This is a genomic window from Bradyrhizobium sp. CCGE-LA001 (genome assembly GCF_000296215.2).
Taxonomy (GTDB): domain Bacteria; phylum Pseudomonadota; class Alphaproteobacteria; order Rhizobiales; family Xanthobacteraceae; genus Bradyrhizobium.
Genome location: NZ_CP013949.1, coordinates 1881121 through 1936136, shown reverse-complemented (window position 1 = coordinate 1936136; position 55016 = coordinate 1881121). Strand labels below are relative to the sequence as shown.

54 protein-coding genes (2 of these 54 only partly in view) are annotated in these 55016 nt (G+C 65.2%); 22 read left to right on the top strand and 32 right to left on the bottom strand.

Annotated features, from left to right (window positions below):
- Window positions 1-1035: the 3' portion of a malto-oligosyltrehalose trehalohydrolase gene (treZ, locus tag BCCGELA001_RS09270; RefSeq protein WP_008560008.1), read on the top strand. The gene continues 720 nt to the left of window position 1, outside the view; 1035 of the gene's 1755 nt are visible here — the last part of the coding sequence; its start codon lies off the left edge, out of view; the stop codon is at window positions 1033-1035.
- Window position 1036: 1 nt separating this feature from the next.
- The gene (gene treY / locus BCCGELA001_RS09265) at window positions 1037-3823 is read left to right on the top strand and encodes a malto-oligosyltrehalose synthase (RefSeq protein WP_060735118.1); all 2787 of its coding nucleotides are present in this window, start codon (window positions 1037-1039) and stop codon (window positions 3821-3823) included.
- Between the two features lies 1 nt (window position 3824).
- Here the strand turns inward: treY and BCCGELA001_RS09260 are convergent, their stop codons facing one another.
- Window positions 3825-4142: a polyhydroxyalkanoic acid system family protein gene (locus tag BCCGELA001_RS09260; protein WP_008560026.1), complete on the bottom strand. Its 318-nt coding sequence runs from the start codon at window positions 4140-4142 to the stop codon at window positions 3825-3827.
- Between the two features lie 175 nt (window positions 4143-4317).
- Here BCCGELA001_RS09260 and BCCGELA001_RS35830 point away from each other — a divergent pair, with 175 nt between their 5' ends.
- Entirely contained in the window at window positions 4318-4482 is a 165-nt protein-coding gene (locus tag BCCGELA001_RS35830) for a DUF3309 family protein (protein WP_008560028.1), read from the top strand.
- A 134-nt stretch (window positions 4483-4616) separates the two neighbouring features.
- Here the strand turns inward: BCCGELA001_RS35830 and ligD are convergent, their stop codons facing one another.
- Window positions 4617-7304 carry a DNA ligase D gene (gene ligD / locus BCCGELA001_RS09255; protein WP_008560031.1) on the bottom strand — a complete coding sequence of 896 codons (2688 nt, stop codon included), beginning with the start codon at window positions 7302-7304 and terminating at the stop codon, window positions 4617-4619.
- A 115-nt stretch (window positions 7305-7419) separates the two neighbouring features.
- Here ligD and ku point away from each other — a divergent pair, with 115 nt between their 5' ends.
- Window positions 7420-8304: a non-homologous end joining protein Ku gene (gene ku, locus BCCGELA001_RS09250; RefSeq protein ID WP_008560033.1), complete on the top strand. Its 885-nt coding sequence runs from the start codon at window positions 7420-7422 to the stop codon at window positions 8302-8304.
- A 253-nt stretch (window positions 8305-8557) separates the two neighbouring features.
- On the opposite strand, the gene BCCGELA001_RS09245 is transcribed toward ku, so the two are convergent.
- The 6 genes from BCCGELA001_RS09245 to BCCGELA001_RS09220 all read right to left on the bottom strand — a co-directional run bounded on the left by BCCGELA001_RS09245 (window position 8558) and on the right by BCCGELA001_RS09220 (window position 16763).
- Entirely contained in the window at window positions 8558-9247 is a 690-nt protein-coding gene (locus BCCGELA001_RS09245; RefSeq protein ID WP_008560035.1) for a response regulator, read from the bottom strand.
- On the bottom strand, window positions 9244-11967 hold the full coding sequence (locus tag BCCGELA001_RS09240; protein ID WP_060735117.1) for a sensor histidine kinase: 2724 nt from the start codon (window positions 11965-11967) through the stop codon (window positions 9244-9246). Before BCCGELA001_RS09240 ends, BCCGELA001_RS09245 begins: the two co-directional genes overlap by 4 nt.
- 40 nt (window positions 11968-12007) lie before the next feature.
- Complete coding sequence (locus BCCGELA001_RS09235) at window positions 12008-12613, bottom strand: K(+)-transporting ATPase subunit C (protein WP_008560048.1); 606 nt, start codon at window positions 12611-12613, stop codon at window positions 12008-12010.
- 111 nt (window positions 12614-12724) lie between these two features.
- Window positions 12725-14839, bottom strand: a complete 2115-nt coding sequence (kdpB, locus tag BCCGELA001_RS09230) for a potassium-transporting ATPase subunit KdpB (protein WP_060737571.1) — start codon at window positions 14837-14839, stop codon at window positions 12725-12727.
- 18 nt (window positions 14840-14857) lie between these two features.
- Window positions 14858-16561 carry a potassium-transporting ATPase subunit KdpA gene (gene kdpA / locus BCCGELA001_RS09225; protein ID WP_060735116.1) on the bottom strand — a complete coding sequence of 568 codons (1704 nt, stop codon included), beginning with the start codon at window positions 16559-16561 and terminating at the stop codon, window positions 14858-14860.
- A 112-nt stretch (window positions 16562-16673) separates the two neighbouring features.
- On the bottom strand, window positions 16674-16763 hold the full coding sequence (locus BCCGELA001_RS09220) for a K(+)-transporting ATPase subunit F (protein WP_018641117.1): 90 nt from the start codon (window positions 16761-16763) through the stop codon (window positions 16674-16676).
- 598 nt (window positions 16764-17361) lie between these two features.
- Between BCCGELA001_RS09220 and BCCGELA001_RS09215 the strand changes: the two genes are divergently transcribed.
- The 9 genes from BCCGELA001_RS09215 to BCCGELA001_RS09180 all read left to right on the top strand — a co-directional run bounded on the left by BCCGELA001_RS09215 (window position 17362) and on the right by BCCGELA001_RS09180 (window position 23055).
- Entirely contained in the window at window positions 17362-17820 is a 459-nt protein-coding gene (locus tag BCCGELA001_RS09215) for a hypothetical protein (RefSeq protein WP_060735115.1), read from the top strand.
- A gap of 435 nt (window positions 17821-18255) precedes the next feature.
- Complete coding sequence (locus BCCGELA001_RS09210) at window positions 18256-18498, top strand: hypothetical protein (RefSeq protein WP_060735114.1); 243 nt, start codon at window positions 18256-18258, stop codon at window positions 18496-18498.
- Between the two features lie 36 nt (window positions 18499-18534).
- Window positions 18535-19452, top strand: coding sequence for a 4-hydroxy-tetrahydrodipicolinate synthase (gene dapA, locus BCCGELA001_RS09205; protein ID WP_008560071.1), 918 nt, complete (start codon window positions 18535-18537; stop codon window positions 19450-19452).
- A gap of 25 nt (window positions 19453-19477) precedes the next feature.
- Window positions 19478-19876 carry a hypothetical protein gene (locus BCCGELA001_RS09200; protein WP_008560073.1) on the top strand — a complete coding sequence of 133 codons (399 nt, stop codon included), beginning with the start codon at window positions 19478-19480 and terminating at the stop codon, window positions 19874-19876.
- A gap of 112 nt (window positions 19877-19988) precedes the next feature.
- On the top strand, window positions 19989-20177 hold the full coding sequence (locus tag BCCGELA001_RS09195; RefSeq protein ID WP_008560075.1) for a hypothetical protein: 189 nt from the start codon (window positions 19989-19991) through the stop codon (window positions 20175-20177).
- Window positions 20178-20194: 17 nt separating this feature from the next.
- Complete coding sequence (locus BCCGELA001_RS09190) at window positions 20195-20416, top strand: hypothetical protein (RefSeq protein ID WP_008560077.1); 222 nt, start codon at window positions 20195-20197, stop codon at window positions 20414-20416.
- Between the two features lie 87 nt (window positions 20417-20503).
- Window positions 20504-20632, top strand: coding sequence for a hypothetical protein (locus BCCGELA001_RS39255; protein WP_008560079.1), 129 nt, complete (start codon window positions 20504-20506; stop codon window positions 20630-20632).
- A gap of 179 nt (window positions 20633-20811) precedes the next feature.
- Complete coding sequence (gene upp / locus BCCGELA001_RS09185) at window positions 20812-21447, top strand: uracil phosphoribosyltransferase (protein WP_008560080.1); 636 nt, start codon at window positions 20812-20814, stop codon at window positions 21445-21447.
- A 33-nt stretch (window positions 21448-21480) separates the two neighbouring features.
- Window positions 21481-23055: an AMP-binding protein gene (locus tag BCCGELA001_RS09180; RefSeq protein WP_060735113.1), complete on the top strand. Its 1575-nt coding sequence runs from the start codon at window positions 21481-21483 to the stop codon at window positions 23053-23055.
- 32 nt (window positions 23056-23087) lie between these two features.
- Here BCCGELA001_RS09180 and BCCGELA001_RS09175 read toward each other — a convergent pair whose 3' ends face one another.
- Window positions 23088-24254, bottom strand: a complete 1167-nt coding sequence (locus tag BCCGELA001_RS09175; RefSeq protein ID WP_060735112.1) for an acyl-CoA dehydrogenase family protein — start codon at window positions 24252-24254, stop codon at window positions 23088-23090.
- Between the two features lie 231 nt (window positions 24255-24485).
- Between BCCGELA001_RS09175 and BCCGELA001_RS09170 the strand changes: the two genes are divergently transcribed.
- Together BCCGELA001_RS09170 and BCCGELA001_RS09165 are read left to right on the top strand one after the other, a co-directional pair.
- Window positions 24486-24938 carry a MaoC family dehydratase gene (locus BCCGELA001_RS09170; RefSeq protein WP_008560093.1) on the top strand — a complete coding sequence of 151 codons (453 nt, stop codon included), beginning with the start codon at window positions 24486-24488 and terminating at the stop codon, window positions 24936-24938.
- The gene (locus BCCGELA001_RS09165) at window positions 24938-25789 is read left to right on the top strand and encodes an HpcH/HpaI aldolase/citrate lyase family protein (RefSeq protein ID WP_008560095.1); all 852 of its coding nucleotides are present in this window, start codon (window positions 24938-24940) and stop codon (window positions 25787-25789) included. Before BCCGELA001_RS09170 ends, BCCGELA001_RS09165 begins: the two co-directional genes overlap by 1 nt.
- A gap of 4 nt (window positions 25790-25793) precedes the next feature.
- Here the strand turns inward: BCCGELA001_RS09165 and BCCGELA001_RS09160 are convergent, their stop codons facing one another.
- The 5 genes from BCCGELA001_RS09160 to BCCGELA001_RS09140 form a co-directional block, all read right to left on the bottom strand.
- Entirely contained in the window at window positions 25794-26189 is a 396-nt protein-coding gene (locus BCCGELA001_RS09160; protein WP_060735111.1) for a hypothetical protein, read from the bottom strand.
- A gap of 145 nt (window positions 26190-26334) precedes the next feature.
- A complete protein-coding gene (locus BCCGELA001_RS09155; RefSeq protein ID WP_060737570.1) occupies window positions 26335-27441 on the bottom strand; it encodes a trypsin-like peptidase domain-containing protein in 1107 nt (368 codons plus the stop codon).
- 153 nt (window positions 27442-27594) lie between these two features.
- A complete protein-coding gene (locus BCCGELA001_RS09150) occupies window positions 27595-27930 on the bottom strand; it encodes a hypothetical protein (protein WP_060735110.1) in 336 nt (111 codons plus the stop codon).
- Window positions 27931-28016: 86 nt separating this feature from the next.
- Entirely contained in the window at window positions 28017-28508 is a 492-nt protein-coding gene (locus tag BCCGELA001_RS09145; RefSeq protein ID WP_008560107.1) for an Hsp20/alpha crystallin family protein, read from the bottom strand.
- Window positions 28509-28585: 77 nt separating this feature from the next.
- On the bottom strand, window positions 28586-29047 hold the full coding sequence (locus BCCGELA001_RS09140) for an Hsp20 family protein (protein WP_008560111.1): 462 nt from the start codon (window positions 29045-29047) through the stop codon (window positions 28586-28588).
- A 473-nt stretch (window positions 29048-29520) separates the two neighbouring features.
- Between BCCGELA001_RS09140 and BCCGELA001_RS09135 the strand changes: the two genes are divergently transcribed.
- From BCCGELA001_RS09135 to BCCGELA001_RS09125, 3 genes are read left to right on the top strand one after another with little or no spacing between them, the layout of a single operon-like run.
- Complete coding sequence (locus BCCGELA001_RS09135; protein ID WP_060735109.1) at window positions 29521-30735, top strand: ABC transporter substrate-binding protein; 1215 nt, start codon at window positions 29521-29523, stop codon at window positions 30733-30735.
- An 8-nt stretch (window positions 30736-30743) separates the two neighbouring features.
- Entirely contained in the window at window positions 30744-32477 is a 1734-nt protein-coding gene (locus BCCGELA001_RS09130) for an FAD-dependent oxidoreductase (RefSeq protein WP_060735108.1), read from the top strand.
- 17 nt (window positions 32478-32494) lie between these two features.
- Entirely contained in the window at window positions 32495-33289 is a 795-nt protein-coding gene (locus tag BCCGELA001_RS09125; RefSeq protein ID WP_060735107.1) for an IclR family transcriptional regulator, read from the top strand.
- Window positions 33290-33443: 154 nt separating this feature from the next.
- On the opposite strand, the gene BCCGELA001_RS09120 is transcribed toward BCCGELA001_RS09125, so the two are convergent.
- From BCCGELA001_RS09120 to BCCGELA001_RS09095, 6 genes are all read right to left on the bottom strand, one after another.
- A complete protein-coding gene (locus BCCGELA001_RS09120; protein WP_008560124.1) occupies window positions 33444-34223 on the bottom strand; it encodes an SDR family NAD(P)-dependent oxidoreductase in 780 nt (259 codons plus the stop codon).
- 35 nt (window positions 34224-34258) lie between these two features.
- Window positions 34259-34963 carry a GntR family transcriptional regulator gene (locus BCCGELA001_RS09115; RefSeq protein ID WP_008560127.1) on the bottom strand — a complete coding sequence of 235 codons (705 nt, stop codon included), beginning with the start codon at window positions 34961-34963 and terminating at the stop codon, window positions 34259-34261.
- A gap of 88 nt (window positions 34964-35051) precedes the next feature.
- Complete coding sequence (locus BCCGELA001_RS09110) at window positions 35052-35795, bottom strand: aspartate/glutamate racemase family protein (RefSeq protein ID WP_060735105.1); 744 nt, start codon at window positions 35793-35795, stop codon at window positions 35052-35054.
- A gap of 10 nt (window positions 35796-35805) precedes the next feature.
- Complete coding sequence (locus BCCGELA001_RS09105; RefSeq protein WP_060735104.1) at window positions 35806-37071, bottom strand: NAD(P)/FAD-dependent oxidoreductase; 1266 nt, start codon at window positions 37069-37071, stop codon at window positions 35806-35808.
- 3 nt (window positions 37072-37074) lie between these two features.
- Window positions 37075-38736 (bottom strand): thiamine pyrophosphate-binding protein, encoded by a 1662-nt coding sequence (locus BCCGELA001_RS09100; protein WP_060735103.1) that lies wholly within the window; start codon window positions 38734-38736, stop codon window positions 37075-37077.
- A gap of 147 nt (window positions 38737-38883) precedes the next feature.
- Window positions 38884-39801, bottom strand: coding sequence for an NAD(P)-dependent oxidoreductase (locus BCCGELA001_RS09095; RefSeq protein ID WP_008560142.1), 918 nt, complete (start codon window positions 39799-39801; stop codon window positions 38884-38886).
- A 103-nt stretch (window positions 39802-39904) separates the two neighbouring features.
- On the opposite strand from BCCGELA001_RS09095, the gene BCCGELA001_RS09090 reads away from it, so the two are divergent.
- The 3 genes from BCCGELA001_RS09090 to BCCGELA001_RS09080 all read left to right on the top strand — a co-directional run bounded on the left by BCCGELA001_RS09090 (window position 39905) and on the right by BCCGELA001_RS09080 (window position 42271).
- A complete protein-coding gene (locus BCCGELA001_RS09090) occupies window positions 39905-40738 on the top strand; it encodes a transporter substrate-binding domain-containing protein (RefSeq protein ID WP_060735102.1) in 834 nt (277 codons plus the stop codon).
- A gap of 178 nt (window positions 40739-40916) precedes the next feature.
- Window positions 40917-41606 (top strand): aspartate/glutamate racemase family protein, encoded by a 690-nt coding sequence (locus BCCGELA001_RS09085; protein ID WP_008560152.1) that lies wholly within the window; start codon window positions 40917-40919, stop codon window positions 41604-41606.
- Window positions 41607-41623: 17 nt separating this feature from the next.
- Window positions 41624-42271, top strand: coding sequence for a TetR/AcrR family transcriptional regulator (locus tag BCCGELA001_RS09080; protein WP_008560154.1), 648 nt, complete (start codon window positions 41624-41626; stop codon window positions 42269-42271).
- Window positions 42272-42316: 45 nt separating this feature from the next.
- On the opposite strand, the gene BCCGELA001_RS09075 is transcribed toward BCCGELA001_RS09080, so the two are convergent.
- From BCCGELA001_RS09075 to BCCGELA001_RS09050, 6 genes are read right to left on the bottom strand one after another with little or no spacing between them, the layout of a single operon-like run.
- Window positions 42317-43102, bottom strand: coding sequence for an ABC transporter permease (locus tag BCCGELA001_RS09075; RefSeq protein ID WP_008560155.1), 786 nt, complete (start codon window positions 43100-43102; stop codon window positions 42317-42319).
- Window positions 43099-43971, bottom strand: a complete 873-nt coding sequence (locus tag BCCGELA001_RS09070) for an ABC transporter permease (RefSeq protein ID WP_193409769.1) — start codon at window positions 43969-43971, stop codon at window positions 43099-43101. Before BCCGELA001_RS09070 ends, BCCGELA001_RS09075 begins: the two co-directional genes overlap by 4 nt.
- Before the next feature lie 9 nt (window positions 43972-43980).
- A complete protein-coding gene (locus tag BCCGELA001_RS09065; RefSeq protein WP_060737568.1) occupies window positions 43981-45027 on the bottom strand; it encodes an ABC transporter substrate-binding protein in 1047 nt (348 codons plus the stop codon).
- A 31-nt stretch (window positions 45028-45058) separates the two neighbouring features.
- The gene (locus tag BCCGELA001_RS09060) at window positions 45059-46366 is read right to left on the bottom strand and encodes an NAD(P)/FAD-dependent oxidoreductase (RefSeq protein ID WP_060735101.1); all 1308 of its coding nucleotides are present in this window, start codon (window positions 46364-46366) and stop codon (window positions 45059-45061) included.
- A 16-nt stretch (window positions 46367-46382) separates the two neighbouring features.
- On the bottom strand, window positions 46383-47099 hold the full coding sequence (locus BCCGELA001_RS09055) for an HAD family hydrolase (protein WP_008560178.1): 717 nt from the start codon (window positions 47097-47099) through the stop codon (window positions 46383-46385).
- Window positions 47100-47149: 50 nt separating this feature from the next.
- Window positions 47150-48229: an ABC transporter ATP-binding protein gene (locus BCCGELA001_RS09050; RefSeq protein ID WP_060735100.1), complete on the bottom strand. Its 1080-nt coding sequence runs from the start codon at window positions 48227-48229 to the stop codon at window positions 47150-47152.
- A 209-nt stretch (window positions 48230-48438) separates the two neighbouring features.
- On the opposite strand from BCCGELA001_RS09050, the gene BCCGELA001_RS09045 reads away from it, so the two are divergent.
- Window positions 48439-49377 (top strand): LysR family transcriptional regulator, encoded by a 939-nt coding sequence (locus tag BCCGELA001_RS09045; protein ID WP_060735099.1) that lies wholly within the window; start codon window positions 48439-48441, stop codon window positions 49375-49377.
- Between the two features lie 143 nt (window positions 49378-49520).
- Here the strand turns inward: BCCGELA001_RS09045 and uxuA are convergent, their stop codons facing one another.
- The 6 genes from uxuA to BCCGELA001_RS09015 all read right to left on the bottom strand — a co-directional run.
- The gene (uxuA, locus tag BCCGELA001_RS09040) at window positions 49521-50708 is read right to left on the bottom strand and encodes a mannonate dehydratase (protein WP_060737567.1); all 1188 of its coding nucleotides are present in this window, start codon (window positions 50706-50708) and stop codon (window positions 49521-49523) included.
- Between the two features lie 16 nt (window positions 50709-50724).
- A complete protein-coding gene (locus BCCGELA001_RS09035) occupies window positions 50725-51774 on the bottom strand; it encodes an L-idonate 5-dehydrogenase (protein WP_060735098.1) in 1050 nt (349 codons plus the stop codon).
- Window positions 51771-53177, bottom strand: a complete 1407-nt coding sequence (locus BCCGELA001_RS09030; RefSeq protein ID WP_060735097.1) for a TRAP transporter large permease — start codon at window positions 53175-53177, stop codon at window positions 51771-51773. Before BCCGELA001_RS09030 ends, BCCGELA001_RS09035 begins: the two co-directional genes overlap by 4 nt.
- A gap of 4 nt (window positions 53178-53181) precedes the next feature.
- Entirely contained in the window at window positions 53182-53760 is a 579-nt protein-coding gene (locus BCCGELA001_RS09025; protein ID WP_008560219.1) for a TRAP transporter small permease, read from the bottom strand.
- Window positions 53761-53892: 132 nt separating this feature from the next.
- On the bottom strand, window positions 53893-54858 hold the full coding sequence (locus BCCGELA001_RS09020; protein ID WP_442855176.1) for a sialic acid TRAP transporter substrate-binding protein SiaP: 966 nt from the start codon (window positions 54856-54858) through the stop codon (window positions 53893-53895).
- An 81-nt stretch (window positions 54859-54939) separates the two neighbouring features.
- A protein-coding gene (locus BCCGELA001_RS09015) for a FadR/GntR family transcriptional regulator (RefSeq protein WP_060737565.1) crosses the window boundary here: on the bottom strand, window positions 54940-55016 show its final stretch. 736 nt of this gene lie beyond the right edge of the window; 77 of the gene's 813 nt are visible here — the last part of the coding sequence; its start codon lies off the right edge, out of view; the stop codon is at window positions 54940-54942.

The window sequence follows — 55016 nt, the reverse complement described above, 5'->3', positions numbered from 1 at the left end:
TGGCTCACCGACTATCGCTTCGACGGCCTAAGGCTCGATGCCGCCAACCACATCATGGCGTTCCCGGGCGAGCAATCGATGCTGCAAGACCTCAGCGTCGCCGCCGGCGAGCTCGCCAAGGCCACGGGCCGCCACATCCACCTCGTGCTGGAGAACGGCGACAACCGCGCCAGCCTGCTCGATGCCGCGCAGGAGCCGCCGAACGGCAAATATCGCGGGCAGTGGAACGACGATTATCACCACGTCTGGCACGTGATGCTGACCGGCGAGCTCGCCGGCTATTATGCCGACTACCAGACGCCGCGCATGGATCTCGCGCGCGCGCTCGCATCGGGCTTCGTCTATCAGGGCGAGATCTCCGAGTTCTGGGGCAAGAAGCCGCGCGGCGAGCCGAGCGGGGAGCTGCCGCCTTTGACCTTTGTCAACTTCCTGCAGAACCACGACCAGATCGGTAACCGCCCTCTGGGCGACCGACTCGAAAGTCTGGCGTCACCAAAACAGATCGAGGCCGCGCTCGCGGTCACCCTGCTCGCGCCGATGGTGCCGATGCTGTTTCAGGGCGAGGAATGGGGCTCCAAGGCGCCCTTCCCGTTCTTCTGCGATTTCCAGGGCGAGCTGGCCGACGCCGTGCGCAAGGGGCGCAAGCAGGAATATGCCTGGGCCTATGCGAAATACGGCGACGAGGTGCCCGATCCGCTCGATCCGGCAACGCTGCAATCGGCCGTGCTCGACTGGATCAATCGCACGCCCGAAGAGGACGAACGACTGACGCTGGTGCGAGAGCTCCTCGCGCTCCGCCGCAAAGAGATCATGCCGCGGCTGAAAGGCGCAAAGTTCGGCGATGCCGAGGCCGGGGATACCGGCTCGCTCACTGCCCATTGGCGGATGGGGGACGGTGCGACGCTGCGCCTGATCGCCAACCTCTCGGACGATGATGTCGCGTATTCCGACAGCGATGCGGGGACGCCGATCTGGGGCGGCAAGGCCGACGAGCGACTTCCGCCCTGGTCTGTGGTCTGGCGCCTCGGAGGTTAGCATGCCTCCCGCCACTCCGCTCGCGACCTACCGGCTCCAGCTCACGGCGGATTTCGACTTCGACAAAGCTGCAGCGGTCGTTCCTTACCTGAAGGCGCTCGGGATCACGCATCTCTACGCCTCGCCGGTGATGAAGGCGCGCAAGGGATCGACGCATGGCTACGACACCGTCGATCACGGCCAGTTCAATCCCGAGCTCGGCGGCGAGGCCGGTTTCGCGCGGCTGAGCGAGGCGCTGATCAAGAACGATCTCGGTCTCATCATCGATTTCGTCCCCAACCATGTCGGGGTGCATTTCGCCGACAATCCCTGGTGGCTCGACGTGCTGGAATGGGGCCAGGCCTCGCCGCATGCGGTCTCCTTCGACATCGACTGGGATCAACTGGCCTTCCGCGCCCGCGGCGGCGTGCTGCTGCCGATCCTCGGCGCGTCCTACGGCGAGGCGCTCGAGCACGGCGACATCGAGCTGCGCTACGATCCCGACGACGGAAGTCTCTCCGCCTGGTATTTCGAGCATCGCCTGCCCATCGCGCCGGAACGTTACGGCGAGATGCTCCGCATGATCGTCAAGGAAGCCGACGCGGCGGACACGGAGCCCGGCAAGCGCCTGCTTGCACTCGCGGCACGCTACACCGGATTGCGCCGGCCCAACCGCAAGGAAGCTCCCGCCTTCAAGTCGGAGCTCAAGGAGATCGCGGGCGCGGCCGATCTCATCGCGCGCGGCCTTGCCGCCTATCGCGCCGGCAAGGATCGCCCGGCACAAACGCTGGCGTTGCATCATCTGCTCGAGCGCCAGCACTACAAGCTCGGCCACTGGCGGCTCGCCTCCAGCGATATCAACTATCGCCGCTTCTTCGACGTCAACGGGCTCGCCGGCCTGCGCGTCGAGGATCCCGGCACGTTTGCCGCCACCCACCGGCTGGTCAAGCAGCTGATCGTCGAGGGCAGGCTGCAAGGCATACGCCTGGATCACATCGACGGCTTGCGCGATCCGGCACAATATTGCCAGCGGCTGCGCCGCCTGGTGCGCGACGCGCAAGGCAATGCGAAGCCGTTCTACACCGTGATCGAGAAGATCCTGTGCGAGCACGAACGCCTGCCGCATTTCGCCGGCGTCCAGGGCACCACCGGCTATGAGTGGATGAACGTCATTACCCAGGTTCTGATCGACGCAAAGGGGCTTGCGGCGTTGGACGAGACCTGGCGGCAGATCAGCAACCGGCCGCCGCAGCTCGCACCTTACGTCAAGGACGCCAAGCGGCGCGTGCTGGAGACGCTGCTCACCAGCGAGTTCACCGTGCTGACGCGCCTGCTCGCGCGCATCGCCAACGGGCATTACTCGACCCGCGATTTCTCCGCCGACAGCCTGCGGCAGGCACTCGAGCTCTATGTGCTGCATTTCCCGGTCTACCGTACCTACCTGACGCATAGCGGTCCGACTGCACCAGACCGCAAGCTGATCGACGACACCATCGAACGCGCCCGCTCCGAATGGTTCGCCGCGGATGAAGGCATCTTCGATTTCCTGCGCGACGCCCTGACCATGGACCTGCTCAAGCCCGGCCGCCCCCCGCACAGCGCGCCGCGCGTGCGCCGCTTCGCGCTGAAGGTGCAACAATTCACCGGGCCGATGATGGCGAAGTCGCTGGAGGATACCGCGTTCTATCAATTCCACCGGCTGCTTGCGCTGAACGAGGTCGGCGGCGATCCCGCGAGCAACGGCATGTCCCTTGCCGCTTTCCACCAGGCCATGCGGGTCCGTGCCAAGGAATGGCCGCAGGGCATGACCGCGACCGCGACCCACGACACCAAGCGCGGCGAGGATGCCCGCTCGCGCATCGCAGCGCTGAGCGAAATTCCCGGCGAATGGACCAGCGCGGTGGCGCGCTGGAAGGTGCTGAACGCGCCGCATCTTACGCACCAGGGCAATTTCCGCGCGCCGTCGGCGACGTTCGAATACATGCTCTACCAGACCCTGCTCGGGGCCTGGCCACTCCAGGCGCCGGTCGATCCTGAATTCGTCGAACGCATCCAGGCCTATGCGCTCAAGGCCGCGCGCGAAGGCAAGGAGGAGACGAGCTGGCTCAATCCGCATGAAGCCTATGAGAACGGCGTCAAGAGCTTCATCGGCAAGATCCTCGATCCCGCCCAGTCCGCGGAATTCCTGGAGGCGCTGCAGACCCTGGCGCGCCGCGTCGCACTGCTCGGCATGCTGAACTCGCTCGGCCAGCTCACGCTCAAGGCGACGCTGCCGGGCGTGCCGGACTTCTACCAAGGTACCGAGTTCTGGGACCTCTCGCTGGTCGATCCTGACAACCGCCGCCCCGTGGACTTTGCCGCGCGCCATGCGGCGCTGACATCATTGGACGCTCCCGACTGGAGCGGCCTGAGCAAGAGCTGGCCGGACGGCCGGCTCAAGCTGGCCTGGACGCGCCATCTCCTCGAGCTGCGCAACCGCCTCCCCGACGTCTTCGTCCGGGGGGACTATCAGCCGCTCGAGGTGCGCGGTGCGCATGCCGACCACGTCATCGCCTTCGCCCGCAGCCATGGCCGCGCCTCCGCAATCGTCGTCGTCGGACGTCACTTCGCGCCGTTCACGCAAGCCGGCCGGGAATGGCCCGCGCTGGAAGGCATCGATGCAACCATCGATATCGCCGGCTACTCCGCGACAGGTCTTGGCGGCAACGAACTGCCACTCGCGCGGGCCTTGCGCGACCTTCCCGTCGCGGTCATCGAGGCGCGGACCACGAGTGCAGCGAAGCCGGTGCGCCAACGCGCGCACGCCTGAGCTACTTGCCCCCGTCCTTGGTGAGCAGCAATTGGCCGCGCTTCTTGATCGTGGCCTGGGCCATCTCGGCAAAGCGCTGCAACAACCAGGGCAGCACCACCTCGACCCGGACCTGATCGTCGCTGACGTCGACCTGACCGCTGGCGATCTGTCCGAGCGCGCGGATACGAAAATTCATCGTATCCCCGCTCCAGCTTTCTTCCTCGACCTGCATCACGGGAATGCTCCCGGCGGCCCGACCGAGTCCCGTTTTCAACCGGCGTACCGCCTCCTCGCGGCCGAGACGATGCGGAATTGAAACGACGAGCGGTGCTGACATGGCCCTGCCTCCTCACGGATCTCAGATAGTCATGCCTGCAACGCTCGCAAAGGTTCCATGCATGTTGAACCTGCCGCCGTGTTTCATAGCGGGAACTTTACAACCTGCGGCAAGTTGCCTTCGCACAAGGGACAGGTGCAACGACCCTTTCGACAAAGGGCTGGAGGAGATTCGCATGTCTATCGGCACGATCATTCTGATCATCTTGATCATCGCCCTGCTCGGCGGATTCAGCGGCATCGGCGGCGGGCCGTTCTATGGCACCGGCTATTATGGCGGCGGCGGCCTCGGGCTCGTTATCGTCATCCTGCTGATCCTGCTCCTGATGGGACGGATCTAGCGGCGCACGATGATCCGGTAGGGTGGGCAAAGGCGCAACGCGCCGTGCCCACCTCTTCGCGTCAGCAGGAAAGATGGTGGGCACGCTTCGCTTTGCCCACCCTACGAGGGGCGCATCGATAGGACAGCCCTAACTCACTTCACCTTTCCCGCCAGCTTCTTGATCGCCGCCTTGATCGATACGGCGGCATCATCATAACCCTCCCACGCTTTCGATCGCGCCAGCAAGGCCGGCACGGTGCGCATCGTATATCGCTTCGGATCGAGATCACTCTTGACCTGCGCCCAGGTCACCGGCATCGACACGGTGGCGCCGGCGCGCGCGCGGGGCGACAGCGGGGCAACCGCGGTCGACATGCGATCGTTGCGCAAGTAGTCCAGGAAGATCTTCCCCTTGCGCAGCTTCTTCGACATGTTGAGCAGATAGCGCTCCGGATCGTCATCGGCCATCCACTGGCAGACGCCTTGCGCAAACGCCTTGGCCTCCTTCCAGCTCACCTTGTCGCGCGCGCCGTGCAGCAGCGGCACCACCACGTGAAGGCCCTTGCCGCCGGTGGTCTTGCAGAAGCTGTCCATGCCGATATCGGCGAGCCGCTGCCGCATCTCCTTGGCGGCCTCGACGACGTCGGCAAACTCCACGTCGGGTGCCGGGTCGAGATCGAACACCAGCCGGCCCGGCGTGTCATAGGCATAGGGCGCGCAATTCCACGGATGCAGCTCGACTCCGCCGATCTGCGCCACCGCTGCGAGCCCTTCGATCCGGTCGATCTGCAAATACGGCTTGCGGTCCCCGGAGACCCTCGCTAGCTCCAAAAGGTTCGACGTGCCCTGCATGGCATGGCGCTGGAAGAAGCATTCGCCCTTGATGCCGTCAGGCGCGCGGATCAGCGAGCAGGGCCGGCCCTTGAGGTGCACGATCATCCATTCGCCGACGGCTTCGAGATAGCGCGCAAGGTCCAGTTTGGTGACGGGATCGCCGTCGCCATCGTCCGGCCAGAGCTGCTTGTCGGGCTTGGAGATGACGACACCCATGACCTCGACGTTCTGGGCGGCCTGCTTCGGCTGCCGGCCCGCCTTCGCACGCGATCTCGCCGGTGCCTTCTTGGCTGTCGGTTCGGCAAGCTCTGTATCGACGGGCCTCTCGGCCTCGACCTCCTCGGCAGGCTTGTCCTGTCGCAGGCCCTTGAACGCGGCCTGGCGGATATTGCCGTCGGCAGTGAAGCCGGCAAACTCGATCTCGGCGACGAGCTCCGGCTTCAGCCAATGCACCTCGCGGGTCTTCTTCGGCGCGTTCTTGCCGCCGAACGGGCTTTCCTTGGCCGTCATGGCCTTCAATGACGGCATGAGGCGCTTGACCTTGTCCGCGCCGAAGCCGGTGCCGACCATGCCGACGAAGGCGAGATGATCGCCGCGCTGCACGCCGGCCATCAGGGAGCGGAATTTGCCGTTGGTGGTCTTGTAGCCGCCGATCACCACCTCGTGGCCGGCGCGGCATTTCGACTTGACCCAGCCCTCGGTGCGCCCCGAACGATAGGGCGCATCCAGCTTCTTCGACACCACACCTTCGAGCTCGAGCTTGCAGGCCGATTGCAGCACGGCATCGCCGCCGCTCTCGAAATGCTCGACATAGCGGATCTGGGTCGATTTCCGCCTGCGCGAGTCCAGTAGCTTCTTGAGCTCCGCCTTGCGCTCGCCGAGCGGCAGCCGGCGGTAATCCTCCCCCTTCGCGAACAGAAGGTCGAAGGCAAAGAAGATCAGTTCGTCAGTCTTGCCGTCGGACAGCGCGGCCTGAAGCGAGGAGAAGTTCGGCGCGCCGTTGTGGTCGAGCGCGACGATCTCGCCGTCGATCATCACGTCCGGCAGCGCGGAAGCTTCCTTGGCGATGGCGGCAAACTTCTCGGTCCAGTCGAGGCCCTTGCGCGTCTTCAGCGTCGCCTCGCCATCCTCGACGCGCAGCTGGACGCGATAGCCGTCGAACTTGATCTCGTGGCACCAGCCCTGATCGGCCGGCGGCCGCTCGACCAGCGTACAGAGCTGTGGCGCGACGAAGTCCGGCATCTCCGAGACCTTCTTCGCGTTGGTCGCCGTCGTCGCCTTCTTCCGCGCCGATTTGGCGGGCTTCAACGCCGTGCGCGGAGCCGGCTTGACCGTACGCCCCTTCGTCTCCTCCGCGCGGTTGGCCTGCCAGACCGCGTCGGCCTTGCCCTTGGCGCCCTTCGCCAGCATGAACGGCTTTGGCGCGCGGCCCTTGCCCTCGGCGATCTGCTCCATCGCGCGGCCGGAGGCGACGGACTTGTCCTGGTCGAGAATATCGTTGTCCGCGCCTTCGCGAACATGCTCGTCGCGGTGCTTGATGAGGAGCCAGTTGGTGCGCTTACCGCCGGTGCGGTCGTTGCGCATGCGCACCAGCACCCAGCTGCCCTGCAGCTTCTCGCCATGCAGCGTGAACTTCAGATCGCCCTTCTTGAAGCCGGCTTCCGGATCATCCGATTCCCAGGTGCCACGGTCCCACAGCATCACCGTGCCGCCACCATACTGCCCTTCCGGAATCGTGCCTTCGAAATCACCGTAATCGAGTGGATGGTCCTCGACCTCGACGGCCAGCCGCTTGTCGTGCGGATCGAGCGAGGGTCCCTTCGTCACCGCCCAGGACTTGAACACGCCGTCGAACTCGAGCCTGAGATCATAATGCAGTCGGGTCGCATCATGCTTCTGGATCACGAAGCGCCGCTGCTTCGACGGCGCCACCGCGGACTTGCCCGACGGCTCGGGCGTCTTCTCGAAGTCACGCTTCTGTCGGTAAGTGGAGAGTTTTTGCAGCACGACCGGTCCCGCTTCTCTTCGCCATCAAGCCTATCACGGCCAAAGTCCCGCCCGGAACCAAAACCCGGCGGGAGGGTTGGGGTTCCAAAAGGCCTTGAAAACGCTGGAGAATGGAATGGCCCCGCGCGCCTATTGGAAGGGAACGTTGAAGCTGTCGCTGGTCAGTTGTCCGGTCGTGCTTTATCCGGCGACCACTGCGGCCGAGAAAACGCGGTTTCACATGATCAACCGCGAGACCGGGAACCGGCTCAAGCAGCAGATGATCGATTCCGAGACCGGTGACGTCGTCGAGAGCGACCAGAAGGGCCGCGGCTACGAGCTGCGCAAGGGCAAGTATGTCGAGATCGAACCGGGGGAGCTCGAGGCCGTCCAGATCGAGAGCAACCACACCATCGACATCGAAAGCTTCGTGCCTAGCGACGAGATCGACCAGCGCTATCTCAACCACCCCTATTACATCGCGCCCGACGGCAAAGCCGCGGTCGACGCCTTCGCGGTCATTCGCGATGCCATGAAGGATCAGGACCGCGTGGCGCTGGCCAAGATCGTGCTGACCAACCGCGAGCACATCATTGCGATCGAGCCGCTCGGCAAGGGCCTGCTCGGCACCACGCTGCGCTTTCCTTACGAGCTGCGCGACGAGGACCAGTTCTTCGAGGACATCAAGAGCCCGAAGATCACTAAGGACATGGTCGAGCTCGCCGGGCACATCCTGCATACCAAGGCCGCGCATTTCGATCCCAGCGAATTCAAGGACGAGTACGAGAACGCGCTGAAGGCGCTGGTGAAGCGCAAGGCCAGCGGCAAGAAGATCGAGCTGCCCGAGCCCGAGGAGCGGCCGAGCAACGTCGTCAACCTGATGGATGCGCTGAAGCAGAGCCTGAAGGGACGCGGCGGGAAGAAGACGGCGGCGAAGTCTCACGCGCGGCGCGCGACGGGACGGCAACGCGCAGCGAGGAAGACGCACCGGGGTACGGCGAGGCAGAGGAAGGCGGGGTAACTACTTCCGTCATTGCGAGCGCAGCGAAGCAATCCAGAAACTTTCCGCGGCTGCAGTCTGGATTGCTTCGTCGCAAGGGCTCCTCGCAATGACGACGTGAAGACAGAAGCGCACTACAACCTTGGTCGTCATGCCCGGGCTTGACCCGGGCATCCACGTCTTTGCTCGCGTGCCGACGGACGTGGATGGCCGGGTCAAGCCCGGCCATGACGCGCGTGCCTCAAGCCGCGCTCGTTGCTGACGACGCGACCAGCTAATCCCCCGCCTTCAGCCGATACCCGATCCCCGTCTCCGTCAGCACATATTGGGGCCGTTCCGGATCGGCCTCGATCTTCTGGCGGAGCTGGCGGACATAGACGCGCAAATATTGCGCGTCGGTCAGCTCGTCCCAGAGCTCCTTGAGCAGGAAGCGGTGGGTGAGCACCTTGCCGGCGTGCTGCACCAGTACGCGAAGCAGATCGTATTCCTTCGGTGACAGCTTCACCTCGCGCTCGCCGACCTTGACGATGCGGCGTACGAGATCGACCGAGAGATCGCCGGTGCGGAACACGGGACGCTCGCCCTTGACTTGAAGCTGGTGGCGCAACGCTGCGCGCAAGCGGGCGAGGAGCTCGTCCATGCCGAAAGGCTTGGTGAGGTAATCGTCGGCGCCGAGATCGAGCGCCTGCACCTTGCCGGCCTCGTCGCCGCGGCTCGACAGCACGACGATCGGCACACTCTCGTTGCGGGCGCGGATGGTGCGCAGCAGCTCGTGGCCCTGAATGTCGGGCAGGCCGAGATCGAGGATGATCAGCGCCGGCTCCTCGGCAAGCTTTTCCAGCGCGGTCCTGCCGTTCGGCGCCTCCAGGATCTCATAACCCTGCGTCGATAGCCCCATCCGCAGCAGCTTTCGGATCGGCGGCTCGTCGTCGATGACCAGGACCTTGATCGGAGCAGCACTCATGCGGCGGTATCCAATGCGTGGGTCTGCACAGGGACCGGCAGACGGATGGTAATGACCGCACCGCTCCGGTCGCTGCGGTTGGCGGCAGAGATCGTGCCCCGCATCGCTTCGACGAAGCCGCGGGAGATGGCGAGGCCGAGCCCGGTGCCGGGCCGGACATGGTCGCCCTTCTGCACCCGATAGAACTTGTCGAATACGCTTTCGAGCTCGTCGGCGGGAATGCCGCCGCCCTCGTCGGCGATATCGAGAACGATTTGATCTCGTTCGCGCCGACTGCGGATCGAGACGGTGGTATCGGCAGGCGAATATTTCGCGGCATTGTCGAGGAGGTTGAACAGCACCTGCTCGAACAGCACGGCATCGAGCTCGAGCATCGGCAGATCGGCCGCCAGCACCAGCTCGACCTTGTGGGCGGCGAGAATCTTGGCCGCGCGCCGCAGCGCGCTGCCGACGATCTCGCCGAGATCGTGCAAGGCCGTATTCGGCACGATGGCCCCGGACTCGAGCTTGGTCATGTCGAGCAGGTTGGCGATGAAGCGGTTGAGCCGCTCGGATTCGTCGATCACGGTCGCGAGCAGGTCGCGCTTCTCGGTATCCGAGAGCGCACCGGCTAAATCACGCATGGTCGAGGCCGCGCCCAGCACGGAGGCGAGCGGCGTCTTCAGATCGTGCGAGATCGATGTCAGGAGCGCCGAGCGCAGCCGTTCGGATTCGACGGTGCGCTTGACGCGGTCCATGTCCTCGACCAGCAGCACGCGCTCGATCGCGAGCGCGCCCTGGTCGACCAGCGCGTCGAGCAGCCGGCGCTGGTCCGGCGTCAGCAGCGGGCCGCTGCGGTCGTCGTCGATGCCGATGACGCCGATCAGGCCGCGCCCGGTGCGCATCGGCAGGAACAGCCGTTTTGCGCCCGGCAGCGTGTCCGAACCACGACCTGCAGGGCGGTCGTTGCTCCAGGCCCAGTTGGCGGCCGCGAGATCGGCCTGGTCGAGTTCGTCCTCGGGCGGGTAGCCTGATTTCACGGTCAGCAGGCCTTCCTCCGGCAACAGCAGCACGACGCGGACCTTCAGCATCAACGCGATCTGGTAAGCGGTCGCCCACAGCACGTCGTCGAGGGTGGCGGTGCCGGCGAGCTTGCGGCTGAAGGCATGGAGCTGTTCGGTCATCCTGATACGGCCGATCGCGGTATCGGCCTGGATGCGTACGCGCGCCGCGACATTGGAGACGATCATCGCCACCACCAGGAACAGCAGGAAGGCGGCGACATTGGTCGGGTCGGTGATCGTGAACGTGTAGAGCGGCGGCAGGAAGAAGAAATTGTAGGACAGCGAGGCCGCGACCGTCGCGAGCAGCGACGGCCACAAGCCGTAACGGACCGCGACCGCGACCACCGCCGTCAGCAGCACGAGGTCCACATTCTCGATGCCAAAGCGCGGCTGGAGCAGCTCCGCTGCGCCGAGGCCGATCAGCACGATGCCAAGCGCCTTAAGATAGGGCAGCGGATTGAACGGCTCCGACCGCGCAGCGGTCTGCACTGCCGTCGTGGGCGCGGCCTCACCAGGCAGCTCGTCACCGGCGATCACATGGACCGTGATATTGCCGGCGCGGCGCACCAGGTCGTGCACGACGGAGCCGCGCGTCATCTCGAACCAGCGCGAGCGGCTCGATTTGCCGATCACGATCTGGGTGACGTTGTTGCCTTGCGCGAAGTTGACGACGTCGTCGGCGATGCGGCGGCCGACGGCGGGAATGGTCAGCGCCTCGCCGCCGAGCGATTCCGCGAGGCGCAGCGTATCGGCGAGGCGATCGCGCTCCTCGTCGGAGAGCTGGAGCGAGCGGCGCGTCTCGATCGACACTGCGGTGAACGGTGCATGCAGGCGGTCGGCCAGCCGCTTGGTGTAGCGCACGAGACCGGCCGCGCGCGGATCCTCGCTGACACAGACCAGGATGCGCTCGCCCGCGGCCCAGGGGCCGGCAATGGCGTTTGCCTGCATGTGACTGAGCAGCTGCTCGTCGACGCGCTCGGCGGTCCGCCGAAGCGCAAGCTCGCGTAGCGCCGTCAGATTGCCAGGCGAAAAATAGTGCTCCAGCGCCCGCTCGGCCTGCTTGGGCACATAGACCTTGCCCTCCTTTAGCCGCTGGATCAGATCATCCGGCGTGAGATCGATGAGCTCGATGGCGTCCGCGCGGTCGAACACCGAATCCGGCACGGTCTCGCGCACCCGCACATGGGTGATCTGGGCGACGACGTCGTTCAGGCTCTCGATATGCTGGATGTTGACGGCAGTGTAGACGTCGATGCCGCGGGAGAGCAGCTCCTCGACGTCGAGATAGCGCTTGGGGTGGCGGCTGCCGGCCGCGTTGGTGTGAGCGAGCTCGTCGACCAACGCGATCTGCGGCCGTCGCGCGATCACCGCATCGAGGTCCATCTCCTCGACGATCTGGCCGCGATAGTCCAGCCTCTTGCGAGGGACCATTTCGAGCCCGCGCACCAGCGCCTCGGTCTCGGCGCGGCCATGGGTCTCGACGAAGCCGATCACCACGTCGATGCCGGCCTTGCGCCTGGCGTGGGCGCTTTGCAGCATCTCGTAGGTCTTGCCGACGCCGGGGGCGGCGCCGACGAAGATCTTCAGCTTGCCGCTCGCGCCCTCCTCCCGCCGCGCCGCTTCCAGCAGCGCCTCGGGCGACGGACGTTGTTCGGGATCGCGGCGCTCTCGGACCATTGTCCCAATATAGTCACCTGTGGACTGCGAGCCTAGACCGCTACTTCGCTGCGACCTGATCGAGCGCGAGATTCAGCGCCAGTACGTTAACACGGGGTTCGCCGAGCAGGCCGAACAGGCGCCCCTGAGTGTTGGCGGTCACAAGCTGCCTGAGCTGCTCCTCCGACATATGGCGCGCCTTCGCCACGCGCGGCACCTGGAATTGTGCCGCTTCCGGCGAGATGTCGGGATCGAGGCCGCTGGCCGACGTCGTCACCAGGTCGACCGGCACGGCGGCATTCGGGCTCTCCGCCTTCAGCTTGTCCACATCGTCCTTCAGCCGGTCGGCCAGCGCCTTGCTGGTCGGGCCGAGATTGGAGCCGCCGGAGTTGGCGGCGTTGTAGGGCGCCGGCACCGTCTTGGTCGAATCATTGGGGTCCGGCGCAACCGTCGCCGACGGGCGGCCGTGGAAATATTTGTCGTCCTTGAACTCCTGCCCGATCAGGGAAGAGCCGACCACCTTGCCGTCTTTTTCGATGAGGCTGCCCTGTGCCTGCACGGGAAACAGCGTGCCGGCAATGGCGGTCATCGCCAGCGGATAAGCAAGGCCGGTGATGGCGGTAAGCGCCAGCAGCAGGACGATGGCGGGGCGGATTTGTTTGAGCATGTGCTTTCTCCAGTTTCTCCCGTCATTGCGAGGAGCGGAGCGACGAAGCAATCCAGGTTGTCAAACACGGAGATATCTCTGGATTGCGTCGCTTCGCTCGCAATGACAAATTCAAGCCAAGTGCAAGGCGGTGACGACGAGGTCGATCGCCTTGATGCCGATGAAGGGAATGACGATGCCGCCGAGGCCGTAGATCAAGAGGTTGCGGCGAAGCAGCGCGCCGGCACCGACCGCGCGATAGGCGACGCCCTTCAGTGCGAGTGGAATCAGCGCGATGATGACCACCGCGTTGAAGATGATCGCCGACAGGATGGCGCTTTGCGGGCTCGACAGGTTCATGACGTTGAGCACGTTGAGCTGGGGATAGAACGCCAGGAACATCGCCGGGATGATCGCGAAATATTTGGCGACGTCGTTGGCGATCGAGAACGTGGTCAGCGCGCCGCGCGTCATCAACAGCTGCTTGCCGATCTCGACCACCTCGATCAGCTTGGTCGGGTTGGAATCGAGGTCGACCATGTTGCCGGCCTCGCGGGCGGCTTGCGTGCCGGTGTTCATGGCGACGCCGACATCGGCCTGGGCGAGCGCCGGCGCGTCGTTGGTGCCGTCGCCGCACATGGCCACCAGCTTGCCCTTGGCCTGCTCGTCGCGGATCAGCTTGAGCTTGTCCTCGGGCGTTGCCTGCGCCAGGAAGTCGTCGACGCCCGCCTCGGCCGCGATGGCCGCCGCCGTCATCGGATTGTCGCCCGTGATCATGATGGTGCGGATGCCCATGCGGCGCAGCTCGGCGAAACGCTCGCGGATACCGCCCTTGACGATGTCCTTGAGCTGAACGATCCCCAGCAGCTTGCCGTCCCTGGCGACGGCCAGGGGCGTGCCGCCGGATTTCGAGACCTCATCGGCAATGGCCTGGATCTCACGGCCGACCTCCGAGAGCGCAGCAGGCTGCATCGCCCGCGCCGTGTTGCCGGACGCAACCGCCAGCGGCGCGCCGCCACCGACATAGTTGAGCATGGCATCGACCGCGCCCTTGCGCACCGACGAGCCGCCGGCATCGACGCCGCTCATGCGGGTCTGCGCCGTGAACGGGATGAAGGTGGCACCCAGCTCCGCCATGTCGCGTCCGCGGATGCCGTATTTCTCCTTCGCCAGCACGACGATGGAGCGGCCTTCCGGCGTCTCGTCCGCCAGCGAGGCGAGCTGGGCCGCATCCGCCAGCTCCTGATCGGTGATGCCGCGCACGGGGCGGAACGCGGTCGCCTGGCGATTGCCGAGCGTGATGGTGCCGGTCTTGTCCAGCAGCAGCGTGTCGACGTCGCCGGCCGCCTCGACGGCGCGGCCGGACATCGCCAGCACGTTGAAGCGCACCAGGCGGTTCATGCCGGCGATGCCGATGGCCGACAACAGCGCGCCGATCGTGGTCGGGATCAGCGTCACGAACAGCGCGACCAGCACGACCACCGAGATCGAACCGCCAGCATAGGCCGCATAGCTCGGGATGGTGACGGTGGCGAACACGAAGATGATGGTGAGGCCGGCCAGCAGGATGTTGAGCGCGATCTCGTTTGGCGTCTTCTGCCGCTCGGCGCCCTCGACCAGCTTGATCATGCGATCGATGAAGGTCGAACCCTGCGCGGCCGTGATGCGTACGCGGATCCAGTCCGACAGCACCTGCGTGCCGCCCGTCACGGCCGAACGGTCGCCGCCGGACTCGCGGATGACGGGCGCGGATTCGCCGGTGATGGCGGCCTCGTTGACGGAGGCGACACCCTCGATCACCTCGCCGTCGGACGGAATGGTATCGCCGGCCTCGACCAGCACGACGTCGCCGACCTTCAGGCTGGTGCCCGGCACGAGCTTGAAGGCCTGGCCGGCGCCAGTGAGGAGCTTGGCCTGGCTCTCGGTGCGGGTCTTGCGCAGCGTCTCGGCCTGCGCCTTGCCGCGGCCTTCGGCCACCGCTTCGGCGAAATTGGCGAACAGCACCGTGAACCAGAGCCACAGGATGATCTGGAAGGTGAAGCCGAGGCTCGCGCCACCGGTGACGACGTCGCGCAGGAAGATCACCGTGGTGAGCGCGGCCACGACCTCGACCACGAACATCACCGGATTCTTCACCATCAGCCGCGGATCGAGCTTGGTGAAAGACGCCTTGATCGCGGGGAGCACGATCTTGGGATCGAGCATTGCCGACGTCGGCGCGCGTTTTTGCAGTTTCGTCGTATCCATGGAGGTCACTCCAAACAATCAGAACAGGTTGCCGGCGTTCATCGCGAGGTGCTCGACGATCGGGCCGAGCGCGAGCGCCGGGAAGAACGTCAGGCCGCCGATGATCAGGATCACGCCGACGACGAGGCCGACGAACAGCCCGCCCGTGGTCGGGAACGTGCCCGCCGACGGCGGGACGGATTTCTTGGCGGCGAGCGACCCCGCGATCGCCATCGCCGGGACGATCATGAAGAACCGGCCGACGAACATCGCGCTGGCAAGAGTGAGGTTGTAGAACAGGGTGTTGCCGGTGAGGCCTGCGAAGGCCGAGCCGTTGTTGCCGGTCGCCGAGGTGAAGGCGTAGAGCACCTCGGTGAAACCGTGCGGCCCGGCGTTCGCCATCGAGGCAACCGCCGCCGGATAGACCACGCCGACGGCGGTCCAGCCGAGATACATCAGCGGCAGCACCAGGATCGCGAGCATCGCCATCTTGACCTCGCGCGCCTCGATCTTCTTGCCGACATATTCCGGCGTGCGGCCAACCATCAGGCCGGCGACGAAGATCGCGAGCACGACGAACAGCAGCATGCCATAGAGGCCGGCGCCGACGCCGCCGATGATGATCTCACCGAGCTGCATGTTGATGAGCGGGATCATGCCGCCGAGCGCGGTGAAGCTGTCATGCATGGCATTGACTGCACCGCACGACGCAGCGGTGGTGATCACGGCGAACAGCGAGGATGCGACGATGCCGAAGCGCACCTCCTTGCCCTCCATGTTGCCGCCGGCAAGGCCCAGCGCATGCATGGTCGAGGTGCCGTTGGCTTCCGCCCAATAGGTGATGGCGACGCCGGCCACGAACAGCACGCCCATCACGGCCATGATCGCCCAGCCCTGGCGCTGGTTGCCGACCATGCGGCCGAACACGTTGGTCAGCGCGGCGCCGAGCGCGAAGATCGAGAGCATCTGCACGAAGTTCGACAGCGCGGTCGGATTCTCGAACGGATGTGCCGCATTGGCGTTGAAGAAGCCGCCGCCATTGGTGCCGAGCATCTTGATCGCGACCTGGGAGGCGACCGGGCCGACTGCGATGGTCTGCTTGGCGCCCTCCAGCGTGGTGGCCTCGACATAGTCGCCGAGCGTCTGCGGCATGCCCTGCCAGACCAGGAACAGCGTGTAGACGACGCAGATCGGCAGCAGCACGTAGAGCGTGGTGCGGGTCACGTCGACCCAGAAATTGCCGACGGTGCGCATCGATGCGCGCGAAAAGCCGCGGATCAGCGCCACCGCCAGTGCAATGCCGGTCGCCGCCGACAGGAAGTTCTGGTGCGTCAAGCCGAGCATCTGAACGAGATAGGACAGCGTGCTCTCGCCGCCGTAATTCTGCCAGTTGGTGTTGGTGAGGAAGGAGATCGCCGTGTTGAAGGAGAGATCCGGGGCGACTGCGCCCTGTCCGGCCGGATTGAAGGGCAGCAGCGCCTGCAAGCGCATCACGCCGTAGATGATGAGGAAGCCGCCGACATGGAACAGCAGCATGGCGACCGTGTAGGTCAGCCAATGCTGCTCGCGCTTCTCGTCGACACCGGAAATCCAGTAGAAGCCGGCCTCGATCGGACGCAGCACCGGCGACAGAAACGTCCGCTCGCCGCTAAATACGCGCGTCATGTACCAGCCGAGCGGCTTGGTCAGCGCGACGATGATGACGCAAAAAAGAATGATCTGGAGCCAACCGATCACAGTCATGGCATTAACCCTTCAGGCATTGTGTCCGGCGCAGGAGCGGCAGGAGCAGCGCAAGCAGGCCAGCGACGAGCGCGGCGTCGGCCAGCAGCAATTTTGCGAGCAGCAGCACGGGTCAGAACCGCTCGGGCCGCAGCAGCGCGTAGGTGAGATAAACCAGGAGGCCGAACGAGACGGCGCCCGCGAGCGCATAATCGAAGATCATGATCCGCTCCGTCACAGCCGTTCGCAGGCGTAGGTGTAGCCGATCGCAAGGGCAAAGAAGCCAAAGCCCAGCGCCAGCATCAGAATGTCCATCATGGCGATACTCCTCAATGCGAGACGGTATCCGGCATAAGCCGTCTCTCGATCCCGGCGGGCGGCCTGCTGCGCGCGAACGCAATGCGCGCCTCTCCCGATCGGGAACTTGATCGCGATCAGGTGCCACCCCGCCCATAGGTTTTCGAGATGAGGCCTATGGCGACGTTATAGGAATTCCATAAAGGCCGGCGCGCGTCGCCGGCACCAGGGCCCAACCTTCAGCCGTCATTCCCGGCAGGCACGCGGGGACGCATTCCACTATCGTTCTCTCGACTGCTGTTACGGCAAGCCGTGGCCGAGGTCTTCTCAAAATGCCCTGTCTTTATAAGTCTCCACCTTCGGCGGAAACGACGGCCGAGGATCCGACGCGCGCAATCGCAAGGCGCCGCGCATTTATGCAATCCCTATATTTCTCGCCTGATCCTCATCTCGCTTTCAAATGCCCTCCTGATCATCTTGGCCATGCCGGCCGACTGACCGACGCCAATCCCAGGAGGCCTGACATGACCGCCGCTCTCCGACGCCTCGACCCACCATCCCTCAGCCAGCGGCTTCGCGCTGCACCGGCGCCGACGCGGCCGTTGATGCTCGACATCATCGCGCACGCCTGCCGACGCCTTCCTTTGCTGGGCCAGAGCGAGCGCACCGGCCGTATCATGCGCCTGATCGACGCCGAGGCCTGGGTCGATGCGGCGCTGGCGCTGGTGGAGCTCGAATTGCCGATGTGGCAGGCCCGCCGCATCGTCTATGACGAGGGCGAGTGGCATTGTGCGCTGTCGCGCGAACGTGAGCTGCCGGACTGGCTGGACGCTGCAGTCGAGGCGCGGCACGCCGATCTCGCGCTGGCCTTGCTATCGGCCTTCATCGAGGTCCGGGCCTTGGCTGCGGACACGCCGCGGCCAAGCGTACCGTCTGTCCTGGACCCGCTCTACGAGCCCCTCGCCTGCGACAATTTCAGCTAGAGCAGCCTGACGGATCGATGCCGTGTCGCAAGCTCCCGACATGCCGCGCACGCTGAATCCGGCGCGGGTGATCGCACGTTTCGCGGTCCGCGCCGCACTGCTCATCGGCTTCGCTGCATTCGGCGGCGTCGGCTTCGGCCAGAGCCTCGCCGTCCTGCTCTGGATGTTTCATCATCCTTTGCGCGCTCGCGGCCCTCGTCAGGCGCGAGCCCCTGTTCAAGAGTTCGCTCAATCATTGGGACGAGTGCGTTGCCTTCGGCGCACTGTTTGCGCTGGTTCACAGCGTCGCCGAGCTGGCGTGATCGTTTCGGCTTTATGATCTTCCTATGAGATCGCCGCGCAGCCGCCCTCGAAATCATATTCGCGACTGAGGATATTGAGCGCGCCGGCAGGGACAAGCGTCCCGAGCCGGTGTCGTTCAGAAGGAATACTCTCGTGAAACTCGTCGAACCTCCCTCGTGCAGCTCGCTTTCGACCATCGTCTTCATCGGCAGGAATCGCCGGGGACAATGGGTCGTCCAGGAACAGAACGGCCTCTATGGCGGCCTGTTCGTCAGCCGCGCGCAGGCGATCAAATATGCGCTGTTCGAGAATGGGCAGCATCCCGAGACCATCGTCGAGCTGCCGCGCGAGATTGAGCTCGACATGGGAAAGACTCCCGATATCACCGTCGCGTAGCGCGCAGCCTGAGCCGGCAACTTCCCGCGAAGCACCATGTTCATCCCACCCTCCGCCTGGTTCACCGGATTCATTCCGGAGCTGCCGACGCCATTCGACGCGGCCGATGCGATCGATCTCAAGGCGTTCGCCGCATTGTGCGAGCGGCAGGTCGCGGCCGGCGCTCCCGCCGTCGTGGTCTGCGAGACGGCCGGCGAGGCGCCGACGCTCTCTCCGGCCGAGCAGGAGCTCGTCATTCGCACTGCGGTCGATGTCGCACGCGGCCGCGTACGCGTCATCGCAGGCGCGGTTTCCAACGCGACAAGCCGCGCCATCGAGCTCGCGCGGCGCGCGGAGGCCGCCGGTGCCTATGCCGTCATGTCGGTGGTCCCGGCCTATAACAAGCCGATGCAGGAGGGCATGCTCGCGCATTTCCGGGCGATTGCTGGCGCGATCGGCTTGCCTGTGATCCTGCACGACATTCCCTCCCGCACGCTGCGGCCGCTCGCCGACGAGACGCTGCTGCGTCTGGTCGAGTCCCGCCAATTCGTCGGCCTATGTGACGGCAGCGGCGACATGATCCGGCCGATGCGCCTTGCCCGGCACCTGCCGGCCAATTTTCGCATTCTGTCCGGCGACGACACCACCGCCTTCGGCTTCATGGCGGACGGTGGCGATGGCGCGATCTCGGAGGTCGCCAACATCGCGCCGGATCTCTGCCGCACGATCTTCTCGCAGATCAGGCAGGGCCGCATGCAATCGGCGCGATATCTCGACAAGCGGCTGATGCCTCTGATCGGCTGCCTGTCCCGGGAAAGCCCGGCGGCCCTCAAATACGCCCTGAGCGTGCTTGGCCTGATGTCCGCCGCGACCCGGCTTCCGATCGTGCCGCTGGACGCCACCGCGCAGAGGGAGGTGGTACGCGCCTTCGCTGCGATCGCCGACGAAGAACGGATCGACGGCGTCGGGGCCTGACGCGTCAAGGCTCTCAGGACATCCCATGCCGACATCGACCGACGAATCCCACAGGCTGCTCCGCGCCTGGCAGCTGGCACTGCTGCGCTTTGCCGTGACGCTGGATCAGGCCGACAGGCTCAACATTGCAGCAATCGCGGCGGAGCTCGACCGCCTCGGCGGGCGGCGAAGCGCCGACGACACGCTCCACTTCTTCCGGCGAACCAGCTCGCGGCTCTGCGCGGCCATCGGCGGGCAGCTCCAGGGCGCGGATGCAACGCTGGAATGCTTTTGCAAGCAGATCGAGGAGCCGCGACTGCGGCTCGCCTTCGCGGCGGCGATCGGGCTTGCGCAGTCCGATCCGGCGCCGTCTACGGCCGTTCGGCCGAAGCAGCGCCCCGATCTCTTCAGGGGACTGCCATCGCGAGCGTCTGCATCTTTATGACATTCCTATACCGGCGCCCCGGCGTCCATCTCGCAATCCTACGCAGCCATGGACATCATGAGTGGCTGGTTGGAGCGGCGGTCGCGCCGCACCAGGAACGAGGACTCCCACAATGTCGATCCTGACACATGACATTGACCGGCCCTTCCAGGCCGAACGCCCGGCGCGCATGTCGGAGGTATACAAGGCGGGGCTCCAGCGTATCGCGCTGCAAGCGCTGACCTTGCTCTCGATGGGCAGCGTGCTCACCGCACTGATCGCGCTCAAGACCGCGATCCATGTCTGGCGGCTCCAAACCTGACCGGCAGAGAGGCCACCATGACCTTGCAGATGTGTGAGGAGGCCGCCATGGCCGCGATCGCTCTTCAAGCTGCGCACCGCCGGTCCGGGCCAAGGTCGCCATCGGCGACGCTCAAGCCGCTCGACCCCGAGGTCCGCCGCGCCGCCATTCCCGCGTTCTTCATCGGACGCAACAGCGCCGGGCTCTGGGTCGGAGCGAGGCGGCTGCTCGCGCGCATGATCATGAGGTCGCGGACATGATCGAGATCAAGATCGCCATCCTGGTTGCGCTGGCAGGTGCATTGCTGCTCGGCATGCGCCTCGGCGCGCCGCGTGCGGACAAGTAGCGTGCAGCTCCTGAAAGGAAATCTCGAGCACGTGGTCACCACGACCGTCCTGACCATGACGCTGAGCATGGTCTGGGGCGCCATCCTGACGGTCGTGATCACGCTCGTCGCGCGCGGGCTCGGCGTCTAAGTTTCTTTCCGCTCCGCCGCGATCAGCCGCACCAGCTCTGCCGCGGCGACCTCATGGCTGCCTACGAGGCGAGCAACCGGGCGCCCAGCGCGGTCGCGATGCCCGGTTGAGGCGGCATATCCCGCGGAAAAAACGCCGCCGATCTGGCGCAATTTCACGGAACCGTGTAGAGCGGTTTCATGAGCACCAGCAACGTCAACGTCGTCGCCCATCCCCTGGTCCAGCACAAGCTCTCGCTGATGCGGGAGAAGGACCGCTCGACCAAGAGCTTTCGCGAGATCCTGAACGAGATCGGGATGCTGCTGGGTTACGAGGTGACGCGCGACCTGCCGCTGGAGCTGGTGGACATCGAAACGCCGATCGCGCCGATGCAGGCGCCCAAGATCGCCGGCAAGAAGCTCACGCTGGCGCCGATCCTGCGCGCCGGTGTCGGCTTTCTCGACGGCATGCTGGCGCTGATGCCGTCGGCGCGCATCGCCCATATCGGGCTCTACCGCGACCCCGAGACGTTGCAGGCCGTGGAATATTACTTCAAGGCGCCGCAGGACTTGTCCGACCGCACCGTGATCCTGATGGACCCGATGCTCGCGACCGGCAACTCGGCCTGCGCCGGCGCTTCCCTGCTCAAGGCACGGGGTGCACGCGACATCCGCTTCGTCTGCCTTCTGGCCGCGCCCGAGGGCATCGCGCAGTTCCAAAGTGAGCATCCGGACGTGCCGGTATGGACCGCCGCGATCGATGAGCGGCTCAACGACCACGGCTACATCGTGCCGGGCCTGGGTGATGCCGGCGACCGGATGTTCGGCACCAAGTAGACAGGCATGCGCGATCCGGTTAGTCCGATTGCCATGAGCGCCAATCCATTTTCGCTTCACTCGCTGATCGGCACGGAGCCTGCCGCCGCCCCCGCGTTCCTGTTCGACGGCACTGCGGTCTCGCGGGTGGAATTTTCGAGCAAGGTGGAGCAGACCGCGGCCTGGCTCGCCGCGCAGGGCGTCGGCAAGGGCGACGTCGTCGCGGTCTGGCTGGTCAACCGGATCGAATGGATTGCGCTGCTGTTCGCCGCCGCCCGCCTCGGCGCGGTCGTCGGCGCCGTCAATACGCGCTACCGCAGCGCGGAAGTCGCGCACCTGCTTCGTGTCTGCGGTGCCAAGCTGATGGTGGTCGAGGCCGCGTTCCGTTCGATCGAGTTTGCTGCCATTCTGGGCGACGTTGCCAAGGACGAGGTGCCCGCACTGCGACAGCTCGCGGTGATCGGTGCGGATGCGATGCCCGCCCACTGGCCCTGTGTTCGGTTCGATGCCTTCGACCGGTCCTATCCGCCCGCCCCGCCGGCCCAGGAGGATGTCGACCTGCCGGTCCTGCTCTACACCACGTCGGGCACGACAAAAGGGCCGAAGCTCGTCGCGCATTCGCAGCGGACGCTGGCCACCCACGCTGTTTCCGTCGCCCGAGCGCTTGAGCTTGACCCGCAACGCCATTCGCTGCTGGCCATGCTGCCGTTCTGCGGCACGTTTGGCATGACGAGCCTGCTCGGTTTCATCGCGGCGCGCGCGACCATCCATGTCCTCGACGCTTTCGAAGCAGCGCCGGCGCTGAAGATCCTCAGCGAGCATGGGATCACGCATTCCTTCGGCTCGGACGAGATGTTCCGCCGCATCCTCGCGCTCACCGACGCGCCACATCCGTTTCCTAAGCTCCAAGTCTGCGGCTTCGCTGCGTTCCAACCCGGCTGGCGCGAGCTGGCCGTGGAGGCGGAGGCGCGCGGCATGAAGCTGTTCGGCCTCTACGGTTCGAGCGAGGTGCAGGCGCTGTTCTCGATCAGCCGTAGCAGCGACGCCTTTGCCGACCGCATCGAAGGTGGCGGTTGGCCGATGTCGCCGGACGCGAAAGTCCGCATCCGCGATGTCGAGACCGGCGAGCTGGCGGCCAGCGGCGTCTCGGGCGAGATCGAGATCAGCGCACCGTCACGCTTCCTCGGCTATTTTAGCAATCCCGAGGCGACGCGCGAGGCGCTCACCGCCGACGGGTTCTTTCGCACCGGCGACATCGGCCGGGTTCGCGGCGATGGCTCGTTCGTGTACGAGACCCGCGCCGGCGATGCAATGCGGCTCGGCGGCTTCCTGGTCGCGCCCGGCGAAATCGAGGACGAGCTCAAATCCTGCGCCGGCGTTGCCGATGCCCAGGTCGTAGCGGTCGATTTCAAGGGTCAGGCGCGCTGCGTTGCCTTCGTGATCGCGGCCGGAGAGCCGCCGCGGCAGGAAGCGCTGACCGCCCATCTGCGTGAGCGACTCGCCGGCTACAAGGTGCCGGCGCGGATCTATGTCGTGGACGCCTTTCCGGTCACCGACAGCGCCAACGGCGTCAAGATCCAGCGCGCCCGGCTTCGTGCCATGGCGATGGAACGGATTGCCGCCGAATAGAACGGCCTTGTCGGCTGGCTCGGAACAGCCGTTCAATACGACTTCGCGAGCCCCAGCACCTTTTCTGCGATGAAGCTGAGCGCAAGCTGCGGGCTGACCGGCGCGATGCGCGGGATCAGCACCTCGCGCAGATAGCGCTCGACGTGGAATTCCTTGGCGTAGCCGAAGCCGCCATGGGTCATCACCGCCTGCTCGCAGGCGGAGAAGCCGGCCTCGCCCGCGAGATATTTCGCGGCATTGGCCGCCGCGCCGCACGGCATGCCCTTGTCGTATTGCCAGGCCGCCGACATCACCATCAGCCAGGCGGCCTCGAGCTCGACCCAGTTCACCGCGAGCGGATGCTGGATGCCCTGGTTCTTGCCGATCGGCCGGTTAAACACCACGCGTGTCTTGGCATATTCGGTCGCGCGCGACAGCGCGAGCTTGCCGAGCCCAACAGCCTCCGCGGCGATCAGAATGCGCTCCGGGTTCATGCCTTCGAGGATGTATTCGAAGCCCTTGCCTTCCTCGCCGATCCGGTCCTCCATCGGAATCTCGAAGTCCTCGAAGAACAGCTCGTTGGAATCGACGATCTTGCGGCCCATCTTCTCGATCTCGTGGACCTTGATCCTGTTGCGGTCGAAATCGGTGTAGAACAGGCTGAGCCCGTGGGTCGGCGAGCGCACCTCTTCCAGCGGCGTCGTGCGCGCCAGCAGCAGGATCTTGTGCGCGACCTGCGCGGTCGAGATCCACACCTTCTGGCCGTTGACGATGTAGCGGTCGTTCTTGGCGACCGCGCGGGTCTTGAGCTGGGTGGTATTGAGGCCGGTGTTGGGCTCGGTGACGGCGAAGCACGCCTTCTCGCGGCCCTCGACCATCGGCGGCAGCATCCGCCTGCGCTGCTCTTCGGTGCCGAACACGACCACCGGATTGAGCCCGAACACGTTGATGTGCACCGCGGAGGCACCGGACATGCCGGCGCCGGACTCCGCGATGGTGCGCATCATGATCGCAGCTTCCGTGATGCCGAGCCCCGAGCCGCCATATTCCTCCGGCACGCAGATGCCGAGCCAGCCCGCATCGGCCAGCGCCTTGTGGAAGTCATGCGGGAAGCCGCCGTCGTGATCCTTCTTCAGCCAGTACGCATCGGGAAAGCCCTCGCAGATCTTGGCGATGGCGTCGCGAATGGCTTCCTGCTGATCGGTGAGCGCGAAATCCATGTCCGTGACCTCCTTTGTCGGGAGCCGCGACCGCGCAATCTCCCTCCTCTCGCGTTTCCCACTCAAAGGCCGTGGCCGATTGCTGCGCCCGGACGTACCCTCTCTCCGCGTTCTTAACTTGAAAAACCGGGTACAGATACGTGAATTTGTCCCTCGACTGTGTGTAGCATGCATAGGGTCATGCGGCGCGACGCGAAGAGCGCGCCGTTATTTCGCAGGGAGGAAACCGCGATGGCCGGACTTTACTTCGAGGACTTTTCGGTGGGCCAGGAGTTCAGGCATCCGCTGACCCGGACCGTCACGGAGATGGACAACACCCTGTTCAGCCTGCTCACGCTCAATCCGCAGCCGCTGCACATCGACGCCCATTTCTCCGAAAAGACCGAATTCGGCCAGCGCATTTTCAACAGCCTTTACACCCTCGGCATCATGATCGGGATGACGGTCTATGATACGACCCTGGGGACGACCGTTGCCAATCTCGGCATGACCGACGTCACCTTTCCGAAGCCGGTCTTCCATGGCGACACGTTGCGGGCGACGACGAAGGTGCTTTCGTTGCGGGAATCGAAATCGCGGCCCAAAGCAGGCATCGTCGAGTTCGAGCACCACGCCCTCAACCAGAACGACGAGATCGTCGGCAGATGCCGGCGCATGGCGATGATGCACAAGAGGCCCGTCTGATGCGTTCGATGCTGTTCGTGCCGGGCGATTCCCCGCGCAAATTCGATAAGGCGCGCGAAGGCAAGGCCGACGCGCTGATCATCGATCTCGAGGATTCCGTGGTCACGGAGAAAAAGCCCGAGGCGCGTTCGCTGACGCTGGCGATGTTGAAGGGCACCCGCGGCCCGCACAAGCTCTATGTCCGCGTCAACGCGCTCGACACCGGGATGACGCTCGCCGACCTGGCCGCCGTGATGCCGGGCAAGCCCGACGGCATCGTCTTGCCGAAATCGCAAGGCGGCGACGACGTGCGGCAGGTGGCAGCCTGGCTCGAAGCGTTCGAGGCGGCATCCGGCATTGCCGTCGGCACCACGCGCATCATCTGCGTCGCGACGGAGACCGCCGGCTCGATCTTCGGCCTCGGCAGCTACAAGAACTGCTCTCCTCGCCTCGCCGGCCTGATGTGGGGCGCGGAAGACCTCTCGGCCTCGCTCGGCGCCACCGAAAAATCCTCGGGCGGCGTGTTCCACAGTCCTTACCGCCTCGCGCGTGATCTCTGCCTGATGGCGGCGGCCGCCGCCGAGGTCGCGCCGATCGACACGGTCTATACCGACATCGACAATCTCGCGGGCCTAGAGGCTGAAACGCGCGCCGCCCGGCGCGACGGCTTTTCGGCGAAGGCGCTGATCCATCCCAAGCATGTCGACGTCGTCAACGCCGCGTTTGCGCCGACGCAAGCCGAACGCATATGGGCGGAGAAGGTCATTGCGGCCTTCGCGAGCAATCCCAATTCCGGCACGCTCCGGCTCGACGGCCAGATGATCGACAAGCCGCATCTGCGCGCCGCGAAGAAGATCCTCGGACAGCCCTGAGGCCTCAGTCGAAGCCCTGAACGGGCGGCGTTGCGACTTGCACGGGCGCCGCAGGCGCGGCTTGGACGGGCGCGGCCTGAACCGGCGGCGGATTGCCGGCAGCTCGCATCTGGCCGTTGGCATTCATCGCCTCGCGCGTGCGCGGCGGGACGCGGGTTGCGGCCGCGCGACGGGGCGGCTGCCGGTGTCTTGCCGATTGCGAGCCCTTCAGGCCCCAGGACCGGGCGATCGAGGGTCCGGCAGTGTAGCCGACCAAGGCTCCGGCGACGGCTCCGACCGGACCCAGTACGACCGCGCCTGACAAGGCACCGAGCGCTGCCGAGCCCGCGCGCTCCTGCGCAAGCGCACTCGCCGGCACAAATGCCAGCATTGCAATGGCGGTGATCAAAGCCTTGGTCATCGGAGTGCCTCCCTCAGGTGGATCACTCCCGCTCAAATATGGCGGCAGAACGTTTGGATATGGCCGAACGCGGGGCAATCGGCCGGTGGAACTTCGATGAGTGGACTCCTCCTTGGCGACCTGGATCACCACGCGGCGCAAACCGCTAGCGGACCAAGCGATTGCCGCCGGCGGCGGCGCTGCTCGCTTCGGGCGTGGGCGCTACTCTCACCACGGCCGCGAGCGGTGTGCCATTGCGCAACAAGGTGAGCTTCACTTCCTCGCCGATGCGCGCTAGGCCGATCGTGTTGCGGAGCTGGGCGGCGGTGCGGATCGGGCGGTCGTCAGCCCGGGTGATGATATCGCCCTTGCGCAGTCCTGCCTGCTCCGCGGGTGAATCCGCCGCGATCTCCGCGATGACGGCACCCTGGTTCAATCCCTTGTTGACCGATGGATGCAGGTCCTTCAGGGAGACGCCGATGCGGCCGCGCTCGACCCGGCCCTTGGCGACGATCTGCTCCATGACCTTCCGTGCCATATTGACCGGAATCGCAAAGCCGATGCCGACATTGCCGCCGGCAGGCGAGATGATGGCCGAGTTGATGCCGACCAGTTCGCCGCGCAGGCTGACCAGCGCCCCGCCGGAATTGCCCGGATTGATCGCAGCATCGGTCTGGATGAAATCTTCATAGCCCTGCTTGCCGAGGCCGGTCCGGCCAAGCGCACTGACGAGGCCTGATGTCACGGTCTGGCCGAGGCCGAAAGGGTTGCCGATCGCCAGCACGAAATCGCCGACGTCGAGGCCGTCGCTGTCGCCGAAGGCAAGCGCCTTGAGCCCGGATGGGTTCTGGATCTGGAGCACAGCAATGTCAGTCGGTGGATCGCGGCCGATGACCTTGGCCGAAAATTGCCGGCCGTCCTTGCTGGTGATCTGAACGGCGGAAGTGCCTTCGACGACGTGATTGTTGGTCAGGACATAGCCACGCTGGGCGTCGACGATGACGCCGGAACCGGTCGCGTTGACCTCCTTCTCGATCTGGCGAGGAACGTCGAAGAATTCGCGGAAGAGCGGGTCGCGATAGAGCGGATTGTCCTCGCGCACGCGGCCATGCACGGAGATGTTGACGACGGCGGGCGTCACCTGGCGCACCAATGGCGCCAGGGTCGGCACCGGGCCGCCTGTCTTCAGGTCTGGAATTTGGCCAGCGGCCGGCTGCGGTGCCATAAGCGCGAGCACCAGCAATGCCAGCGAAAGCAAACGCACGACATTCATCTTGATCACCTGCCACTGAACCGGGGATGTGAGAGACTTCGAGGCCTCAGTCACGCGGTGCGGCGACGAGGCCGTGCATGACGAGATAAGGAAGTGCGAGCGCCGCCGAGGCCTGGCCGAGCAGCACGAGCGCCAGGACGGTCTGGGTGAAGATCATGCGGCCCGCCTCTCCGCGGCGGCCCAGGGCCGCCGCAGCCGCATCGGGACGCCGCCCCCGCGTGGCGGATCGTCATTGTCATTGTCGCCGTCGAGCTTGCGCAACGCCGCCAGGACATCGGCAAGCCGGATGGTGTGGTTCATGCCCGGTATCTCGCGCAGCGCCGGACAGGATTCGACCGCATACATGTCAGACGCCCAGGACGACAGGATGATACGCTTTTCCGGCGCGGAGAGCTCCTCCGCGTTCAGGACGTCGGCGGGCGAATCGTAATGGGCAGCGGGATGAAACAGCGGGTTGAGAGTACCGGCATTGGTGTTCACGTTGGTCATCGGTCGTGCCTCCCTCATGCTCCTTTCCAAGGGATCGATTTGTGGACGATGGACGGCGGCGCCGACCGCCGCCGTCCCGCTTGATGTCAGTGCGTGTTGATCGCGATGCGCTTGACGCCTTCGCGTTCCTTCTCCGACTTCGGCAGCGACACCGCCAGGACGCCATTCCTGAACGATGCCTCGGCCTTGTCTTCCTCGACGCCTTCCAGCGGGATCTGCCGCTCGAACGCACCGTAATAGCGCTCGGTGAAGTATCTGCCTTCTCCGTTGCGCTCGGCTTTTTTCTCGCCGCGCAGGGTCAAGACGCCATTGGCGATCTCGACCTGAACGTCCTTCTCCGTCATTCCGGGCAGCTCGGCCGAGACCGTCAGCGCCTTGTCGGTCTCGCTGAGCTCGACCTTCGGCCAGCCGAAGCGGCCCTCCATCAGCGGCGACAGGCTGGACGCGCCGAAGCCGCGGAAGACGTCATCGAACAGACGGTTCATCTCGCGATGAAGCGTCAGGAAGGGATCGAAATTGTCGCGCGCAGGCGCGAGCTCCTGTTTCCCTGACCAGGGAATGAGATCACGAAAACCCATTGTCCTCTCCTCCATGCATCGGGGAGCGCGGACGCACATCGGCGTTCCGCGTTCCCGCCACTGGTTCGATCGAGCGTCTAGGCTGCTTTCTTCTGCTCGATCTGCGATGCCGCAGGAGTGGCGCCCGCGATCGGAATCCGGCGCGGCTTCATCGCTTCCGGAATCTCACGGACGAGGTCGATGATCAACAGCCCATCCTGGAACGAGGCCTGCTTCACCTGGACATAGTCGGCGAGGTTGAACACGCGCCGGAACGGGCGCGCGGCGATGCCCTGGTACAGGTATTCGCGCGCAGCCGTCTCGGGCTTCTTGCCCTCGATGGTGAGCGCGTTCTGTTCGGCCGTCACGGTGATGTCGTTGGCGCCGAACCCCGCCACGGCAAGGCTGATCCGGTAATGGTCTTCGCCGGAACGCTCGATGTTGTAGGGGGGATAGTTGTCCTCGGTCGTCTGGCGCAGCGTGCTGTCGACGAGGTCGGCCAGGTGGTCAAAGCCGATGGTGGAACGCCACAGGGGCGCGAAGTCAAAACTGGTCCTCATAACCAAGTCCTCCAAAGAGCAAGATGGATACGAAGGAGCGCAAGGCGGGATTTCAGACAGGTCCGAAAGGCCAGCCCGGCGCCCGTGCCGGACCCGGTCAGGCATCCGACACACCGCTCTCGCGGCGAAAAACGACTTAGAAAATCAGGAATGGCTTTCAAGGGGCGGGCCAAAAAAAATTTCAGGCCGCCGGGTCCGGAGCTAGCCCGCCGAGCATCGTCGCTCTCGTGGGCGGAGGCAGCGCAGCACGGAGTGATGCGCTGCGGAGCCGGACCTCATGTTGCAGCGAAGGCGCAGCCCGCTGGCCCGGCTCTGCAGCCGCACCGCTACCCGCTGCGCTGCCCCGGGAGACGCGAAGCTGGATGCGCCAAGCAGGGAACTCACCGTTCGCCATTGACAAATTCATTTGCTAGTATCTAACTAACGCGAGAACAACCCGCCGCGCCAAGCGGCCAATAAGAGAGGGAACGACAATGAAAGGGCTTCTGGCCTGCGCCATGCTCACGGCGATGACTTCGGCAGCCATGACTTCAGCGGCAACCGCGCAAGTCTCCGACGACGCCGTGCGGATCGGCGTGCTGACGGATCTGTCCAGCTGGGGCCGCGACAACTCAGGGCCGGGCTCGGTCGAAGCCGCGAAGATGGCGGTGGAGGAATTCGGGCCGACCGTGCTCGGCAAGCCGATCGAGATCATCAGCGCCGACCACCAGATGAAGACCGACGTCGGCGTACAGATCGTGCGCGGCTGGTTCGACAACGGCAAGGTCGACGCCGTCGTGGACATCCCTAATTCCGGCATCGCGATCGCCGTGCACAACATGGTCCGCGAGCGCGGCAAGGTCGCGCTGCTGTCCGGCCCCGGCGCAAGCTCGCTGACCGACGAGCTGTGCAGCCCCAACACCGTGCATTTCACCTACGACACCTATGCGCTGTCGAAGGTGACGGCCTCCGCCGTGATCAAGGAAGGCGGCAAGTCCTGGTACTTCATCACCGCCGACTACGCCTTCGGCCAGCAGCTCGAGAAGGACGCCACCCGCTTCATCAACGAGATGGGCGGAAAGGTGCTCGGCGGCGTCAAGCATCCGACCAACACCGCGGACTTCTCGTCCTTCGCGCTGCAGGCGCAGAGCTCGAAATCGGACGTGGTCGCCTTCGCCAATGCCGGCCAGGACACCGACAATGCCATCAAGCAGTCCGGCGAGTTCGGCTTGGTCCAGGGCGGCCAGAAGCTGGTCGGCCTGTTGATGTTCGACACCGACGTGCACGCGATCGGCCTCAAGGCCGCGCAGGGCACCTACATGACGACGGCGTCCTACTGGAACATGGACGAAGCCACGCGCGCCTGGTCGAAGAAGTTCTACGAGCGCACCAAGGTGATGCCCACCATGATCCAGACCGGCGTCTACGGTTCGGTGCTGCATTATCTCAAGGCCATCAAGGCCGCCGGCACCGACGAGTCCGCCAAGGTGATGGCCAAGATGCGCGAGCTGCCGATCGAGGATACATTCGTCCATGGCGGCAAGTTGCGCGAGGACGGCCGCGTCATCCGCGACATGTATCTTGCCAAGGTGAAGAAGCCGGAGCAGTCGAAAGAGCCGTGGGACTATCTGGAGATCGTCAAGACGGTGAAGGGTGAGGACGCCTTCCGCCCGGTCTCCGAATCCAAATGCCCGCTCTTGAAGAAGTGAGGTGAGCGATGACCGGCAGCGAGCATAGCGCAATTGAGACTTACGAGTGCGACGTGCTCGTGGCCGGATCGGGTTGCTCCGGCATGTCGGCCGCGATCACCGCGCGCCATCGCGGCCTCGACGTCCTGATCGTGGAGAAGGAGCCGCGCTTCGGCGGCACCACCGCCCGCTCCGGCGGCTGGCTGTGGATTCCCGGTACGTCGCTGGCAAAGGCCTACGGCATCGAGGAAACGCCTGAACAGGCCCGCACCTATCTGCGGCACGAGGCCGGCAACAATTTTGATGCGGCACGCGTCGATGCATTTCTTTCGGCCGGGCCAGAGGCGGTCGATTTCTTCACCAGCAAGACGGCGCTTCGCTTCGACATGCCGCTGGTGTTTCCCGACTATCACGCCGAGGCGCCCGGCGGCGCACAGGGCGGCCGCTCCATGGTGACGCGGCCGTTCGACGGCCGCGAGCTCGGCGACCGTATCAAGACGCTGGGCATGCCGCTGCCGGAGCTCACCGTGTTCGGTATGATGCTGGGGAGCGGCAAGGAGATCATCCACTTCATGCGGGTGACGAAGTCGCTGACTTCGGCCGTGTACGTCGCCAAGCGCCTGTCGCGGCATTTCATGGACGTGCTGCGCTACGGCCGCGGCATGACGCTCACCAATGGCAATGCGCTGGCGGGGCGCCTAGCAAAGTCGGCGCTAGATCTGAAGATTCCGATGTGGCTGTCCTCGCCGGTGCGCGAGCTGACCGTCGAGAACGGGACTGTGACCGGCGCGATCGTGTCGCGCGAGGGACGCGACGTGCGCGTTCGCGCGCGCCAGGGCGTCGTGCTCGCCTGCGGCGGCTTTCCCCATGACGTCGAGCGACGCAAGAAGATGTTTCCGCACGCGCCGGCCGGCAATGAACACTATTCGCCGGGGCCGACCGGCAATACCGGCGACGGGTTGCGCCTTGCGGAAAGCGCCGGCGGCCGCATCGAGGACCGCCTGCCCAATGCGGCAGCGTGGGTGCCGGTGTCTCTGACCACGCGGAAGGACGGCTCCAAAGGCGTGATGCCGCATTTCATCGATCGCGCAAAACCGGGCGTGATCGCGGTGATGCGCGACGGCAGGCGCTTCGCCAATGAGGGCAATTCCTACCACGACTTCGTCCAGGCCATGGTCAAGGCCGCCAAGCCCGGCGACGAGATCGCGGCCTATCTCATCTGCGATCACAAGACGCTGCGCAAATATGGCCTCGGCTGCGTGCCGCCCTTCCCGATGCCGCTCGGCCACCACTTGAACACCGGCTATCTCATGCGCGGCGACACGCTGGAAGCGCTTGCTGCAAAGGCCGGCATCGATGCGCAGGCTTTCACCGACACGGTCAGGCAGTTCAACGCGACCGCGCCGCTCGGCCACGACGCTGCCTTCGGCAAGGGCTCGAAGGCCTATAACCGCTATCAGGGCGACGCGATGCACGGCCCCAACCCTTGCGTCGCGCCGATCGAGGACGGTCCGTTCTACGCCATCAAGATGGTGATCGGCGATCTCGGCACCTATGCCGGCATCGTCACCGACGAGAACGCCCGCGCGCTCGATGCCGAAGGCAAGGTCATTCCCGGCCTCTATGCCGCCGGCAACGACATGGCGAGCATCATGGGCGGCAATTATCCCGGGGCCGGCATCACGCTTGGGCCGGCGCTGACCTTCGGCTACATTGCCGGCAGACACCTTGCCGACAGCGCCGAAAAGCGCAACGCGGCGTAAGCCACGCCAGGAGACGCATGAAGAGGGAAAGCCGCGGCATCCAGTCGATCGAGGTCGGCGGCGAATTGCTCCGCGCGCTCGCCAGGAGCGGCGAGCCGATGATGCTGCGCGATCTCGCGCGCGAAGCCGGCATGACCCCGGCCAAGGCGCATCCCTATCTCGCCAGCTTCTCGCGCATCGGCCTGATCGAGCAGGACGAGAGCACCGGCCGCTACGAGATTGGCGTGCTGGCGCTGGAGCTCGGCCTGATCAGCCTGCGCCGCCTCTCCGGCGTGCGTGTCGCGCGTCCCAAGATCGCCGCGCTGGCAAGCCAGATCGGCCACGCCGTCTCGCTCGCGGTCTGGGGCACGCACGGACCGACCGTGGTGCAGCTCGAAGAGCCGGCACAGCCGGTCCACATCGTGATGCGCGCCGGCTCGGTGATGGCGCTGCTGGAGACGGCGACAGGCCGCGCCTTCGCAGCGTTCCTGCCGGAGAAGACGATCAGTGCCGCGCTCGAAAGCGGGCTCGACCGTCACGGCGTCGGCTACAACCCGAAGCGCGCGGTGAAGGGCGCGAAGGTCACGGAGATGCTCACTGAGGTGCGCAAGCACGGCCTCGCCCGTGCGCTCGGCGATCCCCTGCCCGGCGTCAACGCGTTCTCCGCGCCCGTATTCGACCATTCCGGCCATGTCGCACTGGTCATCACCGCGATGGGACCGGAAGGCACATTCGACGCGCGCTGGGACAGCCCGATCGCCCATGCCCTGCGCGATTGCGCCGGCGGCATTTCGAAGCGGCTGGGTTACGGGATGACGGTGGCGGCGGAGTGAAATGCAAACTGCTCGCCTCGCAACGGGTGTCATGCCCCGCGCAGGCGGGGCATCCAGTACGCCGCGGCCCATCCGTTCCATCACTGCTGTCTCGGAGTACTGGATCGCCCGCCTTCGCGGGCGATGACAGCGAGTGCGGGGCGACTTCGTTACCCTACTTCTCCTTCACCGGCACCGTGTAGTTCAGGATCAGCCGGCCGCCGTCGGGATAGATCGTCTGCCCGGTGATGTAGGACGCATCGTCGCTGGCCAAGAACGCCACGACGGAGGCGACCTCGCTCGGCTCGCCGCCGCGCCCCGCAGGCGTGCGCGACATCACGGTCTTGCGGGCATCCTCCGATGTGTAGATGGAGGACGCCACCATGTCGGTCAGGATCGTCCCCGGCCCGACCGCGACTACGCGAATGTTGTGCGGAGCGAGCGCGACGGCAGCGACCGAGGTGAGCTGCTTCATGCCGCCCTTGGACATCGCGTAGGTCGCAAGCGCCGGGATCGCCAGCAGCGCGTTCACCGAGGACATGTTGATGATGACACCGCCGCCGCCCTGCGCGATCATCTGTCTGGCTGCGGCCTGCACGCCGAAGAACGCGCCCTTCAGATTGATGCCGATGATCTCGTCGAACTCCTGTTCCGAAATCTCGAGGAAGTCCCGGTTGCGGGCGACGCCGGCATTGTTGACCATGATGTCGAGCCGGCCGAACTCCTTCACCGCGGTTGCGACGAGCTGATCCACGTCAGTGCGCTTGGCGACATTGCCGACGATCGTGCGCAGGGCATCCGGCCGGCCGAGCTCGGCCGCGGTCGCCGCGAGGCCCTCGGCATCGACATCCGAGATCACGACCTTGACGCCGTCGTCCAGGAACCTCTTCGCGCAAGCCTTGCCGATGCCGCGTGCGGCGCCGGTGATGGCGGCGACCTTGTCCTTGAGCTTCATGCTTGCGCCTCCTGAAATAGGACGCCGCCTGGGCGTCAGTTCGTCGCCGACCGCGTCGCGGCCGGCATGTAGATTTGCGCGTAGCCTTCCTTGATCGCGGCGGTGATGCGGTCGAGGCGACGATCGATGTGTCTTTCCAGCACGGCGACGCAAGTCCCCTCATCGCGCGCCTTCAGGCCCTCGGTGACGGCGCGGTGCTCGCCTTGCGTGTTGGACCGGTTGACGCTGTCCATGTCGATCCACCGCACGAAGCGGATGCGGGCGTTGACGTTGCGCAGCACACGCAGCATCTCGGCATTGTCGGACATCGCCATCAGCCGCTCGTGAAAGGTCTCATCGAGCTCGACCAGCTCCTGGGAGGAGCGCTCGCCGGGATCGGGGCCGGTGGCATCGAGGAATTTCAGCAGCGCATCGATGTCTTCGTCCTTCGCGCGCTTGATGGCGAGGCGGATCGAGGCGACCTCGATCGACTTGCGCAGCTCGTAAAGGTCAAAGATCTCGTGGGCGTCGAGCTCGCGGCAGAAGAAGCCCTTGCCCGGCATGAAGCGCAGGAAGCCTTCGGTATTGAGGCGGTTCAGCGCCTCGCGCAGCGGAGTCCGGCTGACGCCGAGGCGTTTGGCCAGCTCGCCCTCGTTGAGCCGTTCGCCCGGCTTGAACGCGTAGCTCACGGCCATCGCCTTGAGCTGTTCATAGACCCGATCGACGATGCTGTCCGATGCCAGTTCCAGATTGCTCTTCATAGACTGCATTTTATACCGGGCCTGCGGAAGCAATGGCAATGCAAACAAGACATGAGCCACGCTTGTTCAGAGCTTTGCGACAGCAGCCTCAAGCAAAGACGCGGGGGCGCAGCCCGGCATGAAACCAGGTGATCATGGAATAGATGTCGTAGACGGGCAGCCCGACCTCGGCCTGAAGCGCGGCGGCATAGGGCGGCATGTTGGTGCATTCGAGCACGATGGCGCCGACGTCGGGGTTTTTCGCGACGAGCTGCTTGCCGGCCTCGACCACGTCGCGCTCGGCTTGCGCGACGTCCATGTCGTCCTTCTCGGCCTTGATCAGGACGCGAAAGAACTCCTTGCCGTTCTCGGTGCCGACCAGCGGCGTGTCGAGCGGCACGCCGGCGCCTTCCAGATGGGCCGGCGACAGCGTCGAGCCCGACACCGTGACGAGACCGACGCGCTTGCCCGGCGGCAAGGTCGCCTGCACCCACGGCACCTGCATCAGCGACGAGGTCGCGACCGGCACGCCGACGGCGGCTGCGATCTGCTTCTGGAACAGCGAGAGAAAGCCGCAATTGGTGGTGATGGCCTCGGCCCCGAGCCGTACCAGATCCTTGGCCGCGTCGATGAAGTCGGGCAGCAGGCCGGCCGCGCCCTTCAGCACCACCTTCTCCGGCGAAGCGCCACTGACGACGCGATAGAGCACCGGGAACGGCCAGGTCGTGCCGTTGCCCATGTCGCCGGGAATGCGGGGGAAGCGTGCCTCCAGCATCAGGATGCCGAGCGGCGCGCCGTAGATGGCCTTGCCGCCACGGGCGATGCGGGAGGACGGGGCAGCTGCGGTGCTCATGGCTGGGATCTCAGAGGAAGCGATCGGGTGCGAAGGGGCCGAGCGGAATCTCCGGCTGCTTGCCGCTCAGGAGCTGAGCGACGAGACGCCCTGTTCGCGCCGAGCCGACCAGCCCGACATGGCCGTGGCCGAAAGCATAGACGATGTCGCGCGAGGCCCGCGCATAGCCGATGCAGGGCCGCCCGTCAGGCATGCTCGGGCGATGACCGAACCATGTCTTGATGCGCGAGGTCGGGATGTCCTTGGGCAGCTTGGGAAACATGCTGATGAGGTGGTTACGCAGGATCTCGGCGCGCTTCCAGTTCGGCGCGGCCTCGAGGCCGGCGATCTCGACCGTGCCGGCGGCGCGCAGGCCCTTGTCGGTCCAGTTCACCACCATCTTGGCATCCGACGCCATCATCGAGCTGCGCGGGCCCGATTCTGGATTCTCGATCATGACGTGGTAGCCGCGTTCGGTCTCCAGCGGCAGCGGATCGCCGACCGACGCGGTGAGTTGCTTCGACCTCGCGCCGGCCGCGACCACCGCAGCATCGCAGGCAATCTCGCCGGTCTCGGTGAGGACAGCGACGAGCCTGTCGCCTGAGAGTTTTAGCCCCGTCGCCTTGGCCCGCACGTGCTTCGCCCCGCTGGCGAGCGCGTGATTGGCGAGCGCTGCGACATAAGCGCCGGGATTGCGGCAGCGGCCGGCCTCCTCCACCACCACGCCAAAAGTGTAGCGCGGATGCAGCTCCGGCTCGCGCTGGCGCATCTCGTCCGCGTTGAGCTCCAGCCATTCGACGCCGACCTTCTTGCGCAAGCGCCAGCCGAGATCGCCGTCGAAATTGCCGCGCGAGGGGAACACGTGCATCACCCCGTTGCGCTCGATCAATTCCGGGACGCCCGCCTCTTCGGCGAGCTTCCTGTGCAGCAGCGGCGCATCCTTCAGGAGATCGCGCAGCGCAAACGCCGTGGTCTCGATCCGCGCCTCGGTCCAGCCCGACAACAGGTACTTGATCAGCCAGGGCAGCGCCTTTGGCAAATAAGACCAGCGGATCGCCAGCGGGCCGAGGGGATCCATGAGATAGCCCGGCACCTTCTTCCAGACGCCGGGCTCGGCCGGCGGGATCACCGAATGCGACGACAGCCAGCCGGCATTGCCGTAGCTCGCCGCCTGTTCGCCGCCGGGCTCGCCCGGGTCGATCAGCGTGACGCGATGACCCTCGCGCAGCGCCTCGATGGCGCTGATCACGCCGACCGCGCCGGCACCGATGATGGCGACGTGACGGCTGGCCGGCATGCGTCAGGCCTTCACCGCTGGGACAAAATCCTTGCCGACCGAGATCGCGCGCGGATCGATGATGCAGTGGAGGATCGACGGCTTGCCCGAGGCGAGCGCCCGCTCGAAGGCCGGCGCAAACTCTTCGGTGCGCTCGACGCGCTCGCCATGGCCACCGAACGCCTTTGCGTACATCGCAAAATCCGGGTTCTTGAGCTGGGTGCCGACGACGCGGCCGGGATAGTCGCGCTCCTGATGCATGCGGATGGTGCCGTACTGCGAATTGTCGACGATGATGACGACCAGGGGCGCATCGTACTGCACGGCGGTGGCGAATTCCTGGCCATTCATCAGGAAGCAACCGTCGCCGGCAAAGGCGACGACGATGCGATCCGGGTATTGCCGCTTCGCCAACACGCCGGCGGGCACGCCGTAGCCCATCGAGCCCGAGGTCGGCGCGAGCTGCGCGGCGAAGCTGTGGAAGCGATGATGGCGATGGATCCAGCCGGCGTAGTTGCCGGCGCCGTTGCAGACGATCGCGTCCTTGGGCAGGCGGTCGCGCAGCCAGGTCATGACCTGGCCGTACTGGAAGGTGCCCGGCAGCTCGCGCGCCTTCTCGGTCCAGGCGAGATAATCGGCGTGCGCCTTCGCCGCCTCGCCCTTCCATGCGACGGCCCCGGCGGGCTTCAGCGTCTCGACGGCAGCGGCGAAGGCGGCCGGCGTCGCCTGGATCGCCAGCGCCGGCTGATAGACCCGGCCGAGTTCTTCCGAGCCCGGATGCACATGGATCAGCTTCTGCTGCGGCGTCGGAATGTCGAGCAGCGTGTAGGACGAGGACGGCATCTCCGACATGCGGCCGCCGATCAGCAGGATTACGTCGGCATTGTCGATCCGCGCCTTCAGACCCGGGCTCGGCCCGATGCCGAGATCGCCGGCATAATGCGAATGATCGGCATCGATCAGCGAGGCCCGGCGGAACGAGGTCGCGACAGGCAGGTCGAACCGCTCCGCAAAGCGCGCGATGCTCTTGCTTGCCTCATCGGTCCAGCGCGAACCGCCGAGAATGACGAGCGGCGCCTTGGCGCCCGCGAGCATAGAGCCGAGCTTGTCTATGTCGGCCGGCGCGGGCCAGCTCACGGCGGGCTCGATGCGCATGGCATCGGCAACGGCGGCAGTCTCGGTCAGCATGTTCTCCGGCAGCGCGATCACCACGGGACCGGGCCGGCCCTGCATGGCCACGCGGAAGGCGCGCGCCACCAGCTCCGGAATGCGGTCGGGACGATCGATCTCGACCGCCCATTTCGCCATGGGGCCGAACACCGCCTTGTAGTCGAGTTCCTGGAACGCCTCGCGTTCGCGCATGCCGGTATCGACCTGGCCGACGAACAAGATCATCGGCGTCGAATCCTGCATCGCGATGTGGACGCCATGGCTGGCATTGGTCGCGCCGGGGCCGCGGGTGACGAAGCAAACGCCAGGCCGCCCGGTGAGCTTGCCATAGGCCTCCGCCATCATCGCAGCGCCGCCTTCGGCGCGGCAGATCACGACGTCGATCGGGCTGTCATGCAGCGCATCGAGGGCCGCCAGATAGCTCTCGCCCGGCACGCAGGTGACGCGCTCGACCCCTTGCGCAACCAGCTGGTCGATCAGGATCTGGCCGCCGGTGCGGGTGTTGCGAATGGTCATGTCGGCTCCCTCAAGGCTCCAGCGATGCGCCTCATCGCTTGGCGAGAATGTTGTTCGAAGCTGGCGTATGACAGGCCGGCAGGACGCGCAAGATCGAAAGGCTTGCCGCAGCCTGCGCAGGCGTCATGCCCGCCCCTGCTGTTTGCACTAGCGCCCATTCGCGATGATGCGGCGGCAATGGTCGAGTGCTGCGCCGATGAGATTGTCGCTCGCCTCCTGCGTGCGGAACGCCGAATGCGCCGACAGTGTCACGTTCGGCAGCTTCGTCAGCGGGTGGCCTGACGGGAGCGGCTCGACCGTGAAGACGTCGAGGCCGGCATGGGCGATGTGGCCCGCGCGCAAGGCATCGAGCATTGCGTCCTCGTCGACCACCGCGCCGCGCGCGGTGTTGATCAGGATGCTGCCGGGCCGCATCATCGCGATGCGCTCACGCGACAGAAAGCCCTTGGTCTCGTCGTTGAGGAGCAGATGCAGCGAGACGACGTGGCTGTCCGCGAGCAGCTGCTCCAGCGGAACGAACGCGACGCCCGCATGCGTCTTCGGCGACCTGTTCCAGGCCATCACCTTCATGCCGCAGCCGAGCGCCATGCGCGCCGTTTCCGCCGCGATGCCGCCGAAGCCGATCAGGCCGAGCGTCTTGCCGGTGAGCTGCATCGCATCGCGACGCAGCCAGTTGCCCTCGCGCATGCCGCGATCCATCTCGCCGAAATTCCGGGCGCAGGCCCACATCAGCGCGATGGCGCATTCGGCGACCGCGGTGTCGCCATAACCCTTGATGGTGTGAACGGAGATGCCGCGACCAGCCAGCTCTTCCGGATTCATGTAGCTGCGCGCGCCGGTGCCGAGGAAGACGACGTGCTTCAAGGCGGCGCACTTGGCGGCGATCGCGGTCGGCACCGCGGTGTGATCGACGATCATGATCTCGGCCCCGTCGAGCAGGCCGGGCAGGTCGTCGGGCTTGATGGAAGGATTCCGGTTGATGCCGACCGGCAGGTCCTGAATGCGCAGCAGCTTTTCGGTCACCGCAGCAAGCGTGTCGTTGGCATCGACGAAGAGAGCGCGCACTCTGGTCTTTCCTGTCCGCTAAAAAATACCGTATTGCATTTTAGTCTGAATACAGAAATAGTCCAGACGCCGGGTTCGAGTCCAGAAGCGCTGGAGAACTGCCATGAATCGCAGGGACGCACTCACCACTGTTGCCCTCGGTGCCGCGATGGCCGCAACGGGTTCGGCAAAGGCTGATACCGCAGCCAGTTCGACGCTCGAGCGCATCAAGAAGAGCGGCGTGCTCCGGGTCGCCGTCATCGCCGGCCAGGATCCTTATTTCCACAAGGACCTCACCACCAATCAATGGTCGGGTGCCTGCATCGACATGGCCAACGATATCGCCGCCAAGCTCGGCGCCAAGGTCGAGACGCTGGAATCGACCTGGGGCAACCAGATCCTCGACCTCCAGGCCGAGAAGATCGACCTCGCCTTTGCCGTCAATCCGACGCCGGAGCGCTCGCTGGTCATCGACTTCTCCACGCCCATCCTGGTGCACTCCTTCACCGTCATCACCAAGAAGGGCTTTGCCAAGCCGCAGACCTGGGCGGAGATCAACAAGCCCGAAGTCAAGATCGCCGTCGACATCGGCTCGACCCACGAGACGATCGCGCGACGCTACTGCCCGAAGGCGACGATCCTCGGCTTCAAGGAGCGCAACGAGGCGATCCTCGCGGTTGCAACCGGACGGGCGGACTGCAACATCTCGCTGGCCGTGCTGTCGGTCGCGACCTTGAAGAAGAATCCGACGCTCGGCGATCTCGCGGTGCCGCGGCCGCTATTGACCCTGCCGACCAACATGGGAATCCGCGCCGAAGCCGACCGGCGCTACAAGGACTTCCTCAGCGCCTGGGCCGATTACAACCGCTCACTGGGCCAGACCCGCGAATGGATGTTGAAGGGTTTCCAGGCGGTCGGTCTCGGCCCGGACGACATTCCCGGCGAAGTGCAGTTCTGAGCCGGCTGTCGTCGATCCAGGGCACAGCCTCCAGGCATCATGACGTCGCGATCAGCGGCCTCGATGATCTGATGTCCACATACCCGCAGCCATGATCGACGGGGGCGCCGCCCCCCAGCGTGCAAACTTCGGTTTCTTCCACTACGATCCGGTCGAACCAATCCTTGGGAGCACCGGAATGCGGACCATCGGCCTGATCGGGGGCATGAGCTGGGAGAGCACCGCGCACTACTACAAGCTCATCAATGAGCGCGTCCGCGACCGCATGGGCAAGCTGCATTCGGCTCCGCTGCTGATGTATTCCTATGATTTCCAAGGGATCAAGGAGATGCAATATGCCGGCCGTTGGAGCGAGGCGGCGGCCAGCCTGGCGGAGGTGGCGCGGCGCCTCGAAAACGCCGGCGCGCGTGCGATCGTGCTGTGCACCAACACGATGCACAAAGTGGCCCCCGAGATCATTTCGAGCCTGACCGTTCCTTTCATCCACATCGGGGATGCAACGGCGCAGCGGATTCGGTCGAAGGGTTATCGGCGGGTCGGGCTGCTCGGCACCAAGTTCACGATGGAGGAGCAATTCTACATCGACCGGCTGCGCGCGCATGATCTCGACGTCCTGATTCCTCCCCCTGACGCCCGCGCCGACGTGAACCGCATCATCTACGACGAGCTGTGCCTCGGCCTGGTTGCCGATCCCTCGCGCCGGCGCTATCGGGACGTGATGGCAGCGCTCGTCGCCGCGGGCGCGGAGTGCATCATCCTCGGCTGCACCGAGATCACGATGCTGGTCGGCGCGGACGACACGTCGGTCGAGACATTCGACACCACCGCGATCCACGCCAAGACGGCGGCCGATTTCGCAATCGGGTGACCTCCAACCAGACAGCGATGCTCGAACGCATGCCGCTCCCATCGAAGCGCACCAACGATCCCGAGCGCACCAAGCGCGACATCCTCGAGGTGGCGATGCAGGAATTCGCCCGCGAAGGCTATTCCGGGGCGCGGGTCGACGCGATCGCCGCCCGGACACGCACGTCGAAGCGGATGATCTACTATTATTTCGGCGGCAAGGAGCAGCTCTACCTCGCGGTGCTGGAGGAGGCCTATCGCAGCATCCGTGCGCTGGAGGAGCAACTCGACATCGGAAGCTGCGATGCCCGCGAGGGCTTGCGCCGCCTGATCGAAGCCACCTTCGACCATGACGAACGCAATCCGAGCTTCATCCGCCTCGTCAGCATCGAGAACATCCACCACGGCAAGCATCTGAAGCAGAACCTGCAACTGCGCCAGCTCAACGCCAGCGTGATCGCGACGCTCGACGGCATCCTCAAGCGCGGCCGCAGCGAAGGCGTCTTCCGCGACGACGTCGACGCCATCGATTTGCACCTCGCCATCAGCTCCTACTGCTTCTTCCGCGTCGCCAACCGCCACACCTTCGGCGCCCTGTTCGACCGCGACCTCAGCGAGCCCGGGGTGCTGGCGAAGAGCAGGATCCAGGTCGTGGAGATGATCTTGGCTTGGTTGGGGGCGAAGTGAGACGGCACTGAATCGACCTGGCGAAAGCCAGGACGAGGATCATCCTCAACCACCCTTCTTCTGCCGCGTGCTCGCCAGCAGCACCAGCATGAAGGAGGCCGCCGTCATCAGCGTCGAGATCGCGGCGATGGTCGGATCGATCTCGTCGCGTAGCGCGGTGAACATGCGCTTGATCAGCGGCTGGTACTGGCCCCCGGAGATGAACAGCGCGACGATGGTCTCGTCCATCGCCGAGATGAAAGCGAAGATGCCGCCGGCAACCACGCTCGACTTGATCTGCGGCAAGGTCACCGCGAAGAAGCTGCGCAGGCGGTTCATGCCGAGGCTGCGCGCCACCATCTCCTGCGCCGGATCGAAGCTCTGCAGGCCCGCCAGCACCGAGATCACGACGTAGGGCAGGCCCAACATCACGTTCGCCAGCACCAGGCCGGGCATGGTCGCGACCAGGCCGACCTTGGCGTAGACGAAGAAGATGCCGACCGCGGTGATGATGATCGGCACCACCAGCGGCAGCAGCAGCGTCATATGGATGATCCGCATGATGCGCAGCTTCGACTGGCTGATGGCATAGGCAGCGGCGACGCCACAGGGCGTTGCAATCACGACGGTGAGGAGCGCGACCGTCAGCGTCACCTGCGTCGCCTGCATCCAGGCCGGATTGGCGAAATATTGCTGGTACCAGCGCAGCGAGAAAGACGGCGGCGGGAAGGTCAGGAAGCGCGCGCTGGAGAACGAGATCGGCGCGATGATCAGCACGGGCAGGATCAGGTAGACCAGCACCAGCGCGCTGATCACGTAGAGGGCGATCCGTGCGGGCGAGGCGCGCATCATTTCTGCCCCAGCACGCGATCGAGCGAGATGAAGCGGCTGACGACGAAGAAGATCGCGAGCACGCTGACGAGCAGCACCACCGCGACCGCACTCGCTGCGCCGAACTGGTTGTAGAGCTCGACATTGCGGCTCACCAGCATCGACACCATGACCGTGCGGCCGCCGCCGAGCAATTCCGGCGTGATGTAGAAGCCGAGGCAGAGCACGAACACCATGGTGCAGCCGGCGAGCACGCCCGGCATCGACAGCGGCAGGAACACGCGGAAGAATGTGAGCGACGGGCTGGCGCCAAGGCTGGCGCCGGCCTGCATCAGGTCGGCCGGGATCTTCTGCATGGTCGCATAGAGCGGCAGCACCATGAACGGCAGCAGGATGTGCACGGTCGCAACCACCGTGCCGAACGTGTTGTGGACCAGCGCGAGTGGCTCCGAGATGACATCGAGGTAGCGCAGGAACTGGTTGATCACGCCGGTGCGCTGCAGCAGTGCCAGCCAGGCATAGGCGCGCACCAGCACGCTGGTCCAGAACGGCAGCACCACCAACGCGAGGATGAGGATGCTCCAGCCTTTCGGCACCGAATTGGCGAGATAGGCCACGGGATAGCCGAGCAGCAGCGCGATCAGCGTGACCGCGAGGCTGATCTCGAATGTCAGCGCAAAGCTGCGCCAGTAGATGTCTTCCGTGAAGACGCGGCGGTAGTTCTCCAGCGTGAAGCCGTCGTGATCGACCGACTGCCATGCCAGCCAGCCGACCGGCAGCACGATCAGAGCCAGGATCACCAGCAGCGCCGGCGACACCAATGCCAGCATCAGCGCATGCTCGCGGCGCTGATGCTTCTTCGAGGGATCTGGCACGGATGTCGTCGGCATTGGCGCGCTTTACTTCTGCATGAAGGACGCCCAGCGCTTCTCGGCAGCCTCACCGGCCGGCGAGGACCACCAGGCGTAGGACATCAGCGCCTGCTTGGCCGCATTGGACGGCTCGCTCGGTAATTGCGCAGCGCGCTCGGGCTTGATCACATTGGTCTCGAATGCCTTGGGATTGCCCGGGCCGTAATCGATGTGGAGCGGCAAATTGGCCTGGTGCACGGGATCGACGGCTTCGTTGAGGAATTTCACCGCCGTGTCGCGGTTCGGCGCGCCCTTGAGGATACAGAGCGAGGTGCTCTGCAAAATGCCCTGGTTGTAGGTGAAGGACACTTTTGCGCCCTCCTTGGCGACCGCACTGACGCGGCCGTTCCAGGCCATCTCCATGTCGACCTCGCCGTCGTTGAGCAGCTGTGCCGACTGCGCGCCCGAGGTCCACCACACCGTGATATGCGGCTTGATCTCCTCCAGCTTCTTGAAGGCGCGGTCGACGTCGAGCGGATAGAGCTTGTCCGGCGCGACACCGTCGGCCATCAGCGCGGCCTCGAGCGTTGCGAAGGGGTGGTTGCGCAGCGCGCGGCGGCCGGGAAACTTCTTCACGTCCCAGAAATCCGCCCAGCTGTTCGGCGCGTCCTTCGGAAACGTCTTCTGGCTGAAGGCCAGCACGCTCGAATAGAACTCGTAGGAAACCGAATAGGGGCTGCGATACGCCTCCGGCATCGCCGCGCCGTTCGGAATCTTCGAGAAGTCGAGCTTCTCGATCAGCCCCTGCTCGCCGCCACGCAGGCAGTTGCCGGTCGGGGTGTCGACGACGTCCCAGATCGGCTTGCCGCTGCCGACTTGCGTCTTGATCGCGGGCCAGGCATCGGGAATGGAATCCTGGTTGATGGTGATGCCGAGCTTTTTCGCGGAGGGATCGAGGATCGCCACCGTCTGCGCCTGCTGATAGGCGCCGCCCTGCGAGACGAAGGTGATCTGTTCGGCGGCGCCGGCCGCCGTGCCGCCACATGCGAGCGCACCCAGCAGCGCGCAGCCAAGTCCAACATTCCGTGTCGTCATCTTCCTTGCCTCCTCCAGCGTCAAAGTGAACTCACCGACCGATCGCATCGAGAAACTGGTACCAGCCGGCGACCATGCGGACGGCCGGCTCGCGCAGCGGATAGAACGGAATGGACTTCATGCGGCCGACGTCGAGCAGGCCGACGTCGGGGCTCTCGCCGCGCACGAAGGCTGCGAGATAGCGGCCCATCAGGCTGGACATTGCAACGCCGGCGCCGTTGTAGCCGCGCGCAACCAGCGTGCGGTCGTCGATCCGACCAATATGCGGCACCGAGTCCAGCGTCATCGCGACGAGGCCCGACCATTTGTAGTCGAGCGGGACCTCGGCCAGATCGGGGAAGATGCCGACCATCGCCTTGCGTAGCGCGTCGAAGGCGGCTTGCGAATCCTGCTTGCCGAAGGCGCCGCGGCCACCAAAGATCACCCGGTTGTCGACCATACGGAACCAGCGCATCATGCGCTTGGTCTCGGTATAGGTTCGCCCGCTGGGCATCAGCTTTCCCGCGAGATTGCGCGGCAGCTGCCCGGTCGCGACCATGGCGCTGCGGAACGGGATCAGCGTGCGCTGCATGTGCGCGGTCGCGCCGGTGAGATCCGAATAGCTGTTGGTGGCGATGATTGCCTGCTTGGCGCGCACAGCGCCTTGCGGCGTCTCGGCGACGATGCCGCCGTTTTCGCGCCTGAGCTTGACGACCGGCGACTCCTGAAAGATCGGAACGCCGCGGCTTGCAACGCCATTTGCAAGGCCGCGCAGATAGTTTAGCGGATGAACGCCGCCCGAGCCGGGATTGAGCACGCCGCCGACGAAGATGTCCGAGCCGGTCTCCTCCCGCACGCCGCGCTTGTCGAGGATGCGGACCTCGGCAGAGCCCATCTCGCGCGTCATCCAGTTGGCTTCCTCGATCGCCGCCTTCAGCGTCGTTTCATTATGGGCGGCCTTGACCTGGCCGCTGCGCGTCAGGTTCGCGCTGCTGATGCCGAACTCGGACACCAGTTCCTCGACCATATCGGTCGATTGATGCGCGATCTCGTACATGCGCTTCGCCATGGCGCGGCCGTGCACGGCATCGATCTCACGGAACGAGACGCGGAATTTTGCGGTGATCACCCCGCCATTGCGGCCGCTCGCGCCCCAGCCGGGCCGGTTGGCCTCGAGCACGACCGGCGACAGGCCGTCCTTGGCGATGTGATGCGCGGCGGAAAGTCCGGTGTAGCCGGCGCCGATGATCACCACATCCGCCTGCTGCTCGCCCGACAGCACGGGAAATGTGCGCGCCGGTTCTGCCGTGGCTTCCCACAGCGAGTTGACCGATGGCAGTGCGCGCCAGTCCCGTGCCATGTCCGCCTTCACGGATTTACGCCGCCGGCCCGATCGCCGCGTCGGCGAGCGCCTTCAACGTCGGATAATGGAAGTCCGGCTTGGTCAGCGTCTCCACCGCAGGCGTGCCGCCGAAACCGGCGATGCCCTGACGGCGCTCGATCCAGCACACCTTGTAGCCGAGCTTCCGCGCGATCCCGATGTCGTGATACTGGCTCTGCGCGACGTGCAGGATGTCGGACTGCTTGTAGCCGAAGGCGGACTGGCGGCCCTTGTTGTAGGCGAAGAACTCAGGGTTCGGCTTGGCGACGCCGGTGTCATCCGCGCAGACCGTGTCGTCGAAGGGATCGCCGAGCGCATGCGCGTAGCAGGAGAGCGCGACCCGGTCGGCATTGGTCATCGCCACCAGGCGGAATTTGGTGCGCAGGCGCTTAAGTGCCTCGACCGAATCCGCGAACGGCCCCCAGCGCAGCACCGAGAGCTGAAACGCATCGCAGGCCGCATCGTCGGCGGGCAGTTCGAGCTCGGTGGCGAGATGGCGATAGACGTGGAACATCGCCTCGCTGGAGCGCTCGTAATGCTTGTCGCGGCCGCGCTTGTAGGGTTCGAAGATCTGGTCGTCGCTGAGCTCGGCTGGCGTCTTTCCCGAGATCTTGCGCACCGCGGAGATCACGCCGGTCTCGAAATCGATCAAGGTGCCGACGACGTCGAAGGTGAGAACCTTGAAATTGCTGAACGAGGCTGCTGACGACATTTTTGGCTTCTTCTCTCGGTTGAACAAGGCTTGAGTTCAGTCCACCCTCTTCAGTCCACTCTCGGCACGACGATGGTGTCCTCGGGGTGAAGGGTGACGGTGAGGCTGCCGCCAAGCGGCGGGATGCGGCTGTAGGCCTGGTGATAGCTCGGCTGGCGCAGGCTGAGCGCGATACCGTCGGCCAGTGCCAGGAAGATGCGCAGGCTCTCGCCCTGATAGACGATGTCGGTGACGGTCCCGGTCAGCCGGTTGCAGGCAGCATCCTGCGCGCCGTCGTCGATCAGAAGCTTCTCGCTGTGAACGGCGAGCATGAGGGCGTCGCCTGAGGGAATGGCGCGGGCGCTGCGCAGCAATGCATTGCCGAGCGCGACGCTGGAGGCATCGACGCGGCGGACCGGCAACATCGTCGCCTCGCCGATAAAGCTCGCGACGAAAGAATCGGCCGGATGATCGTGCAGCCGTTCGGGCGCGTCGATCTGGATCAGCCGGCCATCCTTCATCACCGCGACGCGGTCGCTCATGGTCAGCGCCTCGCGCTGGTCATGGGTGACATAGATGATGGTGGCGCCGATGCGCCTGTGCAGCGTGCGCAGCTCGATCTGCATGGATTCGCGGAGCTGCTTGTCGAGCGCGGAGAGCGGCTCGTCCATCAGAATCAGGCGCGGCTCGAAGATCATGGCCCGCGCCAGCGCCACGCGCTGGCGCTGGCCGCCGGAGAGCTGGGCGATGCCGCGCTCCTCATAGCCAGCGAGGCCGACCATCGAGAGCGCGGCGCGCACCTTGTCGAGCCAGCCGGCCTTCGGCAGGCGACGCGCACGCAAGGGGAAGGCGACGTTCTCGCCGACGCTCATATGCGGGAAGAGCGCGTAGTTCTGGAAGACGACACCGATGTCGCGCTTGTGCGGCGGCATGTAAGTGACATCACGGCCGCCGAAGAGAATCGTGCCCGACGTCGGAAGGATGAAGCCGCCCAAAATGCCGAGCAGCGTGGTCTTTCCGGAGCCTGACGGGCCGAGCAACGAGACGAACTCGCCCGCGCCGACATTGAGGGAGACGTCATCGAGAGCGCGAACGGCGCCATAGGTCTTGCTGGCGGACCTGATCTCGACGCTTTCCGCTCGTTTGTCCAACGATCGACCTCGCCTCTCCCAGAATGGCGTGCCTCCCTGCGCGCCATAAGCCTACTTTATAGACAGCGAATTTGGCCATTCGCGATCGAAGCGTGCACCGCACCATCTCTTCTCGCGCAAGCCCTGTCGTTAGGCTGTCATGCCAATGACACCAGACTTGCCAAAACCCGGCAATTGCCAAATTCTCACCGGCCTCATAACATGAAGTTATGCCTGAGCTGCGCCGCATGCTGCCGTCCAGCAACGCCCTGTTCGTCTTCGACGCAGCGGCGCGCAACGGCAGCTTCACGGCAGCCGCCGCCGAGCTGAACGTCACGCAGCCGGCCGTGAGCCGGATGCTCGGCCAGTTCGAGGAGCATCTTGGCGTCCGCCTGTTCGACCGCAAGGCTGGCCGCGCCGTGCTCACCGAGGAAGGCGAGTTGCTCTATCGCCGCGTGCTCGAAGGCTTTCGCAGCATCGAGAGCGGCCTCGTCGAGATCGAGCGGCGGCGCAAGGGCACCGAGACGGTGACGCTGTCGGTCTCCTCCGCCTTCACGACGCACTGGTTGATGCCGCGCATCGACAAGCTCCAGAAGCAGTTTCCGCAAATCGATCTGCGCTTCCAGCTGATCTCCGGCGCGCTACGCGGGCCGGTGGAGAATGTCGACCTCGGCATGCGCTTTCGCGATCGCGACGAGCCGTCGTCCGGAGGTACGCTGATCATGAAGGAGGTCATGCTGCCGATGTGCAGCCCCGCCTATCTCGGCGAGACCGACCCCGCCGAAGGCAACACCATCATCCGCCTCGCCGAGACGCCGGGCGACTGGGCCGCCGACTACGCATCGCTCCTCACCGGACGCCGTGGCGCCGCCAAGGCGCTGAGCTTCACCGACTACGCCGTCGTGGTGCAGGCCGCGCTGCTGGGTCAAGGCATCGCGCTCGGCTGGCTGACCGTTGCCTCGCACTGGCTCCTCACCGGCGCACTGGTGCCTGCCTCCGACAGGCTCACCACCACACGGCGCCTGTGTGAATTCCTGCCGCCGCGCAACCGCCCGATGCGCCCCATCGCTGCCGAGATCCGCGACTGGATCATCGCGCAGATGAAGAGCGAGATCGCCGCGATCGACCGGCTCTATCCGAAACTCGGCGCGATGGCGGCGTGTTATTGAGGGAGCGATGCAATGCTCTCGCTCGAAGATGAGGTCGTCATGCCCGGGCTTGTCCCGGGCATCCACGTTCTTCGTGCGACGTGGTTAGGCGTGGATGGCCGGGACAAGCCCGGCCATGACGTTTTGAGACGCAGAGGCACAAATCACCGATGCTCGATTGCGCGGATCGCACCGCGGAGCTCGGCGAGGCCGCGCAGCCGGCCGATCGCGGTATAGCCGGGATTGGTGCGTTTGGTCGCGGCGAGATCGTCGAGCATGCGGTGGCCGTGATCGGGGCGGAACACGATCCTCTTCTCTGGCGACCGCCGCGCGTTCTCCTTGAGCAGCGCCTTGAGCACCGCGACCATGTCGACGTCACCGTCGAGATGATCGGACTCGTAGAACGACAGGCCGTCGGTCTCGCGCTTGGTGGCGCGCAGATGGGCAAAGGCAATGCGGGGGCCGAAGCGTTCGGCCATGTCGGGCAAATCGTTCTCCGCGCGCACGCCGAGCGATCCCGTGCACAGGCAGATGCCGTTGGCCTTCGACGGCACGGCGTCGAACAGCGCCTGATAATCGTCCGCGCTGGAGGCAATCCGGGGCAGGCCGAACAGCGGCCGCGGCGGGTCGTCCGGATGCAGCGTCAGCGACACCCCGAGCTGCTCGGCGACCGGCGTCACGCGCGCCAGGAATTCGGCGAGATGCTGCCGCAGGATTTTTGGCGTAATGTCGCGATAGGTCTCGAGCCGGTCGCGGAACTGCGGGATGGTCATCGGCTCGGTGGTCGAACCGGGCAGTGCGCTGGCGATGACCATGACGAGATAGTCGATATCGGCCTGGCTCATCTGCTCGAACAGCGCTTTCGCGCGCACCTGCTCTTCCGGCGAATATTCCTGAACCGCGGCCGGGCGCTTGAGGATATGCAGCTCGAACGCCGCAAAACGGTCCTGGTCGAACCGCATGGCGCGGGCGCCGTTCGGCAACTCCCATTCGAGGTCCGTGCGGCACCAGTCCACGACCGGCATGAAATTGTAGCAGATGATCTTGATGCCGGACGCGGCCACCGCCTCCATGCTCGCGATCCATGCCTCGATGGACTTCGTCGCTTTGCCGCCGAGACGCTTGACGTCGTCGGGAATCGGAATCGATTCCACCACCGACCATGTCAGCTGCGAGCGGCCGGGCTGGCCGTTCTCGATGAAGTTCTTGCGTTCCTCGACCGCCTTCCGCGTCCAGGCTTCGCCGATCGGCACCTGATGCAGGGCCGAGACGATGTCGCTCGCCCCGGCCTGCCTGACGTCGTCGAGCGAGACCGGATCATCCGGCCCGTACCAGCGCCATCCCTCCAGCATCATGCGTTGCCTCCCATCAATTCGCGGTCAGCACGACCTTGACGCTTTGCGAGCGATCGAGCGCCAGCCTAAGCGCGTCGGGCGCGGTCGACAGTGGCCGCTCGGCCGTCACCAGTGAAAGCACGTCGACGCTGCCGTCGGCGATCAGTTCCACCGCGTTCATGAACTCGAAGCCGAACCGGAACGAGCCGCGCAGGTCGATCTCCTTGGCCATCACCGCATTCGATGGCGTCGGGATCTGCCCGCCTGGCAGATTGCCAATCTGCACCACGACGCCGCCACGCCTGACGATGCCGATGGCGCTGGCAAGGCCGGCGGCGGTACCCGAGACCTCGAAGGCGACGTCATAGGGACGCGAAGCCGCCTGCGCCTTCAGCCCCTCCTCGCCACCCGAGACATTCTCGACATGCGAGGCGCCGAGCCGGGTCGCGAAAGCGAGCGGCGCCGGCGCGATGTCGGCCACCGTGACATCGGTCATGCCGGCGCGGTGGGCGGCGAGCATGGTCAGAAGCCCGATCGGACCGGCGCCGAAGATGATGCCGCGCTTGCCTTCGATGTTGCCGGCACGCGCGACCGCGTGCAGGCAGACCGCGAGCGGCTCCGCCAGCGCTGCAGCCTGATAGGACACGTGATCGGGAATCTTCACGCACTGCGCGGGAATGGCATCGAAGTAATTCGCAAAGCCGCCCTGCATGTGCGGCGTCTTGGAGGCCGAGCCCATGAAATAGATGTTCTCGCAGAGGTTCGGCCGGCCCTCGCGGCAAGCGACGCACCGGCCGCACCAGCGCGACGGGTTGACCGCGACGCGGTCGCCGACCTTCAGATTGGCAGCAGTGCCGGAGATCTCCACGACCTCACCCGAGATCTCGTGACCGAGCACAAGCGGCGACTTCACCACGAAGTCACCGGTGCGGGCATGGCGGAAGTAGTGCATGTCCGAGCCGCAGATGCCGCCCGCGCCGAAGCGGACGCGCACCATGCCTTCCGCCAGCTTGTCGAGCGGATGTTCGACCATGCGCAAATCTTCGGGGCCGAACAGGGTTGCGGCGAGAGCAGTAGAGGTCATTTGGACAGTCCCATGTATTTCGGCAGCCAGAGGGTCAGTTCGGGAATGAAAGTGATCGCGATCAGCGCGAGCATCAGCGGCACCAGCCAGGGCAGGATCGCCACGGTCGTGCGCTCGACCGAGAGCTTGGCCACGCGGGCAAGCACGAACAGCACCATGCCGAGCGGCGGATGCAGGAGGCCGATCATCAGGTTCAGCGTCATGATCAGGCCGAAGTGAATCGGATCGATGCCGAGCTTGAGCACGATCGGCAGCAGGATCGGCACCAAGATGGTGATTGCCGCCGTGGTGTCGATGAAGCAACCGACGAACAGGATCAGGACGTTGGCGAGCGCCAGGAACACCCATTTGTTCTGGGTGATGCTGAGCATCCAGTCCGACAGCATCTGGGCGGCCTGCGACACCGTCAGCAGCCAGGCGAAGATCGAGGCTGCCGTGACGATGAACAGTACCGAGGCTGTGGTCTCGATGGTGTCGAACGTCGCCTTGGCGACGGTCCGGAACGTCATGGTTCGGTAGCGCACGAGGCCGAGGAACAGCGACCAGATCACCGCGGCGACCGCGGCTTCCGTCGGCGTGAACCAGCCGAGCGTCATGCCGCCGATCAGGATCACCGGCGCCATCAGCGCCATCACCGCGGAGAAGTCGAAATACCAGTCGATCAGGAGCAGCGTGCCGAGTCCGATCACGACCGCCATGTTGACCGAGAGGCCCGCAAGCACCATCAGCCAGATCGCCATCGGGAATGACAGCACGATCAGGATCTCGAGCCCGGCCGAACCGAGCTGCGGCCAGGAGAACGGCGTGTCGCTGCCCCATTTGTTCTTGTGCGCGAAATAGGTGACGGTGACCATCATGAACAGCGTCAGCACGACGCCGGGAATGACGCCGCCCAGGAACAGCGCGCCGATCGAGACGTTCGCCATCATGCCGTAGATCACGAAGGGCAGCGACGGCGGGATGATGGGCCCGAGCGTCGCCGAGGCCGCGGTGACGCCGACCGAGAATTCGGTGGAGTAGCCGTGGTCCTTCATCGCCTTGATCTCGATGGTGCCGAGACCGGCGGCGTCGGCGATCGCGGTGCCGGACATGCCGGAGAAGATCACCGAGCCGATGATGTTGACGTGGCCGAGGCCGCCGCGCATCCAGCCGACCAGCGCGACGGCGAATTTGTAGATACGCCCGGTCACGCCGGCGATGTTCATGAGGTTGCCGGCCAGGATGAAGAACGGCACGGCGAGCAGCGGGAAGCTCTCGACGCCGGCGATCATGCGCTGCGCCAGCGTGACGTCGGGCGTCACGCCGCTGACCAGGATGTAGAGCAGCGACGACACCGCCATGGCGATCGCCACGGGAACGCCGAGCAGCATCAGGACGAGAAAGCCTCCGAGCAACAGCAGCATGGTGTTATCCTTCCGATCCGTCGTAGGCACCGGGACGTTCGAGGACCGAGTAGCCCTGCCGCCAGTTCTGTATCGCCACCTGCACGGAGCGTGCAAACATCAGCGCGAAGCCGAGCAGCACGGCGTAATAGACGTAGTCCTTGGGAAGATTGATCGTGGTCATCTGCTCGTCGCCGATGATCTGGATGTAGACCCAGACCAGCTTGATGGCGTAGCCGAAGAAGGCGATCCGGATCAGGTCGATGGCCGTCGACAGCGCGCGCGCCACGAGGTGCGGCAGATAGCGATAGACCAGGTCGACCTGGATGTGCCGCGACAGCCGCACGCACATCGAAGAGCCGATGAAGACGACGCCGATCAGGCAATAGGTCGCGATCTCCTCGGTCCAGGCGTAGCTGTCGTTGAGCACGTAACGGGTGAAGAACTGGAGGAAGACGGCGAGCGCCATCACCCAGAAGATCGCGAGCGCCACCCAGTCTTCGAACGCGTAGACGCCGAGATCGACCTTCGGCGTCGCCTCTTCCTCGAACGTATGGGCGATCTCGTCCGCAGTGATCTGCCGGTGGATTTCGGCGGTGGACATGGGTTACCTCTCTTCAGATCGTCGTTCCGGGCCGCCGCCTCAGCGTCGAACCCGGAACCTCGAGATTCTCAGGTGCGCAGCTGCGCACCATAGTTCGGTCCTACAGACCGCCCCGGAATGACGGCTACGCCGTCACTTCACCGCCTGGATCTTTTCCCAGTCGGCCTTGCGATAGCCGAAGGTCTCGAACGCGACGTTCTTCAGCACGGTGTCGCGGAACTCGTTCTTGTCGACCTCGGTCACGGTCAGGCCCTTTTCCTTGAAGAAGGCGACCAGCTTGGCCTCGTTCTGCTTGATCTCTCCGGTCGCCTTGGCTGCGGCTTCCTGGGCGACGTCGGTGAAGATCTTCTTGTCCTCGTCAGAGAGCTTCTTCCACAGCGCGCCGGCGATCACGGTGTTGAGGTGGTCGACGATGTGGCCGGTCAGCACGATGTGCTTCTGCACCTCGTAGAACTTCTTGGCCTCGATCGTGGTCAGCGGATTCTCCTGGGCCTCGACGGTGCCGTTCTGGAGCGCGAGATAGACTTCGGCGAAGGCGATCGGCGCGGTGTTGGCGCCGCAGGCGCGCGGCATGGCGAGATAGGCCGGCACGTCGGGCACGCGCATCTTCAGGCCCTTCATGTCGGCGCAGGTCTTGATCGGCTTGTTCGACGAGGTCTGGCGCACGCCGTAATAGGTCACCGCGACGATGTGGTGGCCGCTCTTGTCCTCATAGCCCTTGGCTAGCTCTTTGAAGATGTCGCTCTTGGTGTAGGCGAGCAGATGATCGGCGTCGCGGAAGGTGTAGGGATAATAGGTCACGCCGATCGGCGCGAAGCTCTTGGCCGCGAAGCTGGAGCCCGAGATGATGATATCGACCGAGCCGAGCGAGAGGCCCTGGTTGATGTCAGCTTCCTTGCCGAGCTGGGAGGCCGGATAGACCTCGATCGCGTAGCGCCCGTTGGTGCGCTTGCCGATTTCCTGCGCGGCCCACACCGATGCGGTGTGGAACGGCTCCGAGGTCTCGTAGACATGGGCCCATTTGAGCTTGGTCTGCGCCATGCCTGCGCTGGTCGCAGCCAGCAGCGTAGCGGCAGAGATCGCCACGGCAATCGTCATCTTCTTCAACATCGACTTTTCCTCCATCGTTCAAGTCTGCTTCTTGTTCACCCGCCCCAAGAGGATGCGGGCCGTCCAATCTCATCGCCGACGCGCATCTCTGCTCGCGGTTCGCTTCTTCGGCGCCTGTTTCGGCTTTACCGGTTGTGCCGCAGTTC

What these genes read in the sequence shown, in the direction of transcription:
- treY (WP_060735118.1), top strand. Translation starts at nt 1,037, where the DNA reads ATGCCTCCCGCCACTCCGCTCGCGACCTACCGGCTCCAGCTCACGGCG.
- BCCGELA001_RS09260 (WP_008560026.1), bottom strand. Translation starts at nt 4,142, where the DNA reads ATGTCAGCACCGCTCGTCGTTTCAATTCCGCATCGTCTCGGCCGCGAG.
- BCCGELA001_RS35830 (WP_008560028.1), top strand. Translation starts at nt 4,318, where the DNA reads ATGTCTATCGGCACGATCATTCTGATCATCTTGATCATCGCCCTGCTC.
- ku (WP_008560033.1), top strand. Translation starts at nt 7,420, where the DNA reads ATGGCCCCGCGCGCCTATTGGAAGGGAACGTTGAAGCTGTCGCTGGTC.
- BCCGELA001_RS09245 (WP_008560035.1), bottom strand. Translation starts at nt 9,247, where the DNA reads ATGAGTGCTGCTCCGATCAAGGTCCTGGTCATCGACGACGAGCCGCCG.
- BCCGELA001_RS09240 (WP_060735117.1), bottom strand. Translation starts at nt 11,967, where the DNA reads ATGGTCCGAGAGCGCCGCGATCCCGAACAACGTCCGTCGCCCGAGGCG.
- BCCGELA001_RS09235 (WP_008560048.1), bottom strand. Translation starts at nt 12,613, where the DNA reads ATGCTCAAACAAATCCGCCCCGCCATCGTCCTGCTGCTGGCGCTTACC.
- kdpB (WP_060737571.1), bottom strand. Translation starts at nt 14,839, where the DNA reads ATGGATACGACGAAACTGCAAAAACGCGCGCCGACGTCGGCAATGCTC.
- kdpA (WP_060735116.1), bottom strand. Translation starts at nt 16,561, where the DNA reads ATGACTGTGATCGGTTGGCTCCAGATCATTCTTTTTTGCGTCATCATC.
- BCCGELA001_RS09220 (WP_018641117.1), bottom strand. Translation starts at nt 16,763, where the DNA reads ATGATCTTCGATTATGCGCTCGCGGGCGCCGTCTCGTTCGGCCTCCTG.
- BCCGELA001_RS09215 (WP_060735115.1), top strand. Translation starts at nt 17,362, where the DNA reads ATGACCGCCGCTCTCCGACGCCTCGACCCACCATCCCTCAGCCAGCGG.
- dapA (WP_008560071.1), top strand. Translation starts at nt 18,535, where the DNA reads ATGTTCATCCCACCCTCCGCCTGGTTCACCGGATTCATTCCGGAGCTG.
- BCCGELA001_RS09200 (WP_008560073.1), top strand. Translation starts at nt 19,478, where the DNA reads ATGCCGACATCGACCGACGAATCCCACAGGCTGCTCCGCGCCTGGCAG.
- BCCGELA001_RS09195 (WP_008560075.1), top strand. Translation starts at nt 19,989, where the DNA reads ATGTCGATCCTGACACATGACATTGACCGGCCCTTCCAGGCCGAACGC.
- BCCGELA001_RS09190 (WP_008560077.1), top strand. Translation starts at nt 20,195, where the DNA reads ATGACCTTGCAGATGTGTGAGGAGGCCGCCATGGCCGCGATCGCTCTT.
- upp (WP_008560080.1), top strand. Translation starts at nt 20,812, where the DNA reads ATGAGCACCAGCAACGTCAACGTCGTCGCCCATCCCCTGGTCCAGCAC.
- BCCGELA001_RS09180 (WP_060735113.1), top strand. Translation starts at nt 21,481, where the DNA reads ATGAGCGCCAATCCATTTTCGCTTCACTCGCTGATCGGCACGGAGCCT.
- BCCGELA001_RS09175 (WP_060735112.1), bottom strand. Translation starts at nt 24,254, where the DNA reads ATGGATTTCGCGCTCACCGATCAGCAGGAAGCCATTCGCGACGCCATC.
- BCCGELA001_RS09170 (WP_008560093.1), top strand. Translation starts at nt 24,486, where the DNA reads ATGGCCGGACTTTACTTCGAGGACTTTTCGGTGGGCCAGGAGTTCAGG.
- BCCGELA001_RS09165 (WP_008560095.1), top strand. Translation starts at nt 24,938, where the DNA reads ATGCGTTCGATGCTGTTCGTGCCGGGCGATTCCCCGCGCAAATTCGAT.
- BCCGELA001_RS09160 (WP_060735111.1), bottom strand. Translation starts at nt 26,189, where the DNA reads ATGACCAAGGCTTTGATCACCGCCATTGCAATGCTGGCATTTGTGCCG.
- BCCGELA001_RS09155 (WP_060737570.1), bottom strand. Translation starts at nt 27,441, where the DNA reads ATGAATGTCGTGCGTTTGCTTTCGCTGGCATTGCTGGTGCTCGCGCTT.
- BCCGELA001_RS09150 (WP_060735110.1), bottom strand. Translation starts at nt 27,930, where the DNA reads ATGACCAACGTGAACACCAATGCCGGTACTCTCAACCCGCTGTTTCAT.
- BCCGELA001_RS09145 (WP_008560107.1), bottom strand. Translation starts at nt 28,508, where the DNA reads ATGGGTTTTCGTGATCTCATTCCCTGGTCAGGGAAACAGGAGCTCGCG.
- BCCGELA001_RS09140 (WP_008560111.1), bottom strand. Translation starts at nt 29,047, where the DNA reads ATGAGGACCAGTTTTGACTTCGCGCCCCTGTGGCGTTCCACCATCGGC.
- BCCGELA001_RS09135 (WP_060735109.1), top strand. Translation starts at nt 29,521, where the DNA reads ATGAAAGGGCTTCTGGCCTGCGCCATGCTCACGGCGATGACTTCGGCA.
- BCCGELA001_RS09130 (WP_060735108.1), top strand. Translation starts at nt 30,744, where the DNA reads ATGACCGGCAGCGAGCATAGCGCAATTGAGACTTACGAGTGCGACGTG.
- BCCGELA001_RS09125 (WP_060735107.1), top strand. Translation starts at nt 32,495, where the DNA reads ATGAAGAGGGAAAGCCGCGGCATCCAGTCGATCGAGGTCGGCGGCGAA.
- BCCGELA001_RS09120 (WP_008560124.1), bottom strand. Translation starts at nt 34,223, where the DNA reads ATGAAGCTCAAGGACAAGGTCGCCGCCATCACCGGCGCCGCACGCGGC.
- BCCGELA001_RS09115 (WP_008560127.1), bottom strand. Translation starts at nt 34,963, where the DNA reads ATGAAGAGCAATCTGGAACTGGCATCGGACAGCATCGTCGATCGGGTC.
- BCCGELA001_RS09110 (WP_060735105.1), bottom strand. Translation starts at nt 35,795, where the DNA reads ATGAGCACCGCAGCTGCCCCGTCCTCCCGCATCGCCCGTGGCGGCAAG.
- BCCGELA001_RS09105 (WP_060735104.1), bottom strand. Translation starts at nt 37,071, where the DNA reads ATGCCGGCCAGCCGTCACGTCGCCATCATCGGTGCCGGCGCGGTCGGC.
- BCCGELA001_RS09100 (WP_060735103.1), bottom strand. Translation starts at nt 38,736, where the DNA reads ATGACCATTCGCAACACCCGCACCGGCGGCCAGATCCTGATCGACCAG.
- BCCGELA001_RS09090 (WP_060735102.1), top strand. Translation starts at nt 39,905, where the DNA reads ATGAATCGCAGGGACGCACTCACCACTGTTGCCCTCGGTGCCGCGATG.
- BCCGELA001_RS09085 (WP_008560152.1), top strand. Translation starts at nt 40,917, where the DNA reads ATGCGGACCATCGGCCTGATCGGGGGCATGAGCTGGGAGAGCACCGCG.
- BCCGELA001_RS09080 (WP_008560154.1), top strand. Translation starts at nt 41,624, where the DNA reads ATGCTCGAACGCATGCCGCTCCCATCGAAGCGCACCAACGATCCCGAG.
- BCCGELA001_RS09075 (WP_008560155.1), bottom strand. Translation starts at nt 43,102, where the DNA reads ATGATGCGCGCCTCGCCCGCACGGATCGCCCTCTACGTGATCAGCGCG.
- BCCGELA001_RS09070 (WP_193409769.1), bottom strand. Translation starts at nt 43,971, where the DNA reads ATGCCGACGACATCCGTGCCAGATCCCTCGAAGAAGCATCAGCGCCGC.
- BCCGELA001_RS09065 (WP_060737568.1), bottom strand. Translation starts at nt 45,027, where the DNA reads ATGACGACACGGAATGTTGGACTTGGCTGCGCGCTGCTGGGTGCGCTC.
- BCCGELA001_RS09060 (WP_060735101.1), bottom strand. Translation starts at nt 46,366, where the DNA reads ATGGCACGGGACTGGCGCGCACTGCCATCGGTCAACTCGCTGTGGGAA.
- BCCGELA001_RS09055 (WP_008560178.1), bottom strand. Translation starts at nt 47,099, where the DNA reads ATGTCGTCAGCAGCCTCGTTCAGCAATTTCAAGGTTCTCACCTTCGAC.
- BCCGELA001_RS09045 (WP_060735099.1), top strand. Translation starts at nt 48,439, where the DNA reads ATGCCTGAGCTGCGCCGCATGCTGCCGTCCAGCAACGCCCTGTTCGTC.
- uxuA (WP_060737567.1), bottom strand. Translation starts at nt 50,708, where the DNA reads ATGCTGGAGGGATGGCGCTGGTACGGGCCGGATGATCCGGTCTCGCTC.
- BCCGELA001_RS09035 (WP_060735098.1), bottom strand. Translation starts at nt 51,774, where the DNA reads ATGACCTCTACTGCTCTCGCCGCAACCCTGTTCGGCCCCGAAGATTTG.
- BCCGELA001_RS09030 (WP_060735097.1), bottom strand. Translation starts at nt 53,177, where the DNA reads ATGCTGCTGTTGCTCGGAGGCTTTCTCGTCCTGATGCTGCTCGGCGTT.
- BCCGELA001_RS09025 (WP_008560219.1), bottom strand. Translation starts at nt 53,760, where the DNA reads ATGTCCACCGCCGAAATCCACCGGCAGATCACTGCGGACGAGATCGCC.
- BCCGELA001_RS09020 (WP_442855176.1), bottom strand. Translation starts at nt 54,858, where the DNA reads ATGACGATTGCCGTGGCGATCTCTGCCGCTACGCTGCTGGCTGCGACC.